The sequence below is a fragment of the Elusimicrobiaceae bacterium genome, from assembly GCA_017528825.1.
GTDB lineage: Bacteria > Elusimicrobiota > Elusimicrobia > Elusimicrobiales > Elusimicrobiaceae > Avelusimicrobium.
Genome location: JAFXOI010000041.1, coordinates 1 through 57,671 on the forward strand (window position 1 = coordinate 1; position 57,671 = coordinate 57,671).

At 45.2% G+C, this 57,671-nt stretch carries 51 protein-coding genes, 4 tRNA genes and 1 pseudogene (1 of these 56 running past the window's edge); 29 read left to right on the top strand and 27 right to left on the bottom strand.

Annotation, left to right across the window (positions count from 1 at the left end; genetic code table 11):
• The 3 genes from IKN49_07065 to tdh form a co-directional block, all read right to left on the bottom strand.
• Positions 1 to 606 (bottom strand): hypothetical protein (locus IKN49_07065; GenBank protein ID MBR3632797.1); only part of this gene is annotated, 606 nt, incomplete at its 3' end.
• Positions 607 to 776: 170 nt separating this feature from the next.
• Positions 777 to 1,967 carry a glycine C-acetyltransferase gene (locus tag IKN49_07070; GenBank protein MBR3632798.1) on the bottom strand — a complete coding sequence of 397 codons (1,191 nt, stop codon included), beginning with the start codon at positions 1,965 to 1,967 and terminating at the stop codon, positions 777 to 779.
• A gap of 9 nt (positions 1,968 to 1,976) precedes the next feature.
• Positions 1,977 to 3,014 (bottom strand): L-threonine 3-dehydrogenase, encoded by a 1,038-nt coding sequence (tdh, locus tag IKN49_07075; protein MBR3632799.1) that lies wholly within the window; start codon positions 3,012 to 3,014, stop codon positions 1,977 to 1,979.
• A 183-nt stretch (positions 3,015 to 3,197) separates the two neighbouring features.
• On the opposite strand from tdh, the gene IKN49_07080 reads away from it, so the two are divergent.
• On the top strand, positions 3,198 to 4,088 hold the full coding sequence (locus tag IKN49_07080) for a DUF4912 domain-containing protein (protein ID MBR3632800.1): 891 nt from the start codon (positions 3,198 to 3,200) through the stop codon (positions 4,086 to 4,088).
• Positions 4,089 to 4,090: 2 nt separating this feature from the next.
• Positions 4,091 to 5,716, top strand: coding sequence for a DUF1957 domain-containing protein (locus IKN49_07085; protein MBR3632801.1), 1,626 nt, complete (start codon positions 4,091 to 4,093; stop codon positions 5,714 to 5,716).
• A gap of 42 nt (positions 5,717 to 5,758) precedes the next feature.
• Here the strand turns inward: IKN49_07085 and IKN49_07090 are convergent, their stop codons facing one another.
• A complete protein-coding gene (locus IKN49_07090) occupies positions 5,759 to 7,258 on the bottom strand; it encodes a protein kinase (protein ID MBR3632802.1) in 1,500 nt (499 codons plus the stop codon).
• Between the two features lie 83 nt (positions 7,259 to 7,341).
• Here IKN49_07090 and IKN49_07095 point away from each other — a divergent pair, with 83 nt between their 5' ends.
• Genes IKN49_07095 through IKN49_07105 form a run of 3 tightly spaced genes read left to right on the top strand, consistent with a single transcriptional unit; the run spans position 7,342 to position 9,792 of the window.
• A complete protein-coding gene (locus tag IKN49_07095; GenBank protein MBR3632803.1) occupies positions 7,342 to 8,139 on the top strand; it encodes a glutamate racemase in 798 nt (265 codons plus the stop codon).
• Positions 8,118 to 8,852: a polyphenol oxidase family protein gene (locus tag IKN49_07100; protein ID MBR3632804.1), complete on the top strand. Its 735-nt coding sequence runs from the start codon at positions 8,118 to 8,120 to the stop codon at positions 8,850 to 8,852. The genes IKN49_07095 and IKN49_07100 overlap by 22 nt, the downstream gene beginning before the upstream one ends.
• Before the next feature lie 7 nt (positions 8,853 to 8,859).
• On the top strand, positions 8,860 to 9,792 hold the full coding sequence (locus IKN49_07105) for a response regulator (GenBank protein MBR3632805.1): 933 nt from the start codon (positions 8,860 to 8,862) through the stop codon (positions 9,790 to 9,792).
• A 28-nt stretch (positions 9,793 to 9,820) separates the two neighbouring features.
• Here IKN49_07105 and IKN49_07110 read toward each other — a convergent pair whose 3' ends face one another.
• The 4 genes from IKN49_07110 to IKN49_07125 form a co-directional block, all read right to left on the bottom strand.
• Positions 9,821 to 10,885, bottom strand: coding sequence for a prepilin-type N-terminal cleavage/methylation domain-containing protein (locus tag IKN49_07110; protein ID MBR3632806.1), 1,065 nt, complete (start codon positions 10,883 to 10,885; stop codon positions 9,821 to 9,823).
• A gap of 285 nt (positions 10,886 to 11,170) precedes the next feature.
• Positions 11,171 to 12,115, bottom strand: a complete 945-nt coding sequence (locus tag IKN49_07115) for a glycoside hydrolase family 3 protein (GenBank protein ID MBR3632807.1) — start codon at positions 12,113 to 12,115, stop codon at positions 11,171 to 11,173.
• 13 nt (positions 12,116 to 12,128) lie between these two features.
• Complete coding sequence (locus IKN49_07120) at positions 12,129 to 12,965, bottom strand: alpha/beta fold hydrolase (GenBank protein MBR3632808.1); 837 nt, start codon at positions 12,963 to 12,965, stop codon at positions 12,129 to 12,131.
• Positions 12,962 to 13,408 carry a nucleoside-diphosphate kinase gene (locus tag IKN49_07125; protein MBR3632809.1) on the bottom strand — a complete coding sequence of 149 codons (447 nt, stop codon included), beginning with the start codon at positions 13,406 to 13,408 and terminating at the stop codon, positions 12,962 to 12,964. The genes IKN49_07120 and IKN49_07125 overlap by 4 nt, the downstream gene beginning before the upstream one ends.
• Before the next feature lie 76 nt (positions 13,409 to 13,484).
• On the opposite strand from IKN49_07125, the gene IKN49_07130 reads away from it, so the two are divergent.
• The 17 genes from IKN49_07130 (at position 13,485) to IKN49_07210 (ending at position 34,272) form a co-directional block, all read left to right on the top strand.
• A complete protein-coding gene (locus IKN49_07130) occupies positions 13,485 to 14,546 on the top strand; it encodes a Gfo/Idh/MocA family oxidoreductase (protein ID MBR3632810.1) in 1,062 nt (353 codons plus the stop codon).
• A 1-nt stretch (position 14,547) separates the two neighbouring features.
• The gene (gene lpxB, locus IKN49_07135) at positions 14,548 to 15,705 is read left to right on the top strand and encodes a lipid-A-disaccharide synthase (GenBank protein MBR3632811.1); all 1,158 of its coding nucleotides are present in this window, start codon (positions 14,548 to 14,550) and stop codon (positions 15,703 to 15,705) included.
• A gap of 2 nt (positions 15,706 to 15,707) precedes the next feature.
• Positions 15,708 to 17,153: a bifunctional (p)ppGpp synthetase/guanosine-3',5'-bis(diphosphate) 3'-pyrophosphohydrolase gene (locus IKN49_07140; GenBank protein ID MBR3632812.1), complete on the top strand. Its 1,446-nt coding sequence runs from the start codon at positions 15,708 to 15,710 to the stop codon at positions 17,151 to 17,153.
• Positions 17,150 to 17,446: a hypothetical protein gene (locus tag IKN49_07145; protein ID MBR3632813.1), complete on the top strand. Its 297-nt coding sequence runs from the start codon at positions 17,150 to 17,152 to the stop codon at positions 17,444 to 17,446. The genes IKN49_07140 and IKN49_07145 overlap by 4 nt, the downstream gene beginning before the upstream one ends.
• Positions 17,447 to 17,525: 79 nt before the next feature.
• On the top strand, positions 17,526 to 18,914 hold the full coding sequence (locus IKN49_07150) for a peptide MFS transporter (GenBank protein MBR3632814.1): 1,389 nt from the start codon (positions 17,526 to 17,528) through the stop codon (positions 18,912 to 18,914).
• A gap of 220 nt (positions 18,915 to 19,134) precedes the next feature.
• A complete protein-coding gene (locus IKN49_07155; GenBank protein MBR3632815.1) occupies positions 19,135 to 19,887 on the top strand; it encodes a triose-phosphate isomerase in 753 nt (250 codons plus the stop codon).
• A 9-nt stretch (positions 19,888 to 19,896) separates the two neighbouring features.
• A complete protein-coding gene (gene deoC, locus IKN49_07160) occupies positions 19,897 to 20,541 on the top strand; it encodes a deoxyribose-phosphate aldolase (protein ID MBR3632816.1) in 645 nt (214 codons plus the stop codon).
• Complete coding sequence (locus tag IKN49_07165) at positions 20,538 to 23,144, top strand: ATP-binding protein (GenBank protein ID MBR3632817.1); 2,607 nt, start codon at positions 20,538 to 20,540, stop codon at positions 23,142 to 23,144. The genes deoC and IKN49_07165 overlap by 4 nt, the downstream gene beginning before the upstream one ends.
• A complete protein-coding gene (locus IKN49_07170) occupies positions 23,141 to 23,590 on the top strand; it encodes a hypothetical protein (protein ID MBR3632818.1) in 450 nt (149 codons plus the stop codon). The genes IKN49_07165 and IKN49_07170 overlap by 4 nt, the downstream gene beginning before the upstream one ends.
• Complete coding sequence (locus tag IKN49_07175; GenBank protein MBR3632819.1) at positions 23,587 to 24,696, top strand: hypothetical protein; 1,110 nt, start codon at positions 23,587 to 23,589, stop codon at positions 24,694 to 24,696. Before IKN49_07170 ends, IKN49_07175 begins: the two co-directional genes overlap by 4 nt.
• 1 nt (position 24,697) lies before the next feature.
• On the top strand, positions 24,698 to 26,233 hold the full coding sequence (locus tag IKN49_07180; protein MBR3632820.1) for a YifB family Mg chelatase-like AAA ATPase: 1,536 nt from the start codon (positions 24,698 to 24,700) through the stop codon (positions 26,231 to 26,233).
• Positions 26,230 to 27,348: a DNA-processing protein DprA gene (gene dprA / locus IKN49_07185; protein ID MBR3632821.1), complete on the top strand. Its 1,119-nt coding sequence runs from the start codon at positions 26,230 to 26,232 to the stop codon at positions 27,346 to 27,348. The genes IKN49_07180 and dprA overlap by 4 nt, the downstream gene beginning before the upstream one ends.
• A 17-nt stretch (positions 27,349 to 27,365) precedes the next feature.
• Positions 27,366 to 29,621 (top strand): type I DNA topoisomerase, encoded by a 2,256-nt coding sequence (gene topA, locus IKN49_07190; GenBank protein ID MBR3632822.1) that lies wholly within the window; start codon positions 27,366 to 27,368, stop codon positions 29,619 to 29,621.
• 10 nt (positions 29,622 to 29,631) lie between these two features.
• Entirely contained in the window at positions 29,632 to 30,519 is an 888-nt protein-coding gene (locus IKN49_07195) for a tyrosine recombinase XerC (GenBank protein MBR3632823.1), read from the top strand.
• Entirely contained in the window at positions 30,516 to 31,478 is a 963-nt protein-coding gene (locus IKN49_07200; GenBank protein ID MBR3632824.1) for an ROK family protein, read from the top strand. The genes IKN49_07195 and IKN49_07200 overlap by 4 nt, the downstream gene beginning before the upstream one ends.
• Positions 31,479 to 33,653, top strand: a complete 2,175-nt coding sequence (lptC, locus tag IKN49_07205; GenBank protein ID MBR3632825.1) for an LPS export ABC transporter periplasmic protein LptC — start codon at positions 31,479 to 31,481, stop codon at positions 33,651 to 33,653.
• Positions 33,654 to 33,702: 49 nt separating this feature from the next.
• Positions 33,703 to 34,272, top strand: a complete 570-nt coding sequence (locus tag IKN49_07210) for a thymidine kinase (protein ID MBR3632826.1) — start codon at positions 33,703 to 33,705, stop codon at positions 34,270 to 34,272.
• A gap of 55 nt (positions 34,273 to 34,327) precedes the next feature.
• On the opposite strand, the gene IKN49_07215 is transcribed toward IKN49_07210, so the two are convergent.
• From IKN49_07215 to IKN49_07230, 4 genes are all read right to left on the bottom strand, one after another.
• Positions 34,328 to 35,353, bottom strand: coding sequence for a prepilin-type N-terminal cleavage/methylation domain-containing protein (locus IKN49_07215; GenBank protein ID MBR3632827.1), 1,026 nt, complete (start codon positions 35,351 to 35,353; stop codon positions 34,328 to 34,330).
• Between the two features lie 366 nt (positions 35,354 to 35,719).
• Complete coding sequence (locus IKN49_07220; protein MBR3632828.1) at positions 35,720 to 37,018, bottom strand: PD40 domain-containing protein; 1,299 nt, start codon at positions 37,016 to 37,018, stop codon at positions 35,720 to 35,722.
• A gap of 6 nt (positions 37,019 to 37,024) precedes the next feature.
• On the bottom strand, positions 37,025 to 37,714 hold the full coding sequence (locus tag IKN49_07225) for a tetratricopeptide repeat protein (GenBank protein ID MBR3632829.1): 690 nt from the start codon (positions 37,712 to 37,714) through the stop codon (positions 37,025 to 37,027).
• 25 nt (positions 37,715 to 37,739) lie between these two features.
• Complete coding sequence (locus IKN49_07230; GenBank protein ID MBR3632830.1) at positions 37,740 to 38,252, bottom strand: OmpA family protein; 513 nt, start codon at positions 38,250 to 38,252, stop codon at positions 37,740 to 37,742.
• Positions 38,253 to 38,619: 367 nt separating this feature from the next.
• On the opposite strand from IKN49_07230, the pseudogene IKN49_07235 reads away from it, so the two are divergent.
• Positions 38,620 to 38,736: pseudogene (locus IKN49_07235) on the top strand (prepilin-type N-terminal cleavage/methylation domain-containing protein).
• A 475-nt stretch (positions 38,737 to 39,211) separates the two neighbouring features.
• On the opposite strand, the gene gatB reads toward IKN49_07235, so the two are convergent.
• Positions 39,212 to 40,657 (bottom strand): Asp-tRNA(Asn)/Glu-tRNA(Gln) amidotransferase subunit GatB, encoded by a 1,446-nt coding sequence (gene gatB / locus IKN49_07240; protein MBR3632831.1) that lies wholly within the window; start codon positions 40,655 to 40,657, stop codon positions 39,212 to 39,214.
• A 34-nt stretch (positions 40,658 to 40,691) separates the two neighbouring features.
• Here gatB and IKN49_07245 point away from each other — a divergent pair, with 34 nt between their 5' ends.
• Entirely contained in the window at positions 40,692 to 42,224 is a 1,533-nt protein-coding gene (locus IKN49_07245) for a hypothetical protein (protein ID MBR3632832.1), read from the top strand.
• Here IKN49_07245 and IKN49_07250 read toward each other — a convergent pair.
• The 4 genes from IKN49_07250 to IKN49_07265 form a co-directional block, all read right to left on the bottom strand.
• Complete coding sequence (locus IKN49_07250) at positions 42,216 to 43,424, bottom strand: hypothetical protein (GenBank protein ID MBR3632833.1); 1,209 nt, start codon at positions 43,422 to 43,424, stop codon at positions 42,216 to 42,218. The genes IKN49_07245 and IKN49_07250 overlap by 9 nt on opposite strands.
• Positions 43,421 to 44,410 carry a glycosyltransferase gene (locus IKN49_07255; GenBank protein MBR3632834.1) on the bottom strand — a complete coding sequence of 330 codons (990 nt, stop codon included), beginning with the start codon at positions 44,408 to 44,410 and terminating at the stop codon, positions 43,421 to 43,423. The genes IKN49_07250 and IKN49_07255 overlap by 4 nt, the downstream gene beginning before the upstream one ends.
• 92 nt (positions 44,411 to 44,502) lie before the next feature.
• Positions 44,503 to 44,576, bottom strand: a tRNA-Met gene (locus IKN49_07260).
• 50 nt (positions 44,577 to 44,626) lie between these two features.
• Positions 44,627 to 45,109 carry a type II secretion system protein gene (locus IKN49_07265; protein ID MBR3632835.1) on the bottom strand — a complete coding sequence of 161 codons (483 nt, stop codon included), beginning with the start codon at positions 45,107 to 45,109 and terminating at the stop codon, positions 44,627 to 44,629.
• A 169-nt stretch (positions 45,110 to 45,278) separates the two neighbouring features.
• On the opposite strand from IKN49_07265, the gene IKN49_07270 reads away from it, so the two are divergent.
• Entirely contained in the window at positions 45,279 to 45,770 is a 492-nt protein-coding gene (locus IKN49_07270; protein MBR3632836.1) for a prepilin-type N-terminal cleavage/methylation domain-containing protein, read from the top strand.
• Between the two features lie 104 nt (positions 45,771 to 45,874).
• Here IKN49_07270 and IKN49_07275 read toward each other — a convergent pair whose 3' ends face one another.
• The 3 genes from IKN49_07275 to IKN49_07285 form a co-directional block, all read right to left on the bottom strand.
• Positions 45,875 to 47,605: an ABC transporter substrate-binding protein gene (locus tag IKN49_07275; protein MBR3632837.1), complete on the bottom strand. Its 1,731-nt coding sequence runs from the start codon at positions 47,603 to 47,605 to the stop codon at positions 45,875 to 45,877.
• Positions 47,602 to 48,558, bottom strand: a complete 957-nt coding sequence (locus IKN49_07280) for a C39 family peptidase (protein MBR3632838.1) — start codon at positions 48,556 to 48,558, stop codon at positions 47,602 to 47,604. The genes IKN49_07275 and IKN49_07280 overlap by 4 nt, the downstream gene beginning before the upstream one ends.
• A gap of 8 nt (positions 48,559 to 48,566) precedes the next feature.
• Positions 48,567 to 48,638, bottom strand: a tRNA-Pro gene (locus IKN49_07285).
• A 353-nt stretch (positions 48,639 to 48,991) separates the two neighbouring features.
• Here IKN49_07285 and IKN49_07290 point away from each other — a divergent pair.
• Positions 48,992 to 49,507, top strand: coding sequence for a pilin (locus IKN49_07290; protein MBR3632839.1), 516 nt, complete (start codon positions 48,992 to 48,994; stop codon positions 49,505 to 49,507).
• A 35-nt stretch (positions 49,508 to 49,542) separates the two neighbouring features.
• Here IKN49_07290 and IKN49_07295 read toward each other — a convergent pair.
• Positions 49,543 to 49,616: transfer RNA gene (locus IKN49_07295), tRNA-Ile, on the bottom strand.
• A gap of 88 nt (positions 49,617 to 49,704) precedes the next feature.
• Here IKN49_07295 and IKN49_07300 point away from each other — a divergent pair.
• Positions 49,705 to 49,775 (top strand) — tRNA-Gln (locus IKN49_07300).
• Here IKN49_07300 and IKN49_07305 read toward each other — a convergent pair.
• Complete coding sequence (locus IKN49_07305; GenBank protein MBR3632840.1) at positions 49,750 to 50,004, bottom strand: hypothetical protein; 255 nt, start codon at positions 50,002 to 50,004, stop codon at positions 49,750 to 49,752. The two genes, IKN49_07300 and IKN49_07305, sit on opposite strands and share 26 nt — an antisense overlap.
• Before the next feature lie 17 nt (positions 50,005 to 50,021).
• On the opposite strand from IKN49_07305, the gene lysS reads away from it, so the two are divergent.
• Entirely contained in the window at positions 50,022 to 51,536 is a 1,515-nt protein-coding gene (gene lysS / locus IKN49_07310) for a lysine--tRNA ligase (protein ID MBR3632841.1), read from the top strand.
• A 61-nt stretch (positions 51,537 to 51,597) separates the two neighbouring features.
• Here the strand turns inward: lysS and IKN49_07315 are convergent, their stop codons facing one another.
• The 3 genes from IKN49_07315 to IKN49_07325 all read right to left on the bottom strand — a co-directional run bounded on the left by IKN49_07315 (position 51,598) and on the right by IKN49_07325 (position 53,898).
• Positions 51,598 to 52,626 (bottom strand): pilin, encoded by a 1,029-nt coding sequence (locus IKN49_07315; GenBank protein MBR3632842.1) that lies wholly within the window; start codon positions 52,624 to 52,626, stop codon positions 51,598 to 51,600.
• 220 nt (positions 52,627 to 52,846) lie between these two features.
• A complete protein-coding gene (locus IKN49_07320; protein MBR3632843.1) occupies positions 52,847 to 53,371 on the bottom strand; it encodes a chromate transporter in 525 nt (174 codons plus the stop codon).
• Positions 53,368 to 53,898 (bottom strand): chromate transporter, encoded by a 531-nt coding sequence (locus IKN49_07325; GenBank protein MBR3632844.1) that lies wholly within the window; start codon positions 53,896 to 53,898, stop codon positions 53,368 to 53,370. Before IKN49_07325 ends, IKN49_07320 begins: the two co-directional genes overlap by 4 nt.
• Before the next feature lie 130 nt (positions 53,899 to 54,028).
• Between IKN49_07325 and IKN49_07330 the strand changes: the two genes are divergently transcribed.
• Positions 54,029 to 54,493: a hypothetical protein gene (locus IKN49_07330; protein ID MBR3632845.1), complete on the top strand. Its 465-nt coding sequence runs from the start codon at positions 54,029 to 54,031 to the stop codon at positions 54,491 to 54,493.
• Positions 54,494 to 54,578: 85 nt separating this feature from the next.
• Here the strand turns inward: IKN49_07330 and IKN49_07335 are convergent, their stop codons facing one another.
• Both IKN49_07335 and IKN49_07340 read right to left on the bottom strand, forming a co-directional pair.
• On the bottom strand, positions 54,579 to 56,267 hold the full coding sequence (locus tag IKN49_07335; GenBank protein MBR3632846.1) for an N-acetylmuramoyl-L-alanine amidase: 1,689 nt from the start codon (positions 56,265 to 56,267) through the stop codon (positions 54,579 to 54,581).
• Between the two features lie 36 nt (positions 56,268 to 56,303).
• Positions 56,304 to 57,671: the 3' portion of an Rne/Rng family ribonuclease gene (locus IKN49_07340; GenBank protein MBR3632847.1), read on the bottom strand. Its footprint extends 87 nt past the window's final position; the window shows 1,368 of its 1,455 coding nt (coding positions 88–1,455); the start codon falls outside the window, past its right edge — the gene reads right to left on this strand; the stop codon is at positions 56,304 to 56,306.

Sequence of the window (57,671 nt, forward strand, 5' to 3'; positions counted from 1 at the left end):
ACAGGACTTTGTGTAGCACTTTGAAGAAGATTTATTCCAATATTGACAAACCGGAGCCGCCGTATTACAGCATTTTTCTTGATTTGGATTGTCTGAACAACTGTTGCCGCCGGTTCCCTCTCCGCACACTAAATACACCCCTGCTTGTCCGTTAATCGTTAAATTTTTCCAGCTGATTTTATTATCGGTTGCAGTACACGTCGGAAACGCTTTGCTCCCCAATTTTAACCCTGCAATCGTCCCTTCTTCCGTTTCCAGCGCTTGCACTTGTGCGGGCAGTGTATTTACCATAAGGTTCTTTTCAAACACTAAACTGCCGCGGCTAGCTGAACCTTGCCCGCTCTTTAATGCATTGGCCTGGGCATCGTGCCCTGCTAAAGTCAATGTAACATCCTCGTCTACCGACATAGAATTAACTTGCAAATCTTTGATAACCTCTAATTTACACTCCCGGATTAATCCCATATCGCACGGCCCCGTTACCGTCACATCTTGATACACCATGTACGGAGTCGGAAAATAAGTAACCATAGTAATCTTATTGTCTGCCGCATAAGCCGCAGCGCTCAATAAAAATAAGCCCGCCATCATAGTTATTTTTTTCATAGAGAATCCTCCAAAAAGAATAAAGAAAAAACGCTATAAGAAAATGTTATTTTAAAATGAGGAAACTGTCAAGTGTTATTATACCCTTGCAAACTCACATAAGCAAACAGACAAAAACATTAAAAAAGGCCAACCGAGAATTCCGGTCAGCCTTTTCCGTAAGATTAGATTTATTGAATAATCCCCATTTCTTTGCCCACCTTGGCAAACTTCTCGGCGGCAAATTCCAAATCGGCCCGCGTATGACCGGCTGTTACAATCGTACGCAAACGCTCTTTGCCGCGCGGTACGGTTGGAAATACAATGGCCAGTGCAAACACACCTTCTTCAAATAAGCGGCGACTGAGCTCTTGGGCTTTGGCACTATCGCCCACCATCACCGGCGTAACGGGAGTTTCACTGTGGCCGGTATCAAAGCCGGCTTTCTGCAAGGCAGATTTAAAAAAGTGTGTATTATCCCACAAAGCTTTCAAGCGTTCCGGCTCATTTTCAATTACATCCAGCCCTGCTAAACACGTGGCAATGACAGAAGGCGGTTGTGAACTGGAAAACAGAACCGGCCGCGCGGTAGATACCATATAGTCGCGCAGTTTCTGCGGACCGCACACATAGCCGCCCACCGCCGCAAATGCCTTAGATAAAGTGCCGATTTGAATATCTACTTTGCCCTGCATATGAAAATGTTCTACTGTACCGTGACCATGTTCCCCAAGTACGCCCGAAGCGTGTGCATCATCAATCATCGTTAGTACACCGTGTTTATCGCACAGTTCCACAATATCGGGCAACTTACAAATATCTCCGTCCATGCTAAATACGCCGTCAGTCACTAGTAATTTACGGCGGGCACGTTTCACTTCTTCACTTTCCAAAATCTCTTTCAGATGTGCCATGTCGCTATGACGATACACCTTCTTTTGTGCTTTGGCTAAACGCCCCCCGTCAATGATAGAAGCGTGATTTAATTCATCGGAAATCAGCACGTCTTGCGGGCTGGTCATCAAACATTGGCAAGTGGCTGTATTGGCCGTAAAACCCGATTGGGTCAAAATGGCAGCTTCGGCCCCTTTGAACTTGGCCAGGCGTTTTTCTAATTCCTCATGCATACTCATCGTGCCGATAATGGTGCGTACGGCCGCGGTGCCAATACCATATTTTTCAATAGCTTCTATCGCGGCTTTTTTTACTTTGGGATGCGTGGTCATATTCAAATAATTGTTAGACGTTAAATTGACCACTTTTTTCCCGTCAATCACGGCCACCGGTGCTTGTTCACTTTCCAAAATATGCAGTTTAATCAAACGGTTTTCCGTTGTGAGTTGTGTAAGTTCTTCATCTAGAAAAGCAAATTTTTTGTTCATAATTTCTCCTTAAGGAACCATTATAACTTTACCGCATTTGCGCTCCGGATCCATCATGGCCGCAAAGGCTTTTTCAAAATCTTTCATTTCAAATTCGTGCGTAATCACCGGACGCGGATTAATTTTCCCACTTCGTAGTAGCGCATCCATGGTGTACCAACTTTCATACACTTGCCGTCCGGTTAGGCCCTGTACTTGCACGCCTTTAAACACAATCAAATTCGCGTAATCAATCGTAATCGGCCCGCCCGGAAGCCCAAACGCCACAAAGTGTCCCGCCGGCTTAATGGCGTGCAGGGCCAAATCAATCCCCGCAGGATGACCCGACATTTCAATCACCACATCGACTCCTTTTTCATCTCCGGAAGCCTTGATAATTTTTTCCAAAGCACCCGCTTCACTGGGGTCAATAATGACATCCGCTCCCATTTGCTCGGCCAGTTTTTTGCGGAAGGCAGAGGTTTCGGTGGCAATCACTTTGGCCGCTCCGGCCGCCTTGGCTACATTGGCCGCAAACAACCCTTGCGCACCCATACCGTTAATGAGCACTGTCTGCCCCACAATGTCATTTTTAAGCGTGGCGTATACGGCATTGCCCAAAGGCTCCATAATAGAACCGATATCTTTTAAGGAATCGTCTTTGTGTTTCCACCCGCATCGCGCCGGAATGGCCACATACTCTGCAAAACCGCCTTGCCGGTCCAGCCCAATTGTTTGATTGTGCGCACATACATCCCGGTGATTGTGGCGGCATTCGTAACATTGGCCGCACCACACATGCGATTCAATGGAAATAAAATCCCCTTTTTGAAATCCGTGTGCATCCGGCCCCATATCTACCACAGTGCCACACAATTCATGTCCGAAAATAAAAGGAATAGGAATGCGTTGCGGGGCCCATCCCGTATAATTATAAACAGGCAAATCACTACCGCAAATAGAAGTTTTATAGATTTTAACTAACAACTCGTCCCGACCAATTTTAGGAAGATCTACATCAATGTATGCTGCCCCTTTGGCAGGCTTAGTTTTGCAAAGCGCTTTCATGCTATTGCCTCCGAATATCCTTCTTTTTTTATTCTACATTAATTTATCGCTTTTGCAACAATTCTTTATCTACTTAAAGATTTTCATTACTTAACGCTCAAACTCTTTCAACAAAAATGCTAAAATATATAGGAATATACAACATTGTGTGAATGAGAATTTAACAAAAGAGGTTTTAGTTACATGGAAAAGTATTTATCTTCTACAACGTTTCAACCGGCGCGGCCTTCCGTGCCGCAGCCTCAGTCGGCTGAACTCCCTACCGGATACGGCACGACCGAAAGCTATTTGCTTCCTAAAGATCCGGCTTGGATGTTTTTATTTTGGGAAATTACCAACGAAACATTTGACTATGTCCGCCAACAATATGGCCAAGACACCTTGAATCAATCCCGCACCGTCATCCGCTTGTATGATATTACCGGTGTGGATTACTTTGACGGTAATAATGCCAACACCTACTACGATATGCCGGTAGTATTTGATGCCAAAAGCTGGTACATTCACGCCCCGCAAGCCGGCCGCAGCTATATTGCAGATTTAGGTTTTGTAACCCCGCAAGGGCAATTTATCCTACTTACCCGCAGCAATGTAATTACGTTACCGCCGGGCAAAGTATCCGATATCATTGATGACCAATGGATGAGCGTAGAAGGAGATTTCATTAAATTATTAGAACTCTCCGGCGCGGCTCATATCGGACTGGGAGCCAGCGAACGCATCCACGTACTGGATCAACGCTGGCGCTTAACTGAACTGGCCGGAGCCGCTCAAGCTCCCAGCTCTACGCGATCCTCGTGGACTTCCTTTGCTTTGCATACCGCACCGGCCGTGGCAGAAGACGAAGATATTTGGCTCAAAGCGGACTGTGAAATTATTGTATACGGTTCTGCTTCCCCCAATGCCTTTGTCACAATTAACGGAAAAGAAATTCAATTAAAAGACGGCAAATTTTCCTTGCGCCAAGCCTTGCCTTCCGGCGCGGTACTGGATTTGCCTATCAAAGCCACCAATAAAAAAGGTGACAAAATCCGCCAAGTACACATTAAAGCCTTGCGCGAACAGGGGAAATAACTATGGGACAAGAAAAAGGATATTTAGCACTTGTTTTACATGCTCATTTGCCGTTTATCAAACATCCGGAATATCCGGATTTCTTAGAGGAAGATTGGTTCTATGAAGCCATGGTGGAAACCTACCTGCCGCTACTAAATGTATTTGAAAATCTGACTGCGGAAGGGGTCGATTTCCGGCTCACGATGTCTGTTACGCCGCCTTTGTGCAACATGATGAGCGACCCGCTACTCATTGACCGTTTTTCGCACTATTTAAATCAGCGTGTGGAACTATCCGGCAAAGAATTGGAACGCACCCGCGGTACCGAATTTGCCGGCGTGGCCCAAATGTATTATGACAAATTCCGCCGTCTCAAAGATTTGTTTGAAAATGTCTATCACCGCCATGTGTTGGAAGGGTTCAAAAAATTTCAAAACATGGGCAAATTGGAAATTATTACCTGCGGAGCTACCCACGGATATTTGCCGCTGATGGTACACAAAGAAAGCGTCAATGCTCAAGTGAAAATCGCCGCTAATGATTATCGCTTGCGCTTTGGAAGAAGTCCGCGCGGGATTTGGCTTGGGGAATGTGCCTATAATCCGGGTGATGATAAATTTCTGCGCGATGAAGGGATTCGCTTCTTCTTCATGGAATCGCACGGTATTTTGCACGGAACTCCGCGCCCGAAATACGGTATTTACGCACCCGTGTACTGCCCTAAAACCGGCGTAGCCGCTTTTGCGCGCGATATGGAATCTGCCCAACAAGTATGGAGTGCCGATTCCGGTTATCCCGGCGATGCCCGCTACCGCGAATTTTACCGCGATTTAGGCTATGATTTGGACTATGATTATATTAAACCCTATCTGCACTCGGACGGGGTCCGCCGCAATATCGGTATGAAGTATTGTAAGATTACCGGCAAAGTACCCCTCAATCAAAAAGCCCCCTACAACCCGGCCGAAGCACGCAGCGTAGCGGCTGAGCACGCGGGCAACTTCATGTTTAACCGCCAAAAACAAATTGAGTATTTGGCTACACTCATGGACCGCAAGCCGCTCGTGGTGTCTATGTATGATGCGGAATTGTACGGTCACTGGTGGTATGAAGGGATTGATTTCTTAGAGTTCTTATTTAAGAAAATCTACTACGATCAAAAAGACATTAAACTGATTACTCCTATGGAGTATTTGGAAATGTATCCGGTCAATCAAACCGTGCAACCTTCTATGTCCTCTTGGGGAGATAAAGGATATCACGATGTATGGCTCAATGCCGGCAATGACTGGATTTATCGTCATTTAATCAAATCGGCCGAGCGGATGATTGACTTGGCTAACCGCTTCCCCAACGCAGACGGCCTGCTCAAACGCACGTTAAACCAAATGGCGCGCGAACTGGTGCTGATGCAATCTTCCGACTGGGCATTTTTGATGACGACCGGAACAGCCAAAGAATATTCCACCAAACGCACCAAAGACCATGTGCAACGTTTCAACGAACTCTACGAGCAAGTCAAGCATAACCGCATTAATGAAGCGTATGTATATGACCTGGAATGCAAGGACTCTATCTTCCAAGATATAGACTATCACGTGTATGCAACAGAAATAAAAGATAAAGTCTTAGCAGAGTATAAATAAGGAAAAAGATATCAAAAACCCCGCTCCAATGAGCGGGGTTTTTTAATAATGTGTTTTTTCTAAATCTTCTTCCGGAAGCGGCTCAATGACTTTTAACCGGTTCCAAAACTCTTCGATACTTTGAATACGTTCTTTTGGATCTTCTTTCAAGGCATCCGCCAGTAAACTGTCCACTTCTTGCGGAATGGCAGGCGCCAATTTAGAGGCAGGATAAATCCGCTTGGTGGCAATATCAAATCCTTTCACGCTCCAAGGTACTTGCCCCACCAGTGCTTCATACAAACACAGTGCCAAGGAATAAACATCAGATTGTTTACGCATAAAACCTTTCTGCTGTTCGGGGGCCATATAGGCCGGAGTGCCGGCCACCGTGCGTGCGCCGGTTTCGCCTTCCATGGATTTTTTGGCTACTCCAAAATCCATCACTTTGGCCGTTCCGTCTTCTTTAATCATAATATTGCCCGGCTTTAAGTCACAATGGATGATATCTTGCGAATGTGCGTAATGTAAACCGCGGCATACATACTCAAAAATCTTTTTCGCTTCCGAGAACGGCACCCGTCCGTCAATATCTAGCCGCGTTTCCAAGGTTTGTCCGTCCACATATTCAAACACGAGATATAAACTGCTTTCCGACTCAATTACCGTATAAATTTCTACAATGCACGGGTGACGCAGTAAGGCCACCATACGGGCTTCAGCCAAAAATTGCTCGCGGACGTAGGCGCTACGCACCAGCTCCGGCCGCACCCGCTTAATGGCCACTTTACGTTTTAGCACCTTATCGTAGGCCTCATATACCTTCCCCATACCGCCTTCCCCAATTTGGCGCAAGAAATCGTATTGTTCTTTGACCTCTACTTCCTTGCGGCTAAATGCGGTCTTGGGCCCGCGACGGAACACATCTTCATAACGCAAATAGATGAAAACAGCAATCGCAGCCAGCACTGCCATAAAATAAAGCAACAACCAAGAAGGAGATAAGCTATTTCCCTGCGGGTTGGCAGTCGGCGTATTATTTTTGGCATTTACTTGTGCATCCAAATCTTGTTTAACTTTTTGAGCCATTTGGGATTTCGGATTTAGACGTAATGCTTTATCCACATCCAATCGGCAACGTTCATAATTTTTAAGAGCCAAGTAAGCACGCGCACGCAAAATATAGGACCGCGAATCCTGCGGAGCTACGGCAATGGCATTACCGGCGGCATAGACTACATCCTCGTATTTTTCCAATCCGTCATAAGCAATGGCTAGCAATAAATAAAAACGTTTATCCAGTAAGTTCTTGGCAGTCAAATCATTAATCCGGTTAATGGTTCCCTGAAAATCTTTTTCTTTTAGACGCTGATTCAGCGCAGCAATTTCCGCATCTCTGGCCGCCGCGTCAAATAAAACAGGCTTTGATACTGTGCCGGTGCTAATGCGATCTGAGAAATTCCCGCCCACCATCAACGGAGCAGCAGTCTGCCCTCCCGAAGCGGCCCAGGCACAAGTCACGCCTAAAAAAAGACAAAGAATAAATAAAAATTTGCGTAGCATATTCATATTCTAGCACAAACAAGAGAAGTTGTAACAGCATTTTCTGCCTACCCAGCAAGAAACTAAATTACTATAATGTAAGTATGAACACGCATCCCATTGGCATTTTTGATTCCGGTTTAGGCGGTCTCACTATTTTGAAGGCCATTTGCCAAGTGCTCCCCAAAGAGAGACTCATTTACTTTGGAGACACCGTCAATATGCCTTACGGCTCTAAATCCAAAAAGGCCGTTACCCGCTACTCTTTAGACATTGCCCGTTTTCTAGAAAAGCAACAAGTTAAACTGATTATTATTGCCTGTAATACAGCCTCTGCTTTAGCCTTACCGGAACTGCAAAAACAAATTTCGGTGCCCATTATCGGTGTGATTGAACCGGGGGCCCAAGCCGCCGCCCACAAAACCCGCAACGGGAAAATAGCCGTCATCGCCACGGAAGCCACCGTGCAAAGCAAGGCCTATCCCAAAGCCTTAAAGCGGATTTCCCCAAAATTGCACACTTCTCAGCAGGCCTGTCCTTTGTTTGCCTCGTTAATTGAAGAAGGATGGATTCACAAAATAGCCGGAGAATATATTATCGCCGATTATCTAAAATCAGTTGCCAAGAGCGGTTGCGATACCGTTATTTTGGGATGCACCCACTATCCGGTGATTAAGCAAAAGATTGCACGCTTTTTAGGTAAAAAAATTCAGTTAGTAGATTCGGCGCAAGTATTAGCCCAAGAAGTGCAAAAACATCTCACTAAAACCAATCAACTCAACACCACCGGACGGGGTAGCTTAAAAATTTACGCCAGTGACGACCCGGCCCGTTTCAAACGTCTAGCCAAATATATTTTAGGACGCGAACTCTCTCGTGTATGGCTGAAAAAACTCAATTAACGCTTTATACCGATCCCCGTTTAACCGCACTCGGCATTGTGCACGGCACCACGGACCGCGCGTGGGGAAATATGCGTCTGCCCGACTCTGTGCAAAATTTATGGCAGCATACCGGTCTATCTTCCCAACGCATCCTACGTTTCAAACAAACCCATTCAGACCGTTTACTTGTCATCCGTGAGGCGAAAGAGGCGCAAGCGGTTATAGCCGCAACGCCCACTGAAGCAGACGGATGGATTCTTTCCGCCGCCGAATGGGGAGCGGCTATCATCACCGCTGATTGCGTGCCCCTTTTCTTGTGGGATGAAACGGCTGACGTCATAGGATTATCTCACTGCGGCTGGCGTGGGGTGGCCGCGCAACTCCCAGCCAAAACCGTTCGCCACTTGCGCCAACAAGGTGCCAAAGGCCGTTTGTCGGCATGGATAGGGCCGCACATACAAGCCTGTTGTTTTGAAGTACAAGAAGATGTAGCCCGCCAATTTCCGCAGGCTGTATTACACAAAAACGATAGGTTATTCGTGGACCTAAACCAAGCCATTAAACAACAGCTTATTGGCGAAGGTTTAGAGGCGGCAGATATTGCTTTTTCTTCGCATTGCACCTGCTGCGAACCGCAACACTTCTTTTCTTTCCGGCGTGATCATGTCCCCGATGCTATGTTGTCTTTTGTCTATAAACCCTCTTGCAAACAGCGCACGGATTTTATTTAATAGAAACATGGAACATAAAGCAAAAATTCTCTTAGCCGATGACAGCCCTTCTATACGAGCCTTGGTATCGGAAATTTTGGAAGAAGCTGGCTTTACGGTTATCACGGCTGAAGATGGCCAACAGGCCATTGAAAAAACCTACAAAGAAAACCCGGATTTATTAATTTTAGATTATGAAATGCCCTATAAAACAGGCTTTGAAGTAGTGAAAGAAGTACGCAGTCACACGGGCTATTTACATACCCCTATTATTATCTTTACCGCTGTAACAGCAAAACAAACCAAATTGGAAGGTTTGGAACTGGATATTGACGATTATTTAACCAAACCTACAGATGCCGACGAAGTAGTGGCCCGCGTTAAATTGTTGCTCAAGCGCAATAAACAAAAAATGGACTGCAATCCGCTGACCCGTTTGCCGGGGAACCCCTCCATTCAAGCGCGGATTGAAAGTGAGATTTCTTCGGGTCGAAAATTTGCTGTTTTATATTGTGACTTAAACAATTTTAAGGCTTACAATGACAAATATGGTTTTGCCGCCGGAGACAGAGTGCTCCTTTCCACAGCACGCATCTTAACTACGGCCGCCACGGCTGATCCGCATTCGTTTGTGGGGCATATCGGAGGAGATGATTTTATCATCGTGTGTGCATTGGACTATGCCGAAAAAATTGCCCAGCAAATTGTAGCCGATATGACGCATTTGGCCCCCAGTTTTTACAATGAAACAGACCGCCAACAAGGATATATGCTATCAGTCAATCGCAAAGGCGACACGGAAAAGTTCTCTTTCCTTTCTATCGGAATTGGCATTGTACACAACTCACTCAAACCGCTCACCTCTTTTGCCCAAGTGAGCAATATCGGCACAGAACTCAAGTGTTTAGCCAAACAACACGAGGGCAGTTATTACGCCATAGACCGGCGGGGTAATTCATAAAAAGCGGTTTTAATAGCGTCTGCCAATATCAATGGACATATTGTCCGTTTATCATATCCACTTGTTGCTTCACCATTGCGCAACGCTCTGGGGAACAAGCAGGTTTATCGCCACAATTGCCACAACAACAAGAACTATCATTATATGTAGCATGTTTACAGCCATAACTACCATTTACATTCGGAGTTTCATAACAAACAGAATCATTAGAAAAAGTGCCTCCATCACAACCACCATAAAAACTACGGCTGATACAAAGCGAATCATCAAACACAGCATTTCGACAGCCTGACTGTGCATACACCGAAGATGAAACACATACAGAACTGTTTGAAAAATCAGACCCATTACAACCATCGCTTGCGGCTACACAAGTAGCATTCGTAAAAGTGGAATTTTGACAACCTCCGCTTGAGTATTGATAAATTCCCTCACATACTCCCCCCTCACCGACTTCTAAATTTTTCTCCCCTTTTACTTTATACCCACAAAACTGCGTAGTTTCATTATAGGACATACCTAACCCTACGCATCTATCTGCATTTGTTTTATAACATTTAGCAGTTTTCTGCCCAAAGAAACCATCAACTTCATCACACGTGGCTTTATCAACAGACTGGTCAAGCAAATAACGCGTATAGCCGCCTTCTGCATTTAATTCTTGCCCTTGTAGCAAACCACCGCAAAGTCTGTTGGCGCGCTCATCTCCGGTGGCCGCTTCACAATGTAACTGTCCGGCAAACGTCGGACTCTCATCTAAATAACTAGCAAGCCGTACATTATCGAGCTTACTATTGGTAACGCGGATGACATTGGGGTCGGCCGTATTATTAGGGGTTACTAAAGCAAAGGTTAAATCCGTATTATTCATAGTAACATCTAAATTAGCCATTTCATCCGTATAAGACCCGTTAGTCATTTTAATGGCTTCTTCGGCATCTTTAATGGCTTTGGCACCCGGCAACATGGTGCTCCAATGGCTTTTATCCACCGCCCCTTGATACATAGGGATAGCAATAGCTGAAAGCACTCCGATAATCAGTACGACTACTAGTAATTCCACCAGCGTGAATGCTTGTTTATTTTTTTGCATACGATTCTCCTTTTGTTTCTGTTTTTAGAAAATGAACGCAAAAAAACGGCTGCTATATTTGAGTCAATCTCAGGTAACCCAAACACAACAGCCGTGGTTTGCTATCATCCGAAGATGATAGCAAACACTCGGCACTACATATCCAAGGGATCAGCTCGGATATGTAGTGCCTAAAACGACTGTTCTTGGACTGAGATTGACTTTGGCTTAGCCAAAGTACACCGTACTCTGCATACGGTTCCAAAAACAGATTCAAATTGTAACTACGGTTTCAGTATAGCAAATTTATTTTTTGAAAGAAAGCGCTTGCTGGCAGGCGTCTTCCCAAGAGAAAACCGGGGCAGTTCCGGTGACGACTTTGCTGGTAAATAATTCCACATTAGAGACCGCGTGAATAACTGCATCTACAATCGTGCCTTTGTGAAATTCCTTTTCTACCACATCCAGTACGCTTTCCGGATTGCACGGAGCCATGATTAGTTCTACCCCGCCTTGAATCATTTTCAACGCGGCCGCGGCTTCATTTTTAATATGGCTTTGAAAAAGCGGCGCACTAATCACGCATCCTTTGTAATTGAGGCGTTTTTTAAGTAGCTCTTTAATGATTTTATCTGACATCATGGCGCGGTTGGCAGGGTCTATATTACTAAACACCATGTCGGAAGGCATCACGGCATCTGCTCTGCGGAACATATGTTTATAGGGCACAAATTCCGCTTCTTCCATTTGTACCAATGTTTTTAAGATTCCGTTGACCCCCGGAAAGTATTTAATACAGTTAAGTACCCCTCCGTTTGCCGCACCGGCCGTATAATCGCCGCACAAACGCGCCACGGTCATCGGGTTCTCGCCAAAAGCAGGGCTTTGATATCCGATATCCACCACCGGACACAACAACCAATCTATTCCTAAACTCCGCGCCAAACGCGCCGTTACTAAACCTTTGCGATAAGTGGCTTCCGCATCGGCCGCTTTGCCTAATTCCTCGTTAGAGGGTAAAGCGGGCGAATCCGACACCACTTCAGACAAATCTTCTTCAAGATCAGCGCAAATCAACAAATGGTCATAAGGAGAGGCTTCTCGTACGGTATCAATAAATTGTTTCGTTTCGCGTGCATTACCGCCATACACACAAAAGCCACCCACTCCGCGTTTGGCCGCTTCCGTGGCGGCCTTAATATCACTTTGACCAAACCAAAATCCGGGGAAAACCACACGGGCTGGATTCATATCATTTCCTCACTCATTGCAAGATAGACGGAAATAAGGCTTCTTCCGTGTCTGAGGCTGGTATTGGCTCATAGGAGGCTTCTTTTTCCTCCGTTTCCTCTATAACATCCGGACTGAGCGGCGGTTTTTGCGCAGTGCGTATCCATTGCAATAATTCTGCAGACACCCACGCATCTAAGAGTTCATGCCCTTTTTTATCATACGCCGTAGCGAAGGTAACATTTCCTTCCCCACTGCTTAAGAAAGCCACATTGCGCATGACGCTGGCTTCTAAAAATGTTTTTTTATCATCAGCGGCGGCCGCAATAAATACCGGCCCTTTATACACACGTAGCGAAGGAATCGGCAATACATCTCGGAAATTGGTGACCGGTGTTAGTAATGCCAGCCCCCCTAACGACGGCCACAAACTGGCCGCTTTGGCCGCTACATTGGCACCCATTCCCACACCAATGAGCATGATATCTTCTTCCGGAACGCCCTTATCTTGCAAAAATTCAATGGCAGCATTTACATCTCGTATCATTTTGTTGTATTCATTATCTACGCCTTCTTTTGCAAAAGAACGATATGCCCCCTTGTTCACACTGCTACCGTGACCGCGCAAATCCAGCGCCAAATATCCTATTCCGCGTGCGGTTAATTTTCCCGCAAATGTTTGAAAATCCTGATGATTTTTGCCGATATCATGCAACAAAACGACCGTTTTAGACTCTGCTTTTGACGGCACATACCAACCCGCCACTTTCCAGCTGTCTTGAGTGGTTAAACTGACTTCTTGCGGTTGTGTTTGGGCCATCAACAAACCCACGCTCAAACACAAACCTATACAAAACCAATATTTTTTCATGGTAAAATTTCTTCCGGCTTAAACCATAAAGCAATCTCGCGCGCAGCATCCTCTGCAGAGCCGGAAGCATGCACTGCGTTTTGCATGACATCATTTTTAATACAACCGAACTGACCGCGCAAGGTCCACGGATCTGCTTTTTCCGGGTTGGTAGCTCCTAAAGCTGCTCTCACTTTAGTAATAGCGTTTTCTCCGCGTAACACAAAAGCATATAAGCGATGATCCGGCAAATGGTTATAGTCGCCCATCATAAAACGAACGACTCCATCCAAAAAAGGAGAACCTGCCAAATTGGCATAATGTGTTCGTAATAATTCTTCGGTGGCACATACGGCTTTGGCGGCCACAATATCTAGACCTAAGGCTTCTAAACGGCTCAGAATAATGCCAGTTAATCGTTTTTCAATGGCATCGGGTTTTATTAAAATCAATGTTTGTTCCATATGCATATTATACCTAAAAAACTACACAAGAACCCACCCTTCCTATGATATAATAATATAAAGTGAGGTAATCTCTATGAGCGATAAGTCTTCTCTTCGTTTTGGTGTCATTGGTGCCGGCAAAATCGGCACGTTTCATACTCGCACATTGGCTAAGATGCCCGGCGTAACTTTAGTCGGCGTGTGCGATCCGGATTTAATGCGCGCCCAAAAATTGGCGTGGGAATATAATGCTACCCCTTATTCCAAAATGGAAGAATTGGTAGGCCAAGTGGATGCCATTATCGTGGCGGCCCCCACACACTTACATCATCAAATCGGCATGTATTGTTTGCAACACGGAGTACATACCTTAGTAGAGAAACCGATTGCCGTTACCTTAGAAGAAGCACGCGATTTAATTCAAACAGCCAAATTGCATGACCGCATTTTGCAGGTCGGTCACGTGGAACGTTTTAACCCGGCGGTAGTAGAAGCCGTTAAGTATATAGAAAATCCGCAATTTATTACCATGAACCGCTTAGGGCCCTACGATGCCCGCATGTCTAATATCGGCGTCATTTTAGACTTAATGATTCATGATATCGACTTACTTTTAACTCTGGTGAAAAGTGAAGTGGTCAGCGTAGATGCCACGGGGCTAAGCGTATTTTCTAAGCATGAAGATATTGCCAACGTGCGCATCCGTTTTGCCAACGGCGCTTTGGCCGATTTAACAGCCAGCCGTGCCAGCTTTGAACGTGCACGTTTTATGCATTTATTCCAACAAGATGCTTATATTTCCGTGGACTTTATGAATGCACGAGTTAAGCTGTACAAGAAAGAAAAACCGGTTATTACCTCTATGCAAGATTTGACCGTAGAGTATCCGCCGGTAAAAAAACAGCTGCCCATCACCGCGGAAATCCTGCATTTTATCGACTGCATCAAAACACACAGAACGCCCGCTCCCAGCGGAGAAAAAGGCAGCAAAGCCTTGGAGTTGGCTTTGAAAATCACCGACAGCATCCACCGCTTTGATATCCCTAAAACCGGGCACGTGCGTACTCCCAAACCGGTGCAGATGGTGCACGACGTAGCCAAGGCCGCGCAAATTATGTTTGATGAGACTTTCAGCCAGTTTAAACAGGATAAATAATATGCCTACCATTACCCCCTTGACTAAACGTATTTTACTGGTAGCCGGTGACATTTCCGGCGACTTACACGCCGCTTCTTTGATGAAAGAACTCAAAAAGGCAGATCCGTCTGTACATATTACTGCCATCGGCGGGCCGCGTATGCAAGAACAGGCCGATGCGTTTTTGTTTGACTTGGCTTCTCAAGGGGCCAGTGGTTTTGTAGAACCGCTGAAAAAAATGCCGTTATGGATTAGTTTGCTTAAGCTCATCCGTCAATACATGGAAACGCAAAATCCGTCGGCTGTAATTGTGGTAGACTTTTACGGGTTTAATCACCAAGTGTTGGAAATGGCTTCCCGCAGACACATTCCGGCCTATTATTACGTTACGCCGCAAGTGTGGGCCAGCCGCCAATACCGGGCTAAAAAATTGGCCGCTTTAACCAAAAAAATGTTTGTTATCTATCCTTTTGAGCCGGCCTTCCATCAGAAATTCGGTGGCAATGCCGTGTTCTTAGGAAATCCGCTACTGGATATCATGCCCGACCCGCAGCAACCGGCTGCTTCCGTGCAAGAAAACCCCAAAACCAAGGCTTGGAAACTGGGCATTTTGCCGGGAAGCCGCCGCGGAGAAATCACCCGCTTGTTGCCGGTGTTCTATCAAACCTTTAAGCAAGTACTCAAGGAGTTCCCTTATACGCAGGCCTATTTATTTGCCCTGCCGGATGCCAATGAGGCGGACTTATTGGCTTTGCTAGGTGAAGCACCGCATCCCAATTTCAAAATCGTCAAAGATAAGAATTATCAAATCCGCAGCCAAATGGATTTTATCTTGGCTTGTTCCGGCACGGCTACTTTAGAAAATGCTTTATTGGGGGTACCCATGGTAGTAGCTTATAAACTATTCTGGCCCACCTATCAAATTGCTAAAGCTATTATTAAAGTGCCGTATATCTCTCTGGTCAATTTACTGGCTCAAAAACCGCTCGTGAAGGAATTAATACAACACGAAGCAAATCCAAAAGCATTAGCCGCAGAAACCATGGCCATGTTTCAAAACCCGACCAAACTGGCGGCACAACGCGACGCCCTGTTACGCCTACGTTCTTCTTTAGGCAAAAAAGGAGTGGCTGAACGCGCCGCTAAGGAAATTCTGGCTGACATCGCCAAACAATAACTATGCCTCTTTCCCTGGATGAACTGATACGCCAATTTAAAGAATATAACCCCAACGCCGATACTACGATGTTGGAGAAGGCGTACCTGTTTGCCCAAGAAAAGCACAAGGACCAAAAGCGGGAAACCGGCGAACCCTATTTTAATCACTGTACCGCTGTGGCACAAATCTTGCTGGACTTCAAAATGGATGAAGAAACTATTTGTGCCGGTTTGTTGCACGATACGGTAGAAGATACGGGCGTTACCTCCGAGGAACTTAAACGTGAATTTAATAAAGACGTAGCGCATATCGTACAAGGGGTTACGAAAATCAGTGATTTGAAATTTTCTTCTACGGATGAAGAAACGGTGGAAAACTGGCGCAAAATGCTTATCGCCGTGGCCGAAGATGTGCGCGTTATTTTAGTCAAACTGGCCGACCGCACGCACAACATGCGCACCATGGATGTGATGCCGCCCGAAAAGCAAAAATTTAAATCTTATGAAACTATCACGCTTTATGCGCCCTTGGCCCAGCGGTTGGGAATGTTCACCATTAAAACAGAGCTGGAAGATTTGGCTTTTAAGTATTTGCATCCGGAAGAATTTAAAGATTTAGTGGCCCAAGTGGAAAAACGTACCGCAGACCGCGCCGCCGCACTCAATGAATTTAAGCGTTTATTGGAGCCGGCTCTGCAAGAAGAAGGGTTGAAATACCGCCTACTTTCTCGCGCTAAAAACTATTATTCTATCTACCGTAAAATGCAGAAACAACATCTGACCTTTGCCGAAATTCAGGATTCTCTGGGCGTGCGTATCATTACACAGAATGTGTCAGATTGTTATAAAGCACTGGGTATTGTACACTCTCGTTTTAAGCCGCTGGCCGGTACTTTTACCGATTATATTGCCACCCCTAAAGCCAATATGTACCAAAGCATTCACACCACGGTACTGGTGCCTACCGGAGATATTGTGGAAATCCAAATCCGCACCGAGGAAATGCACCGCACTTGTGAGTACGGCATCGCGGCCCATTGGCGCTATAAATTAGGCGGTAAAAAAGACAAAAACTTTGACGAAAAAATTAACTGGATCCGCCAATGGATTGAATGGCAGCGCGACTTAACCGCCCCGCGTGAATTTTTAGAGGGTTTTCAGACCGATATTAACTTGCAACAGGTCTTTGTGTTCACTCCGCAAGCTGACGTAAAACCCTTGCCGGATGGTTCCACCCCGATTGATTTTGCTTATGCAATTCACACAGATATCGGTGACCATTATATGGGGGCCAAAGTTAATAATCGCATGGTCAGCATGAACTATGTGTTCAAAACCGGCGATGTATGCGAAATTATTACTAAGAAAAACGCCCAGCCCAAACGAGATTGGTTGGAGCACGCCAAAACGGCAAATGCCCGCAGCCGTATCAAACGTTTTTTGCGTACACGCGGAGAGGAAATATGAGACCGCTTTGCCCCAGCTGCCGCCAAGCAATTGATGAAACGGATTGTTACTGCCGCTATTGCGGACATACCTTACAACCCTGCATGGGATTTTGGTATAGTCATGGGGGCATTTTGCTACTGACTTTACTGGCAGGCCCTTTATCGTTAGTTTTCGTTTGGATGTCACGCAAAATTTCCTCCACCGCCAAATGGATATGGACCGTCGGCATTTTAGCGGCGTCCTTTTATTTCTGCTATAGTTTGTACAAAACTATTCTCCTGTTGCAAAACGCTTTTTCCGCTACTTTCTAAAACTTTTCTCCCGCAACCGCTTCATTATTTGGTAAAATATGGGGTACACTTTTTTTGATTAAGTGAGGATGAACATAAGATGACAGATGAAGAAGTAAAACATAACGTGACCAAACATGGCCAACCTAAGGGCTTGTATATGCTCTTTATGGTGGAAATGTGGGAACGTTTTAACTACTACGGTATGCGTGCGTTGCTGGCGCTCTTTATGGTCAGTACCGTCATTGGTTTTACCAAAGAAAGATCCAGCCAAATTTACGGTATGTTTACGGCTTTAGTCTATTTGACCCCGGTTTTAGGCGGATATATAGCAGACCGCTATATTGGAAAACGCCATTCCATTACCATTGGGGCCATTTTAATGGCCGTAGGACAATTCACTTTGGCCTCGTACGAACTCATCAACCCGGTGCTCGCACTCGGAACGGGTTTGACGTTAATCATTATCGGTAATGGTTTTTTCAAACCGAATATTTCCTCTATCGTAGGCGAACTCTATGAACCTAATGATGTGCGCCGCGATGGTGGCTTCACCATTTTTTATATGGGTATTAACATCGGGGCTTTCTTTGCTCCGTTTGTGTGCGGATACTTGGGCGAGCCGACCAAAGGAATGGACGCTGTCTTAGCCGCCGCCAAATGGAAATACGGTTTTATGGCAGCCGGTACCGGTATGGTAATTGGTTTGGTGTGGTACTTGGTCTCTCAAAACAAATACTTAGGACACATCGGTTTGCTCCCTGTTAGCAAGAAAGCTGCAGAGGATGATCCGGAAGAAAAAGCCAAAGCAGAAGCGGCCAATCGTCCTTTGACCCAAGAAGAATGGGACAAAATCAAAGCAATTTGTACCTTCACCTTCTTTGCGGTGTTCTTCTTTGCGTTCTTTGAACAAGCAGGCACCTCTTTGAACTTCTTTGCAGACGGAGCTACCAATTTAACTCCGGTCTTGCCGTTCATTGGACAAGTCACTTTGAAAGCCTCTTACTTTCAGGCAGTCAACCCGATTTGTGTGGTGTTGTTTGCCCCGTTATTTGCCAAAATGTGGATTAAACTGGGCGATAAAGACCCCTCTATTCCGACCAAGTTCGGTTGGGGTTTGTTCTTGCAAGGTTTGGCTTTTGCCGTGATCGCGGTAGGAGCGGCTGTGTATCAATCCAGCGGCCCGGTCAGTGCTTTATGGCTGATCTTTATGTATATGCTGTGCACCATGGGTGAGCTGTGCTTGTCCCCAGTTGGGTTGTCTATGGTGACCAAATTGTCCCCGTTGAAATTTATGTCTTTATTCATGGGTATTTGGTTAGCCTCTTCGTTCTTTGGCAACCTGCTAGCCGGATGGCTGGCCAGCCACTATGAATCTTGGAGCTTGACCACCTTATTCTCCGTACCGGCCATTGGTTCTATGGTATTTGGTGTGATTATGTGGATCATGACCAAGAAGATCAAATACTGGATGCACGGTGTGAAATAATATTCTCAACGTAAAAATAGCCCTCAATTCAAATTGAGGGCTATTTTTTTAGATACAAATAAGTCCTCTTTCTATTATATATCCCAATAAATATCCTTTTCTATTCAAGCATATCTTATCTACAAATATAATTTCCTCTTTCAAAACTCGTCTTTTTATGATACCATCTATTATAGGCCGTTGTAGGAAACGGAAACTATTTTATTTTACGAGGATTTATATGAAAAGAACACCTATTATTGCCGGAAACTGGAAAATGCACAACACTTTAGCGGAATCTGCCGCATTAATCGAAGCCTTAAAAAAAGCAGGTAACAAAAACAATGCCGAAATCATTGTTGCCCCCTCTTTTACGTCGCTAGCCAAAGTGGCCGAACTGGCCAAAGGCTCCCAATTACAAGTATCCGCCCAAGACGTACATTGGGAAGATAAAGGCGCTTTTACCAGCGCGGTTTCCCCCGTGCAAGCCAAAGATGCCGGCGCCACCCACACCATTTTAGGCCATAGCGAACGCCGTAGCGTGTTCGGAGACACCGACGAAATTTTGAATAAAAAAGTAGCCGCCGCTTTGCGCCATGGGCTCACCATTATTTTCTGCGTGGGCGAAACTTTAGAAGAACGCGAAGCCGGCAAAACCTTGGACGTTATCAACGGACAAATTGTAAACGGCTTAAAAGGTTTTACCGCCGAACAATTAAAAGGTTTAATCATTGCTTATGAACCCGTATGGGCCATCGGCACCGGCAAAACCGCTACGCCGGAGCAGGCACAAGAAGTACATGCCGCTATTCGCGCCACGTTAGCCAAAGCCTACGGCGAAGATTTTGCGCAAGCCACCCGCATCTTGTACGGCGGCAGTGTCAAAGATACCAACGTAGACGAAATTATGGCTAAACCGGATGTGGACGGAGCTTTAGTAGGCGGTCAATCTTTAATCGCGGAAAAATTTGCCCGTATCATTAACTTTAACTAGGAGTTATTTATGAACTTGGCCAAATACATTGATCACACCCTTTTGAAACCGCAAGCCTCCCAAGCAGATATGGAAAAACTCTGCCAAGAGGCGCGTCAATATGGCTTTTTTAGCGTATGTGTCAATCCGTACTGGGTGCCGTTTTGCAAAGCACAACTAGCCGGAAGCGACGTAAAAGTATGCACGGTCATTGGTTTTCCTTTGGGAGCTACCCCGACGGAAGTCAAAGTATTTGAAGCCAAAAAGGCCTTGGCTGACGGGGCTGATGAATTGGATATGGTGGTCAATTTAGGGGCAATTAAAAGCGCCAATTGGGACTATGTGCTTTCCGATATAAAAGCCATCCGCCAAGCCGGAGAAAATTTTACGTTAAAAGTGATTATTGAAACGTCCGTATTAACAGACGAAGAAAAAGTAAAAGTTTGCCAACTCTCTGACCAAGCCGGCGCCGATTTTGTCAAAACTTCTACCGGTTTTACCGGCGGTGGAGCCACGGCTGCCGATGTGGCTTTAATGAAAAAATCCGTTAGACCCCAAGTGCAAGTAAAAGCCTCCGGCGGAGTACGTACTCGGGAAGATTTTGATGCTATGGTAGCGGCCGGAGCCACCCGTATCGGAGCCAGCGCCGGCGTAAAGATTATCGAGGGAAAATGATTACAGAGTGGGATATCGTTTCTAATTTAGATCCTTCCAGTTCCTCTATTCAATACACTTTGTTAATAGATGGAACAGAGCAGGACGCGCGGCTTATTGCCAAAAAATTAGAAGGCTATGTCCAAGCGCCACAACCGGCTTTAGCTCCGTTTGTATACCGATTTGATTTGCCGGCAGATTTAGATGAGGACACTTTAGAAAAGCTCCGCGTCGCTGTGCGGGAAGGGATAGAACAAGCCAAAAAAGTAAATGAGTTTGTGCCGGGAGGATCTTTAGGTAATCCGCTATTTAACGCGGAGGCAACGCAGGAGGATAAAAATTTCCCGACGTTTATCACCTTGGATCCCTCTGAAAGTTTCTTCGAGGCAAAACAAACAAATACAATGGATATCCCCTTACCGCAAGAGGCAGAGTCCGTAACAGAACCGGAAGCCGAAGCTGAAACCGAGGCCGAAGCCGAAGCTCTGCCAGCGCAGGAAGAAGATCTTCCTTCTCCGGAAAAGATGGACGTACAAGTACAATCTGTGCAAGCGGAAGAATTATCAGACCAGTTTGTCGCAGAAAATGCACAAGTTCCGTCGGATTTACCAAAGCCTGAACCCGAACCTGTAAAAGAAGCGGAGGCTTCTGCTCCGGATGCCCAACAGCCGCTAGACGATATTTTGTTGGCAGAAACAAAATACGATATGTTCGTAGACCTTGAGCAACTGGATAAACAGGCCGCCGCCAAAAAAGCCTCTTCCCAAGAAAAGGCTCCTGCAGATACGCAGGAAGACGCTTTTAATATCTTTGACCAAAAAATCAAAGATCAAACCGCTTTTATTGACTTAGCCGATATTACGGGAATTACCGAGCGCATTACACAAAAAGATTTGGAGTTTGTCAAGCACGCTACCGTGCCGCCGAGCCCCGCTCCTTCAGTACCCACACCGGATGCGCCCACCGAAGATACCGAAGAAGTATTGGACCCTTTTGAACAGTTATTAGCGGCCGCTTCTGCGCCCAAACAGCCGGAACCTACCGCAGAACAACCGGAAACACCTCAAACTATTGAGCCGCAAGAACCGCAGTCGGATCCCAAACCTGCTGCTGTTGTGCCGGCACCTGCTATGGAGGAAAAAATGAATACAGAAAATCCAGGGGAAAAGAAAACTTTTATACACTTAAAACACAAAGCTCCGGAAGCTCCCAAACCGCCGACGCCTCCAAAGCCCGAAGCTCCCGCCGCACCGGCAGCTCCTGCGCCTAAAGCACCGGCAGCTCCTGCGCCCAAGGCACCGATAGCTCCGGCACCAACATCTCATATGCGTCCGGCCAAACGTCGTTCGGCTCCGGCCGCTACATTTTTGGAAAAGACCCATACGATTGACCATTCCATTCAGATTCCTTTGACAGAACTCAATCAAAGCAATTGGTCTTTGGAAGTGCCTTTAGTTCCCACATATACCTTGGAAAACATGACGATTTCCATTAACCGTTTTGCCCATGCAACGGCTATTTCCGTCATTGATAATCCGGGTAAAATGTACAACCCACTGGTTTTACATGGTGCTAGCGGCACAGGCAAGACCCATTTCCTGCATGCAATCGGGTATGCGTTGTCTAAAAAACTAGGTCAGGAAAACGTATTTATCACTAACGGGGTGCGTTTATCCCGCGGTATACAACGTTACATTAGTGAAGGCAATTTGCAAGAATTTGAGGATTTCACCTCTAAAATGAAAGCCTTGCTCATTGATGATATCCACTTGATTTCCGTCAATGAACAAAATCGGGCGCACTTGTCTAAATTGCTGCACGACTTCCGTGCCCAAAACAAACAAATCGTCATCACTTCCAAATATCCGCCGGAAAATTTGGCAAAACTGGAAGAATTATTGGATTTCAAGTTGGATTCCGGTTGGATTTCCGAGTTGAAACAAGCCTCCGGTCCGGCCCGCTCACGCATCATTCAGAAAATGCTGGTCAATAACGGAATTAACATTTCCAACGATGATGCCAACCGCTTTTTCGGACACCCCAATATATCTTTGGGAGCTGTTTCCCGTAGTATCCGGCGCGTACGAGTACTGGAAAAATTAATTTTCCCTGACCAAGAGCCCTCTGCGCAATCGGCGCTTTCAATCTTTGACCAATTATTAGCCACCAAGGGAGAAGATCAAACCAGCTTGATTTCTCAAAAATCCGTCAATGATATCCATTCCATTTCCGTTACGGGAAAAGGAGAGTGGGGACGCATTGGATTTTTCTACCCACAGAATAGTTCTAACATGATGAATTGGCTGGTGTTTGCCTTGCAACAACGCGCCAAAGAATTGGGCATTCCCGGTGGGCCGGAATTAGCCGTACGCTCTTCCTACACTACCGACAATATCATTTCTTCCGCATTCAAAATTGCCAACTTGTGTGATAATAAAAAATTGAAAGGGGCGGTCATTTTAGGCCCTCACACAGATTTGTGCGAACCCTCTGTGCGGGATAATTTTTATGATATTCTTACGCATATGTTGGAGATTATGCTCATTCGCTGTGGCGTATTAAATACAGAAGATGCGGCAGCTCCCAGTACGTATGTTAAAATTCTAGCGGAGTTACTCAGATGAAAAAACTAAGTTATTTACTTATTGCTCTGTTGTTCCTCGGGGCCTGTGCCAGCCATTTGAAAACAGCCGTCAAAGATGGCGCTATTGCTCCTAAATTTAATGATACCCTTGTAGACAGCCAATACCTGTGGGTGCGCGGTTTCGGGGCGGCTAACCCCAAACACACGTCGGACTCTCAGCGCCGTATTTTGTCGCGCGAGGCAGCTATTGCACACGCCTATCAACGTGCCACGGAAGTTATCTACGGAGCGTCTTTAGAAAGCAATGTGCAAATTGTAGACGCCGTGTCTGACGGATCTAGCATTCATTCTTCGGCTCAAGGAGTTTTACATAATATGGAGCTAGTTTCTACCGAGTATTTGGATGACGGAGGATGTAGCGTCATTATGCGCATCAGCCGCGACCAATTACAACAAGCAGGCACCTCTTTACCGGAGCATAAATGATGAAAAGATTATTACCTCTTTTACTCATTGCACTTTTCTGTTGTAATGCTTGCCGCGTGCTACACATCGGCCCCAAAGGAGAAGGCGAATATGTAGTAGCCGAGTCTTTGGTCCCTTACGATGAAAATAACATCGCGTCCATGAAAAAAGAAGGCGAATTGGCCGCCCAACGCGCTGCCGTGGAAAAAGTGGCCGGCGTATTCCTTTCTTCTACTACCACTGTAGAACAGGCGCAGTTGATTGAAGATAAAATATCCTCTAAATCTGCCGGATTTATTCGCCGCGGTTACGTGCAAAAAGCCTATCGCAAAGGAGACCAATGGTATACCCGTGTGCGCGTGATGGTACTCATTAAAGATATTAATGATGTCATCAAACAAGCAGATCCGGATACTTTTGCCAAGAAAACAGCTATTTTGGTTACTTCGCGCGAAGTAATTAACGAAGAAGTATCTTTGAAACAAGACTGCAAACAAGCTATTTACCGCGCCTTAAAATCTCAGCCTTACTCTTTGGTAAACGGGGATAATTTAAGCCAAAACAATTTGGAAGATTCCACCGCATTAATCGATAAAGCCCGTCAAGACGGCGCACGCTTTATTGTGATTGCCGATGTGGATGCCGCCCCCTTACAAGCATTGCCCGGTATTAGCTCTCCGTTTAAGACCTACCGCGCACGAGCGAACTTAAAAGTGGCTTCTACCAAAAATTATCAAATTGTGGCTGAAGCGGCGGACCAAGTCAGCGGGTTGGATCCGCTAGAAAACATTGCCGCGCAGAAGGCCATTTCCGGTGCGTGTGAAAATGCGGCCAAACAACTGATTGACAACATTAACTCCGCTATTAATTCTGCCACTACTTTTAATTTGGTGGTACAAAATGTACACAACGTTGAACGGCTGAAACAATTGCAGGATATCTTCAAAGACATGCGCGAAATTGAAGATTATAACTTGACCAAATACACCAATTCATCAGCTTATTTTGAATTGTTGGCCAATATTGACTCTCCGGAAGAGTTAACTGCTAAGATTATTCGCCAGTACAATGTAAATTTTACCGTCATCGATATTACACCACAAAAGATAATACTGTATTTTATTTGATATGCTGGCCAATGTACAAACCTGCACGCTAAAAGGTATAGATGGTTTTGAAGTAATGACAGAGGTGGACATCTCTTCGGGGTTGCCCACCTTGTCCGTGGTAGGTTTGCCCGATGCCGAAGTAAAAGAAAGTAAAGATCGTGTCATGGCTGCTATCCGCAATAGCGGCTTTGATTTTCCTCTCAAGCGTATCACTGTCAATTTAAGCCCGGCAGAACTGCGCAAAAGCGGCACCCAGTTTGATTTGCCTATTGCAGTAGGTATTTTGGCCGCTTCTGAAGCCTTGTCTCCGGCCGCCATTGCAAAACTCAAACAACTATTATTTCTGGGAGAACTAGCTTTGGATGGATCCTTGCGCCCCTGCGCAGGCATTTTGCCCATGCTAATTTCCACCAAAGATAAATATACCGCTGTTATCCCGCCCGATAACATTTTGGAAGGGAAAACCTCCGGTGCTATGTTTGTCACACCGCGTACCTTGCGGGATTTAGCCAATTGGTTAGAAGGAAAAATTCCCGACAGCGCGGTTCAAATGGCTTATATCCCGCCGGAAACAGATGAGACAAACAATCTATTGGATTTTTCGGATGTAAAGGGACAAGCCGTTGCCAAACGAGCTTTGGAAATTGCGGCTGCGGGCGGACACAATGTGCTGATGATTGGCTTGCCGGGTACTGGTAAAAGTATGCTGGCCAAACGTTTCCCGGGCATTTTGCCGCCCTTAACCGATGCGGAAACCTTAGAAATTACCAAGATTTATTCTGTATGTAATTTAATTCAGCAAACTAAACGCCTTTCCGCACGCCCTTTCCGAGACCCGCATCACACTATTTCCGATGTGGCACTAATTGGCGGCGGTAGTACTCCAAAACCGGGCGAAGTATCCTTGGCTCATAACGGTGTATTGTTTTTAGATGAATTTGCGGAATTTTCCCGCTCTACCCTGGAGGTATTACGCCAACCGTTAGAAAATGGTTGCGTAACGATTTCCCGTGCCAAAGAAACAGTCACTTATCCGGCGCGTTTTACCTTAATTGCGGCCATGAACCCTTGTCCGTGCGGCAATTTGGGCAGTTTGCACACCCCGTGTACTTGTTCCCCTTTACAAATTAACCGCTACCGCTCCAAAATTTCAGGCCCTTTACTCGACCGCATTGACTTAACCGTACAACTCAATCCCGTCCAGTACACGGACTGGAACAAGACCGCCGAAGGAGAAACCTCTGCTCAAATCCGCGCGCGTGTCATCGCTGCCCGCCAACGCCAAGAAAAGCGTTTTGCCGGCACGCCCACCACTGCCAACGCGTTTATGACTCAAAGACAAATGAAAGAGTTTTGTGTTTTACCTTCCGGCGCAGATCAAATTTTAGAAGCGGCCATGCGCAAATTCGGCCTCAGTGCACGTAGTTTAGATAAAGTACTCAAGACAGCGCGCACCATTGCTGATTTAGAAGGGAAAGACAATATAGAAAACGCCCATTTAATTGAAGTACTGCAATACCGACCGCTAGACCGCAAGGGGGTCCCGGATTTATGAGCATCTCTGCACAAGAACGGTTGGCACGCATCCGCATAAATGCTTTTTTATATTTTCGGGCCGATTGGCTGCAACGACTGATTGATATTTTTGGTTCTGCCGAAGAAATTCTCAAGCAAAATGCAGATACGCTGGCACGGGAAGCCCAAATGAATCCTTCTACCGCCGCGCACTTCTTACAAGAGGCTTTTGCCCTTGATCCGGAAGAAGAACTGGCTAAAACAGAAAAATACGGCGGACGAATTTTAGTGCCGGAAGACGAGGAATATCCGCAATCTTTTCGAGATATAAAAGAAGCTCCGATTGCCTTGTATGTACTGGGCAAACTACCGCAAAACAAGGCCTGCATCGCCATGGTAGGTACCCGCAAAATTACCGCTTACGGACGCCGCGTTGCCAACACCCTATCTACAGATTTGACTCAAGCCGGTGCCGTAATAGTAAGTGGGCTGGCGCGCGGAGTAGACAGTGAATGTCACGCTGCCGCGGTCCGTTTACATAAACCCACCGTAGCGGTAATCGGTACCGGTATCGGACGTTGTTATCCCCCCGAAAACAGAGAGCTTGCCAAAGCTATTTTACAGCACGGGGGTGCTATTATTTCCGAACTTCCTTTTCATAAACCGCCGCATGCTTTTCACTTTCCGCGCCGGAACCGATTAATTGCCGCTTTATCGGAGGTAGTAATCGTCGTGGAAGGGGAAGTGAAATCCGGGGCGCTCATTACGGCTAAATTAGCCTTGGAAATGGGAAAAGACGTATTAGCCGTCCCCGGCCCGATTGACAGCCCGCAAAGCGGCGGCCCCAATCAGCTTATTCAAGATGGAGCAGGCGTTGTCACTTGCGTAAAAGATATAATAGACTATATACCGCAGCCGGAGCTGTTTGATTTACAGACTCCCGCTAACGCCGTTGCTGAGAGCACCCTTCCGGAGGGACTAACAGAACTGCAACAAAAAGTGTTGACACAAATCGGCTCGGGCGAAATGACGGCCGATCAATTAGTAGAAACCTTACATTTATCCGTACCGGAAGCGGCCGCGGTGCTATTTGAACTGGAAGTTAAAGGCATATTAGCCTGTAATAACGGGTTATATGCTAAAAGCAAATTTTAATTTTTTGGAGATACCATATGCCCACAAACAACGTGAAAGGAAAAAAATTAGTTATCGTAGAGTCTCCTACCAAACAAAAAACCATTAGCAAAATTTTGGGTAGCGATTTTATTGTACGTAGCTCTTTCGGCCATGTGCGGGATTTGCCCTCCCATGATATGGGAGTAGATATTGCCCACAATTTCAAACCCACCTATTTACCGGTGGAACGCGCCAAACGATTAATCAAAGAATTGGAAACCGTAGCTAAAAATGCGCCTGAAATTTACTTAGCTACCGACCCTGACCGCGAAGGAGAAGCCATTGCGTGGCACTTGGTAGAACTGTTAAAATTACCCAAAGAACGCTATCAGCGTATTTATTTCCATGAAATTACTCCTGCCGCTATCAAAGAATCGTTTGCGCATGCCCGCAAAATTGATGAAAATTTGGTAAATGCACAACAGGCACGACGCATTTTAGACCGGATTGTCGGATACAAATTATCCCCCCTCTTGTGGAAAAAAATTACTTCTGGTCTGTCGGCCGGACGGGTACAATCTGTAGCGGTACGATTACTCACGGAGCGCGCCAAAGAAATTGCCCAGTTTAAGCAACAGCCCTATTGGACACTAAAAGCACAATTTGAAAAACCCAATACACAACCGCTATTTTGGGCTCGCCTGTTAAAATGGCAAGGAAAAAATGTAGAACAGACCAAAACCTATCACCTGTTTGCAGAAGACTACAAGGTCAAAAATACTGTTTTTGATACGCCGGAAACCTTGGCGCTCGTAAACGCCTTGTTACGGCAGGGCCCCTGCACGGTAACTAAAATTGAAAAGAAAGCGGTTAAACAAAAAGCCAAACCCCCTTTTATTACCAGCTTACTGCAACAAGATGCCTATAACAAGCTCGGTTTTGCCTCTCAAAAGACCATGATGCTAGCGCAGAATTTGTATGAAGGTATTACGATTTCCGGCCAAACAGTAGGGTTGATTACTTATATGAGAACCGACTCTTTTAACGTATCTAAATTATTACAGGAACAAACCAAAAAATTTATTGCATCCAAGTACGGAGAAGAATTTGTACCGGCTAAACCCAATGTGTTTAAGAGCAAAGTCAAAGGAGCACAAGAAGCACACGAATCTATTCACCCGACCGATGTTAACCGTACTCCGCAAAGCATGAAGCCTTATTTAACACCGGATCAATATAAACTATATGAACTAATCTGGTTGCGTTTTGTGGCCAGCCAAATGGCCGATGCGGTATTTAATACGGTTACGGTGGATATTCAAGCGGGTCCTTCAGATGATTGTTTGTTACGCGCCGGCGGCAGAACGGTTAAATTCCCGGGATATTTGTCTATTTACAAAGACGAAGAAGAGTCTGAAAATGAAGAAACAGCTCTCTTGCCGGAACTGGCGGAAGGGGACGCTTTGACCTTAAAAGAAATTGCCACTAAAGACCATCAAACCACTCCGCCGCCGTATTACAATGAGGCCAGTTTGATTAAAACATTAGAAAAGCATGGTATCGGGCGTCCTTCCACCTATGCTCCTACTATCAAAACGATTTTAGACCGCAAATACATTGCCCGGCAGCCCAAAAGCAATAAGTTGGTAGCTACCGAGCTGGGTATTACAGTCACAGACAGTTTGAAAGACTTCTTCAAAGAAATTATGGACCTGTCTTATACGGCCGGTGTAGAAGAGAAATTGGACGAAGTGGCGGAAGGCGGACAGCAATGGGTGGACTTGCTCAATCAGTTTTATACCTCCTTTCAACGCGAATTAGACGAAGCCGATAAAGGTATGCAACGCCCGCAAGCCAAAGAGACGGAAGAAAAATGCCCTATTTGCGGAAAACCCATGTTGCTAAAGACCAGTCGTTTCGGGCAGTATTTAGTCTGTTCAGATAAGACGTGCAAAGGAAAAGTTAATTTAAGCAAAGAAGGCGAAAAAATTGCACCGGAAAAGACAGACGAAGTATGTGATAAATGCGGAGCCCCCATGGTCCTACGCACCGGACGGAGAGGAAAATTCTTAGCTTGTTCGGCCTATCCTAAATGCAAAAACACTTATTCGGTTGATGCCGACGGAAAGAAAGTGGTTTCCTCCGGTCCGATAGTGACCGATCATATTTGCGACAAATGTGGAAAGAAAATGGTGTTGCGTAATTCCAAACGGGGTTACTTTTTAGGTTGTTCCGGCTATCCAAAATGTCGTAACATTGTGACTATTTCTGAGGAAGAAATAGCGAAAATAAAAGCCCAACAAAATTCCTAAGGGAGCGTTTATGAAGGAATGGGTGGAAGCATTTTTGCTTCATCTGCACAATCAAAATTTTTCCGCATACACGTTGCAAAATTACCAACGGGATTTGCAACAGTTTATGCAATTTTGTGCCGCCCGAAAACTCACCCGTCCGCAAGATTTTACGTTGCAAACCGTGCGTACCTTTTTGGCCTCTTTAGCCACGCATCAATATGCCCGCAATACCACTTTACGCAAGATAGCTGCTTTGCGCAGTTTTGCTAACTATCTACTGGAGCAGGGCGTTTTGGAAACTAATCCTTTCAAATTGTTACCGGCCCCCAAACGGGAACGGTTACTACCTAAATTTTTGAACATACAAGAAACAAACCGTTTAATTGATACCGCCGGCGAAAAAGGCCTCTTTGCTTGCAGAAATCGCGCCCTGATAGAACTTATTTATTCCAGCGGACTACGCCGCAGCGAAGTAACCGGACTTAAAATCGCGGATATTGATTTTTTCAACGGAGTCGTGAAAGTACTCGGCAAGGGTAACAAAGAACGCTTTGTACCCGTGACAGATGCCGCTTTGGAAGCCTTGCGTACGTATTTGGCTTCCCGTCCTCATCCGCAGCCGACTGATGCTCTTTTCTTAAACAAAAACGGCACTGCGCTTACCGGAGATGGTTTAGCGTATATCTTTAAGAATTTGGCTATTTCTTCCGGAATTGCTCGGCGGGTAAGCCCGCATAGCCTACGGCATTCTTTTGCCACTCATTTGCTTAATAATGGTTGTGATTTACGCAGTCTACAAGAAATGCTGGGACACAAAAGTTTACTGGCAACTCAAGTCTATACTCACGTGTCCTTAGATAAGTTAAAAAGCGTGTACGAGCACGCTCATCCCAAGAACAAGGAGCCTCAATTATGATTGGTATTGGCGTAGATATTGGCGGTACATTTGTAAAACTGTATGTAATGAATGACAAAGGAGAAATCCTGCAAAAAGACAAAGTAGAGACCAACTACGAGCACGGGGCAGAAAATTTCCTAAAGCAAATTGCGGATTTTATCAACAAAACCAAGACGCGCTATTCCGACCAAACTGTAGCTGTTGGAGTAGGAGCTCCGGGAGATGTAGACAATCAGAATGGGGTTCTGCGCTACAACCCGAACTTAAAATTTAAGGACGTTGATGAATGGCCGCTGGCAGATTTATTATTGCAACACACCGGTATCAGACCGCACGTAGCCAATGATGCTACTTTAGCGGCTTGGGGCGTATACGAAAAGGTTCTTAACCGTCAGGCTAATAATGTACTCGTCATTACGCTGGGAACGGGAGTAGGTGGGGGGCTCATCCTAAATAAAGAGCTTTATCAGGGCTCCAACGGTACAGCCGGAGAAGTAGGGCACACCAAAATTGCCAGCACAAAAACAGGCCCGCAATGCGGTTGTGGTGCGCGAGGCTGTTTGGAAGCGTTTGTGGGGACCATTGGCATCAAACGGCGCGTAATGGAAGGCGTTTTGGCTCATCCGCAATCCTTGCTGGCTAAAATGGTGGAACAAGAAAAGAATTTCAAAATCGAACTGGTATCGCGCGCGGCCGATAAAGGCTGCCCGTTGGCCCTTAAAATTTGGGAAGATACCGGCTTTTTCTTGGGTATCGGAGTGGCCAATATCTGCTTGGTGTTGGATGTAGATACGGTAGTTTTGACCGGTGGCGTATCCGGAGCGGCTCCTTATTTCTTGCCGGCTATGGAAAATGTACTGCATCATCAGCAAATCCAAACTCCGTTTAGGAAATTAAAATTGCAGGTATCGCAAGATCCCAACATAGGCGGCGTGGGAGCTGCTATGTATGCTATTTATAGGGAAATGCACAAATAAATGAAACGTTTTGTCTTCTTTCTCGGTCTAGTGGCATTGGTCGGCACTCCTTTGTGGAGCGCTCCGCGTACCTTGCCTGCCCCCGAGAAAGAAGATGGGATTATTTATTTTTCTGCCGATGAGGCCTCGGCCGAACCTTCCGCTAAAAAAATTAACTTAAAAGGTAATGTACATATCGTCCAACAAACACCGGACGGACAATTACGTACGGCAACGGGAGAAGACATTACCTTTGACCAACTCAACACCACCATTTCCTCCAAAGGCCCCATGAAAGTGGAGGGCATGGGTGGCACGGTGGAAGGAAATAACGTTTCCGTCAATTATCAAACTAAAGATTTTTACGCCGAGAATATACAAACCGAATACCCCCCTTTACGGATTCTATCGGCTCAATCCATTTCTTCAGACAACGGTACACAACGATTAAAAAAAGCGGTATTAACTTGCTGTGATTTAACGCCGCCGCACTATACCATCACTTTAGGAAATCTAAAGGTGTCCCCGGAAAAACGTCTTTTTGGTACCAATGCGGTCTTTAGACTGGGCAATGTTCCGGTCATGTGGCTTCCGGTGTATTGGCGCTCTTTAGAAAGTAAAAAACCGTGGACTACTTATGTAGATTTTACGCAAAGCAATGATACCGGTTTTGGATTGCTGACTTCTAACGTATTAACCGAAGTCCCTATTTTCCGGCCCAAAATTAATTTAGATTATTACACCAAATCCGGCGTCGGAATGGGACTAGAACTCATGGCCAAAGAAACCGAAACTTTGAAAGGAACCGGTGAAGTCTATTATATTAATGACCATGCAGAGCCGGACAAAGACCGCACTGTAGATGGGCATCCTTTCCAATTACAAAACACCAAACGTTGGGGCATACGCGGCGGATACTGGTGGGAAATGTATGATAGTTCGGACCATTTCAATAACCCAGATGGGGCCTTGTATCAATTCCAGACACAATTCCGCATGGTATCAGACCCTTATTTTAACGACTCCTTTTTCCGCGGAAACCCCTATATTTTTATGCCGGACCAGCAAACCAACTTTTCGCTTTCCCGCCAAAGCCGGAAATCTACCCTGCGCGTAAGCTATACCCAACAAGATATTTTTGATTGGAAAAAAGGCGATTTTATTGCACAAGAACGTAATCTACCACAGCTTGAATATACGATCTTGCCCTTCAAAGATCCTTTACTCGGCTTAACCCACCACATGGAATTGCAATTTAATAACACTTCTCTTATGGAAGAGAGTTGGCATCGGCAAGGAAATGCGCGCTGGACTACCGAGAAATCCATCCGTATTTCTCGTAATTTAACCTTTTTGCCTAGTATATTTTATGACCAACACGTCACCTTAGAGGATCCGCAATATCAGGATAAAAATGCATGGGTAGGCCGCGTGGGAACCAAATTGAATATGCAAACCAATACTCTGCTGGGCTCTACCGATTTTGGCTACGAATATACCCGCCGGCTTTCTACCGGTACCATTCATTTAGACCATACCTCGGCCGATCGAGGGGAAGAAGTCAACCGCCTCTACATACAAAATTATTTCCGCCCGACTTTCCAAACCTATATACGCTTGGGAGCCGGATTTAGTCTGATTAATCATGACGGCCAAGAAAAATCGTGGCAGCATCTCAAACAGCGCATTGAACCTTTCTTGGCAGAAGCCGGTTACACCACATCCAACGGTGCCATACACTTATTTGTGCGAGATTTATACGACATTGCCCAACACAATCAAGCCCTCATTGCACAAAGCAATTTCTCTTTCTGGGGCCAATACTTAGCACTGGGTATGTCCAATTTTCAGGACCACATAGACGCTTCCTCCAGATATCAAACTTTTTCGGACCGTTATTTCTTTACCTCTCTGTTAGGATTGCATTTTCCAAATACCTCGTGGCAAGTCAGTTTAGGAACGGATTTCCAATTGGAAAAAGGTAGTTTGCAGGCTTATAACAAGCTACTGCGTTTAACCAAACATTTCCATGACGCTACTGCCGAAATTACCGTCAGAGACCGAAATGACAATTTGTCTTTTGCATTCCGCATTAATATTTTATGCGGGCAAGACAAAAACGCCCAAAAGAAAACCCAAAGCCAAGACCAATACTACTATCCGTGGCGTAGCGAGAACGATCTGCGCGATATGTAGTACAATAATTTAAAGTTAATATAAGAGGAAAACCATGACCCCGAACCTGATGTTTAAAAAGCAAGGCTGGATAGAAGTAATTTGCGGATGTATGTTTTCCGGTAAGACCGAAGAACTCATCCGCCGTGTGCGTACCGCGCTGATTGCTAAGCAAAAAGTACAGTTGTTTAATTCCAAGTTAGACACTCGCTATGGCATTGGCAGTATTATCAGTCACAACCAAAATAAAGTGGATGCGCTATGTGTCAAAAATTCCGCGGAAATTTTACCGCTGATTGATAAAGACACACAAGTCATAGCTATAGATGAAGTGAACTTTTTCGACAAAGGCATTATAGAAGTATGTGAAAAACTGGCCAATCAAGGCAAACGCGTCATTGTGGCCGGTTTGGATACCGATTACCGTGCCGAGCCCTTTGAAGTAACTGCCGCCCTGCTGGCTAAGGCAGAATTTGTCACCAAAAACCATGCGGTTTGCACCAAATGCGGCAACCCTGCCACTTTTACGCAACGCACCACGAAAGACACCAAGCGTATTGTAGTAGGCACCACAGACGCTTATCAAGCGCGTTGCCGCCGCTGTTATAAAAAACCCAAAGAAAAGAAAGTGACGAAATAGTTTAAACGATCTACTCCCCGCTTATTTAAGCGGGGAATTTGATTTTTTATAAAAACTAATCCAGAAAATTATTTTTGTCCATATAATACGGGTCGCAGCTCTTACCACGCGATTCGCAAGATGGAGCACTCCCGCAATACGCCCCACAACAACAAGAGGTTTCATCGTAAGAGGTGGCTTTTCCACTCTGTCCGTCTTGCCAATGTGTGCCACATGCACCTGATACATTGGCATAACAAATTGAACCATTTGTAAATTGACTTTGAAAACAGGCTCCGTCACCCCACTGACCGCGTGTATTAGACACACAAATACTACCATTCGTAAACGTAGTATTACTACAAGTATGAAGTCCCCCTACAAGACCAACGCATGTTCCTCCCGTAAAACTCACACCGTTACCTTGGCACCCCCACTCCATATCCGCCAAACAAACTGTCTCGTCTCCAAATATTCCAGATCCATTTTTAACACCGCACAAATCGGTCCCAACTATAGCTGCTGATCCTAGGTTATCGCATTTTGTGGCAGTGTCCTTGTAACATTTTGTTTTGCTTGTACTCCAACTTCTATTTGCATTATCACACGTGGCTTTGTCTATGTCTTGGTCTAATAAATAACCGGTGTAGCCGTCTTGACTCGTTAATTCTTGCCCCATTAATAATTTTCCACAAAGTCTGTTGGCACGCTCATCTCCGATGGCCGCTTCACAATGCAACTGTCCGGCGAATTTCGGATTATCATCTAAGTAACTAGCCAGTCTTACATTGGCTAGTTTGCTATTTGTAACTCTGATTACATTCGGCTCAGAGGTGTTATTAGGTGTGATTAAGCTAAATGTTAAATCAGCATTTTCCATAGTTACATCCAAATTAGCCATGGTGTTGGTATATTCACCGTTGCTCATTTTAATGGCTTCTTCGGCATCTTTAATGGCTTTGGCCCCGGGTAACATCGTGCTCCAATGGCTCTTATCCACTGCCCCTTGATACATAGGGATAGCAATGGCGGAAAGTACTCCTATAATGAGTACGACGACTAGTAATTCTACTAGTGTGAAGGCATGTTTGTTCTTTTGCATACGAGTCTCCTTTTTAACCTGTTCTTGGAAAATGTACGCAAAAAAACGGCTGTTACACTTGAGTCAGTCTGAGAGCCTCAATCATAACAGCCGTAGTTTGCCATCGTCTTGAGACGATGGCAAACATTCGGCACAAAACATACGGGTAATTAGTCCGTATATTTTGCGCCTAAAACGACTGTCTTTGGACTCAGACTGAACTGCCTACGGCAGTGCACCGCATTCTGCATACGGTTCCAAAAACAGAATCAAATTGTCTGTCAACTATAATAGTCGACTGTTTCTATTGTAACAAAAATCTTTACCTAGCGCAAAAAACGGCCTCTAAACAAAAAGTTTAGAGGCCTTGCGAAAGAAAAACTTTTCTTAAAACGACCAGTGTGGGGTAAAGCTGTCGCCCGGCAAGTCTGCCACCAAATGCGGGGCACTGCCGTCCGAATCCATTACAAATAATTTGCGCCGCCCGCCGTCACGCGTGCTGGTAAAAGCAATAAAACGTCCGTCCGGAGACCACGTGGGGTCTTCGTTAGAGCCGGAATCGGTGGTTAACCGGCGAAGCTGCGTGCCCGTCAAATCTACCAAGAAAATATCAAACGGATGATATGGCGATTCGCGGCCCGCAAACACAATCCACTCTCCGGTAGGCGACCATTGTGGGCTGTCAGACCAGTTGAAGTTTTTGGTAAGCGGACGGGTTTGGCCGGTGGCCAGTTCCATCACATAAATTTGAGGCGTGCCGGCGCGGTTAGATACAAAGGTAATAAATTTACCGTCCGGCGAGTAAGACGGAGAGCCATCCACAGATTGTTTGTTGGTAATCTGTTTCTTTTCTCCGCTTTCTAAATTATAAATGTAAATGCTGGGGTTGGGACCTTTGGAGCTGGTAAATACCAAGGCTTTTCCGTCGGGAGACACCCCCCCGATTAAAGATAAACCATTGCGGATAATGACCGGCGCGATTTTGCCCGCTTTCAAATCAATGGCGAAAATATCCGGATTGCGGTAGCGATAAGTGGTGTAATAAATGCGGCCGTCTTTGCTCCAGCGGGGCAAGAGCGCGATGCTTTTGTCATTGGTTAACTTCTTCAAATTTTCCCCGTCATAATCTACCACATAAATTTCTTTGTTACGGGTAGAATTGTTAGAGAAAGCAATTTTGGTATCGGCAATGCCGCGATGGCCGGTCAACGTTTGAATGATTTGGTCCGAAGCAATATGTGCTACGCGGCGCAAACTGCTATCCGTTCCCTTAAACGCTTTAGCAAATACCGGAGATTGCGTAGCCACATCGTAGACGTATAATTTAATGGTGTAATGCGGCGCCGCATACGAAATATCCCCGCCGATTAAATAGTTGGCGTGTTGTTTATTCCAGCCCTTAAGCGTGTCTTTTAGTTTATTGGCGGTAAATTCAGGTCCGTCCGTAGCGATATCAAAATACCGTGCATATAAAATATCGGCCCGCAGCGTATCATATACGGTTTGGGCGGCCGGTACCGTTTCTTCACCATGTACGATAAAAGAAGGCATGGCAATTACCGGCAGCTTTTTCCCGCCGGAAGATGTAATGCCGATATACACATCGGTTTTAGGCGCCGCAAATAAACCGCTAGCGACGCACCCCAAGATAAGGATCGTGAGTAAGCGTTTAAGTAATTTTTTCATGATAGGTTATTTTAATTTGGCTAATTCTTCTTTAGCCAGACGGGCTTCGGGCGAGCGCGCGAAGTCTTGCACGACGGAATTGAGATAGCGTTTCGCCTCTTCCGTCTTGCCTAAAGGAATAATACTGCGCGCATATTTCAAACGTGCGGTAGCAGTTAATTTACTTTTAGGAAATTTTTGAAGCACCGTGGCATAGGCAATGGCCGCCGGTTTGGTTTGCCCCTGACCGGCATAGGCATCCCCTAAATAAATGTAGGCTTGTTCTATATTTTCGCCTTCCGGATAGGTGTCAATGTACAACTTAAATCCGTCTGCCGCTACGTCGTATGCTTGTTTATTTAACTGAGCCAATGCCTCGTTATACATTTCCGAAGGCAACAGGGCCGGCTTTTCAGCAGGCTCTTCCGGGGTCGCTTGAGCATTTTTTACAGCGGCATTAATGTCATCTAATTTAGTAGATAAACTAAAAAGTTGACCGTCTAATTGAGATAAATTCTCATTTGATACAGACAAGTTTTGATTGAGTTCCGCCATCTGGCTGGCCAGTTCAGCTTGATTGGTTTGCATGACGGCAATCGTTTCACTGAGTTCTTTGAGCTGCAATTTGAGCGTTCCCATATCCCGCTCGCTGGCGATGCAGCCGGACAACAAAAGGCCCAAACCGCCTAAACAACAGAGTTTTATATTTATGTTCATACGGTTCGGGCCCCCTTTCAAATAATTAGTTCGCCGTTAAGATAGTTTCTGCGCGGCGGTTTTTAGCCCAGCAAGCTTGTGTAGCTTCGTAGCAAACCGGTTTTTCTTTACCATAAGAAACAGTGGTAATGTTAGCAGCCGGAATACCCAAGCGGACGTAGTAATCTTTCACTTCGTTGGCTCTTTTTTCGCCCAACGCAATGTTGTAGGCGATGGTGCCTCTGTCGTCGCAGTTACCTTCCACAACTACGTTGTAGTTGGTGCCGGCGGCCGCTTTGATGGCTTTAGCATTGGCTTCTACCACTTTGCGGGCATCGGCGGTCAAGGTAGCTTTGTCCAAGGCGAAATAAATCGTACCCAAGGCAATTTGCGCTTGTTCCACTTCAACTACTGTGGTTTCTTCAATCACCATTTCGGTGGCGGCGCCGTTAGACAAAGTTGCCATATCGGCGTTGGCATCGTCCTTGACGTTCTTTTTGCAGGCGGTTAAACCGGCGGCCAAGGCGAGCACTAAGGTTACTTTCAACAAGTTTTTCATCTCTTATTTCTCCGTAGTACTACTGTAATTTTTTCTACCTATAAATGATAGCAGACTTTTTGGCTACGGGTCAACTTGTTTTGAAAGGTTAGATTTTTGGCGTGTATTTTGTTACAATGTACGTACAATTTGACCTGTTTTTGGAACCGTTGCCAAAACGGACAGCTATTGAACAAATAGCTAGGATTCAGTCCAAAAACAGCCGATAGTAGGCACACAAAGGCGACGGCCTGCGTGTGCCGAGTGTTTGCCGCTCACTTGGGCGGCAAACTACGGCTGTTATGTTGGGTAGCTGAATCCTGCTCAGACATAGCAGCCGTTTTTGTTGTGTTTTATAAAACAGGGAATTGAAATCAAGGAGAAAATTATGAAATACAACAAAAAAGCCTTCACACTCATAGAACTGCTTATTGTCGTACTGATTATCGGCATCCTAACTGCTGTGGCAATACCGCAATATCAAAAAACAGTTACACGCTCCGAGGCAATAAGTATGTTACAACTATTCAAACCATTTACAGAGGCATATAACTTAGACTATATGGAACGCGGAACAAACCCACCTAATTTTGAAATATTCGGCGTTTCTTTACCGGCAGATTGGACGGGAGCTGATACAACACAAGCCACCAACGGGAAATGGGAACTATCTTATTACGGTGGACACGATTGGAGATGGATCACGATAATCAAGACAACAGAACCATATAGCAACTGCGGTTTTAGGTATCTTAAACAAAGAGGAACGGGTGGACATACTTATCATCCACTCGATGAAATAGTTTGCGTGGAAAATTATACGGTAGGTAATAACGGCTCTTTTTGCACAAAATTATTTGGTGGAAAATATCTAGGAGGCGATGGAGGATATCGAGTTTATTCTTTGCCTCTATAGTAGCACAACATTAATCTCACAAAAGAGCGCGGTTTGTACCGCGCTCTTTTTTATGCTCAATTTTTTATTTGCTTAACAATTCTACTAATATCTCGTTCATGCGCTTGGGGTTGGCCTTGCCTTTACTCTTGCGCATTACGGCCCCCACCAAGGCACCCACCGCGGCGCGGTTGCCTTTCTTAAAGTCTGCCACCGCTTTGGGCGTTTCGTTAATGGCTTCCTGTGCCCACGCGACAAGTTGCCCTTCATCAGACACCTGAGAAAGCCCTAATTTCTCTACTAACACACCGGCTTTCTCTCCGGTTTGATACATTTTTTCAAATACGGTTTTGGCCTGCGTGCGGGAAATTTTGCCACTTTCCACCAAGGCAATTAACTCCGCCAAATTAGCCGCCGTAATGGGGCTATCTTCGATTTCTTTATTTTCTGCGTGCAAAGCACCCAGTAAATCAGTGGTAATCCAGTTGGCGGCCGCCTTAGCGGGGGCTCCGGCGGCTAGCACCGCCTCAAAATATTCTGCCGTGTGGCGGGTAATCGTCAGCACGCCAGCATCATAAGCAGACAAGCCAAGCTCCATAAATTTGGTTTCTTTAGCGGCGGGTAATTCCGGCATTTCCGCTTTGATTTTTTCTAAACGGTCTTTGCGCAAAATCAAAGGCGGCAAATCCGGCTCCGGGAAATACCGATAATCCAAAGCATCTTCTTTAGAGCGCATGGGTTTAGTGATATTTTGTTCTTTGTCCCACAACAAAGTCTGCTGAATGACTTTCTCGCCTTTACTTAGCACTTCCGTCTGGCGGGCAATTTCAAAATTAATCGCATCGCGTACGGCTTTGAAAGAGTTTAGATTTTTAATCTCGGTGCGAGTACCGAATTTTTCTTGTCCGACCGGACGTAAAGACACATTCACATCTACGCGCAGTTCGCCTTTTTCCATATCACAGTTGGAAGCATCCACCCATTTCATCAAGCGTTTAATTTCCGTCAAATAGGCATAGGCCTCATCGGCTGAGCGCATATCCGGCATAGATACAATCTCCAACAGCGGGCAACCCGCACGGTTATAATCTACGACCGAATATTGAGCTGTATGCGAAGATTTAGCGGCGTCTTCTTCCAAATGGGCATGATGAATGCCAATTTTTTTCTTCTGCAAATTGGTTTTGGGTCCAAAAGTAATTTCAATTTCTCCGCGGCCGTTAACCGGATGAGCGTTTTGGGTAATTTGATAGCCTTTGGGCAAATCCGGATAGAAATAATGTTTGCGTTCAAAAGAAGATACTTCGTTAGTCTTACAACCTAATGCCAAGCCGGCGCGCACACCCAAACGCACAGCACCTTCGTTCATCACGGGCAAAGTGCCCGGCTGACCGCTACAGCGGGGACAAATTTCCGTATTGGGACCAGAACTCTCATCCATTCCGTTCGGACACGTGCAAAACATTTTGGTTTTGCTGGCCAATTGTACATGTATTTCAAGACCGATAACTGGTTCAAATTGAGTAGTCATTTATTTATTCTCCTAAAATAATATAATATCAAATATGATTTCCCTTTTAAAAACTACTTCTTACAAAACAGGCGCGGCACTGGCAGTCGGCTCAACAGCATTATGGAAATTGACCTCTTTTGCCAGTAGCATTTTAATTGCGATTTATTTCGGAGCCGGCACCCATACCGACGTGTATTTTTACTTGATTATGCTCATGGGCTTTGGCATTACATTTCTGCAACGCATTAATACGGTAGTGCTCATCCCCGAAGCGATGTTTCTGGCAGAGAAAAACCCCGCACAAAGCAGATCTTTTTTAACAGCCGGATTTTATGTTTATTTACTTCTTGCGTTAGCGCTTGGGGTTTTGGGCTTACTGTTTCCGGTGCAAATTACCGGTTTATTTTCCCGGTTTGATTTTGCGCTCTTGCAACAAGAACAAATTTTACTGGCTACTGCATTTTTCTTATTTGCCACACAAATACTGGTGTATTATTTAACCCCCGTCGTGGAAATGCACAAATTTTTTGCGGTAGCTTTATTGGGGCCGCTCAACGCCCTTTGCCCGCTACTGGCTTTACTCCTATGGGGCAAACAGCTGGGCATTATTTGTATGATTTACGGCTTTTTGGCCGCCAATGTCATACAACTTATCGTGCTGATTTGGATACTGGTCACCCGTTTACACTGGGATTTTGTTCCCAAACCCTTTCATTTGCCGGCGCGCGCTCAAAAGAACATTCTGGGCACCCAAATTTTAGGCATTATGGGTATTGTCAACAGTTTATTACCGATGTACATTCTTTCCGGTATGGGAGCGGGCATTGTCAGTGCCTTAAATTATTGCCGGCAACTCACCGATTCTCCCTCTGAGATTATCACTAACCGCGTCATCAACGTTTCCAAAATTGAACTCACGGAAAATGCCGCTAAAGGCCAAATTAATGTCTATAACAAAAATTATCTGTCCACTAATCATTTACTTTTGTTCGTGCTTACACCGCTAGCTGTCTTTACAGCTTATTTCGCTGTCGATATTGTGTCGCTTTTCTTTGAGCACGGTCATTTTAATGCGTGGAACGCGGCCGATACGGTAGCGTTTTTACGCCCGATGATTTTTGTAATTATTTTAATGGTGCCGGCGGGTTTGCAAAGTAATACCATTGCCGCGTGGCTGAAAGTAAAAGAATGCCTGCCCTATTCTCTCACCTCCAGCTTGGCATTTACGTTTATGGTATTTTCATATATGCCGGTGTGGGGACCGTTTAGCTATCCGTATTTTATTATAGGCGAACTGGTATTTAGCTTTATACTAAGCTATTTTATGTTCAAAAAATACTTCCCGTTTATCAATTATTTCCGTTCTTTTTGGGAGTTGTTGCGGTTGCTGGCTATTAACGTGATTGCGCTGGTGCCGGCGGCAATTGTACGCATGTTTTTTGGAGGGAGTAATCCGTTCTTAAATCTACTTTTCTGCGGATCTGTATTTGTGATTGTACTGCTGGTTATTTCTTATAAAAGCCGTGATTTGCAACTCTTTTTGAATACGACCGAAGCATCCAAAATCATCAAACGATTATTTTAATTCTTCTTGTACGGCGTCCAATACCATTTGCGGAGTAATGGCATCTAAGTTCTGGCAGGTTTTGTAGCCACACAAACAAGTCGTGTACCATTTTGGGCCACCTACCCACATACAATACTCACACTTTTGGCAAGAAACTGCGCGATTTTTCTGCTGACCAAAAAATTGAGCCGAAGTGTGCGCGGTAAAATAAACGGCCTTGGTACGTAACCAACGGGTTAATTGCACAAAACCGCTTTCCCCGTCTACATGCAACCACGCATTGTCAATAATAGCAGCAATATCTGTTAGCTGTGTTTTATGGGTTAGACACACATCTACAAAATCAAAACTGGGGCTTACCGGTCCGCCCAATTGTACTACCCAAACATCGGGATAGGCGGCCTTAAATAAACGCACAAATTCCCGCCATTTTTCTTCGGGCCAACATTTAAGCGGATGTCTGCCGCGCAGGTCGGCATTTACATTAATTCCGCTATGAATGGTGATATATTTTTTTCCGGTTAATCCGAATTTTTCCAACACTTTCGGATCGCGTAAACTCATAGGTAATAGACCAGTCTGATATACGTCAAAGTCCACAGCGCCTAAATAACGTTGCCCTTCTATTTGCTGTTGCTGATGATGATACAGAAAACGTCCCAGCACATCATCGCACATGTAATTGTCTTCTACCAAAAAGGCTAAACGTTTTTGACGACGCAGGCTTTCTTCTATTACAGGCAAAATTTCCGGAGCTACTTGTTGCACACGCTGTTTATTCACATGCACCGTACGAAAAGATAAACACACCTCAAAAGCCAAATCGTATCGGTACCAGAGCGGATTTTGCCCGCCACCGAGCATAATGTTTTTGTCATCGGCTTGCCACAACATTTCTGCCGCGCCCGGCGTTTGAGTATAGTAGTAAAATACGGCGTTAGGAAGTTTTTTGCGCCACGCTTGCACGCATACACGTTGCGCGGCCACATCCCCGATGCCGCCGCGCAAGTGCCAATATACGTGTAAACGATTATCTTTAACAGGACTTTTTGTGAAGTAAGAAAGTAATTGACGCCGCCACTGCCACCAGATTTTATTGCGCAGATTACGGTAAGCAAACGCCCACCGCACGACGCGGCAATCGCGCCCGTGCAACTCTAAAAAAGTTTCCAGTTCCGCCAGTTCTACGCGGGTCTTATCACTTTCCCAATCAATCATGCTTCTTCAAAAAAAGAGGCAAATACTTCAAACGGAAAACGGTCTTTCATTTTAGCGGCTTCCACTGCCAACCCAACGCGTTTTCCCCAATCTACCATCAGCTCATCTAATGCCCCTTCCCAACTATCTACCTGTGCTAATTTACCGTTCACATTGTCCGCGATAAACGCATCGGCTCCGGAAGCCTCACAGGCCAATACCGGAAGTTTACTGGCCATGGCATCTAATACACTTTCCACGCCGGCCGTTTCTAAGGCAGGATGCACATAAATATCCGCATAGGCTAACAAAGGACGCAATTGCGAGGCGGGCAAGAACTCTGTGCTATCCTGCAGATTGTGTTTTACAATAAACCGTTGCAAAGCGGCTTTGCCGGTGCCATCAGCGCAGATGGTCAAATGCCAGCTGGAGTGCAAGGGAGCCAGTCGTGCCCATACTTGCAACAATCCTTCTATGCCGCCCTTTTTACCCAAGGTCCCGGCCGCTACAATGTTATTAGATTTTTTGAAAGCCTGCGGCCAATTGCCTAAGCCATGCGTTACCCATACAGCCGGATTTTTCACACGCACCGCATTGGTACCATATTGTTTTTTGTCCAAAGCCTTGTTCCCTTCCCCCAGTACGATTACTTTTTTGGCTTTGTTTAGAATAGTTTTTTTGTTTTTGACCGGTTTTTCTTCTTTCAAATTTTCCGGCTCTACGTATAAGTACGGCAATTTAGCAGCGGCCGCCGCTTCACATATCAGTAAGCTACCTAACGAAATCACTCTCTTAACACCGGCTTTTTGTAAAGCCGCCGCCCATGATTTGGCAGAGGCAGTAGCGCCCAGTGTTAACGTGGCAAAAGGCATTTGCTCCGGCAATTTTCCGCGTACGCCGCCCACAATTATTTCTTGTCCGCCGTTCTGCAATACCTGCGCCAATTGTTCAGCCAAGCGCAAGGCATTAAAATTTTTGTGATTACCCACAAATACAAGTTGCTTCATTTTTCTAACCCTCTCTTCTTTTATTATCTATAAATTGTACATAAAAAATAAGCTATGAAAAAACCGCCCGATTCGAGCGGTTACAAAATCTATTGCGGGGACTGGATTTGAACCAGTGATCTCAAGGTTATGGGCCTTGCGAGATACCAGGCTTCTCTACCCCGCACCATATTATAGCAAAAGAGCCACTAGACTGGCAAATGAGGACACGTATTGCTACAAGTAATATGCTTTCATACGAGTAATAAATTTATAGTTATGTTCTCCGGTTCCACCTAAATCTCTACATCCCTGCGCTCCAATTGCCCCATCTCCTGTACAAGTCATTTTTCCCACATACTCCGGATACTGACATTTTATCCAATAACGCAATGCCACACGAGTATCATCTGCCGGGAAAGACAAAACTGTTACATAATAGCCAGCACTGTTTGAGTTAACGCTAATTTCCATCTTTGTAGGATCATAAGGGATTTGTATATCTAATGCGTCCAAAGTAGGAGTAGCTCCTCCCGTCTCCATGTAATATCTTTTAAAAGATTCTGCGATTTGCCTCGTATGCATTAATAATTCAATATTTCTAGATTTACGCACTGCCCGTTGATATTGCGGCAAAGCAATTGCTGATAAGATACCGATAATTAAAACAACTACTAATAATTCAATAAGCGTGAAAGCCCTTTTATTTTCTAGAAACATAGACGACCTTCCTTTAGTGATTTTTTTAAATGATACTAAAAAAAAAACCCGGCGTCAAGCCTTTTTTATTTCCCGACGAAAAAACGGCCCAACAATAAACAACTCAATGATAGAAAATTTGTTATACTTAGTAACATATGGAGATTCATTCATTTTTGAGGATATATTTATGATACGCAATTCATCTCGCGGATTTACACTCATTGAGCTGTTAGTAGTAGTACTTATCATTGGCATTTTAAGTGCCATTGCCTTGCCGCAATATGAAAAAGTAATATGGAAAATCCGCGTGGCACAAATCATACCAGTAGTCAGATCTTTGGCAGAAGCAGAACAAAGATATTTTTTAGCCAACGGCACTTATACGACGAACATGAACGAATTGGATATATCTTTTAGTCAACCCACATCATACGATACTGGGAAGATGTATTGGACCCTCCACGCGCAAGAAGCCAACTCCTATAAACATGTCTATGCCGAAATAGACCGATGGGGTGATACACATTTCTATATCCGTTATGATTTGGCAAATGAGAAGATGGAATGTTACCCAGAATCAGTCAACACCAAAGGCGAAAAGATATGTAAACTGCTGTCGCAACAGACACCTTATCGTTGTCCAAATCGACCTCAAAATTTTACCTGTTACGAGATGTAAGCTAGACTTGCTGTTTTGACGTAGGTTAAGCAAAAAGCAACGAAACCCGATACTTTGCGTATCGGGTTTCGTGCGTTTTAAGTTCTCAAACCGAAAAAATCTTTTTACTTATACATCGGGTAGAAGTAGATGCCCATATACACCGGGTTATCTGTAAATCCCTTTACCCGGTCGCGCATTGCCCACAAACCGGTGGGGTGCACCGTATAAATCTGCATAGCATCTTCATAGGCCAAATCTTGCAATTGCAAATATAGTTTCGCACGTTTGGTCGGATTCGTCTCCGACACAGCCCGGCTGATAAGCTGGTCCGCTTTGGGATTTTTATAACCTTGCGCCAAAGCGTAGCGCCCGTCGGAATGCAAAAATGCGAAATAGAAATTATGTGCATCAGCATAATCGGCCACCCAACCGCGCACCCAAATGGGCATTTGCCGCGCAGCGGTTTTTTCTAAGAAAGACGCCCACATCACACCGCGCACTTCCACTTTAAATTTAGGATTTAAACTCTCCACATTTTTCTTGAGCATTTCCGCGGCCATTTGGCGCGCCACACTGCCGGTATTGTAGGTAATGGTCAGCACAAAACCTTTATTCCACAACTCTCCGCCATAGGCCTTTTTGAAATGTTCTTCGGCTTTTTTCAAATCAAAATTATAATGCTTGCCCTGCGCGGTATCCGGCACCAGTCCCGCCGGAGCCGGCCCATAGGCACGCTCTCCGCGGCCTTCCATAGCTTGGCTTAAAAATGCCTCATAATCAAATGCATAAGCGAACCCTTTTCGCACATCACTGTCTTCAAAAAAATCAGCGGGAATTCCCTGCCCGTCCAGCTGGCCGGATCCCACATCCGGATTGCCTTTGACTTGGATATTTTTGGTGAAGAAAACTACCGGATCGGTACGTAGACGCGGCAAATGATCATACACGGTCACACCCGCTTTTCCTTCCAGTTGTTTGGCAAATTGCGCGGGAATTTCCACCACATCGGCTTCTCCCCCTTCCAGTAACAGACGCAAGGTGCTCGGCTCTGTGACTGTCATCATATGAATTTGTTGTAATTTGGGCGCACCGGCAAAATAATTTTCATTAGCTTGCAATAATAGTTTGCGGCCGGAAATATCCCAACGCACCAACTTAAACGGACCGCTGCCATTCATATGATCAAACAAATAAGAATCTTGTTTTTCAAAATTATTAAATTGTTTCCAGGTTTCTTCCGTTCCGTCCCAACCGCCGTGTTCGGCTACCCATTTTTTAGGAGTAATATAACCCCACCGAGCCACAATGCCCAAAAACGGAGCAAACGGTTTTTTCAAACGGACCACTACGTTTTGTCCTTCTACAGTAATCGCCGCAGCTGCTTGTTTGAAATCTGCCACGATATTTCCTTTCTCATCGCGAGTGGAAGTAATCCCCAGCACAGGTTCTAACAGTAAAGAAGACGGACCGCCCGCCACATCCGAAAGCATAAACCGTAACAACGAATAGCGCACGTCTTCCGGTGTCAGCTCCGTACCGTCGTGAAATAAAATCCCCGGGCGAATGGGAAAGGTATAAGTTAACCCATCTTTGGAAATCAAACCGTTTTCCACAGTTGGCACTTGCTCGGAAACAGACGGCAAAAAATCATTCATAGAGCCGCCGTTGAATTTAAGCAACGTATCGTACACATTGAGCATCATACCTTGCGTGACTCCGTCGTACGAAAACACGGGATCTAAAGATTGCATTTCTCCGTTATGCGCCACAACCAAAGTGCCGGTATCCGGGCCTTTTTGGCACGCGGTCGTTAACCCTACAAAACAAATCAGAACTATAATTACTTTTTTCATCTCTTCCTCACTAAATAGGCAATTCCGCGTTTATTTTGCAACCAAGCGCGGGCAAATTCTTGTGCGTCGTAAGCACGCAGTACATCGGCTTGTTGCGCCGCGGCTGGGTCAGCCACATAGATTTGGCCTTTTTCCCATCCGCAAATAAGCACCAAATGCCCCTGCGTTTTGTGGACGGCAGCATTGGTCAATTCTCCGCCCTTGTAGGCAATACTGGCCAGTACCAGGCTGTCTTTGGATATAAAATCTTCCAGTTGGGCCAGACGGTGAAAGCGCGTCACACAACTGTCCAACCCGCACCGACATGCATAAGCGGTATTTAATGTCCAGTTCCCATAGATACGCGCCCGGTCATCATATACGGCATGTGCTGTTTCTAAAGGATCGGCTTGCACCCCTAACGCCCGCATCGCCATGCACAAAGAAGTGGGGCTACATACCCGTTCTCGTTCCAGCGGCTCGATGGGTAGCTCCATTTGGGAAATCGGCTCCACTTGAATATGCCGCTTGCCGGCCGGTAACATATCTGCGCAATCCGGCAGTTCTGCTTCGGGGTCTGTCAAACAAACAGAAACAGCAGGCACATCCGCATCGCCATGCACCGTTAATAAAAAGCGATAAGCATTTGCCGCCGCAAACAAATGCAACACGTCCACGTGTACTTCCCCTGCGGCACAGGTTTGCAATTCAAAACTATGGTTTAATTTTTCAGAATAGAATGCTAACTTAAAAAATGGGCTCCAAGTTTCTCCTTGGCGTACCTGCACTTCTGTCAGCAACCAACTATTAGGACGCGGATTGTAATTGACAGACATCACAAAAGAAGAAAAAGGAACTACCGGCTCCAAGACCGGAGACAGAATCGTATGATTTTCCCCGTCGGCGCTAAATGTATAACCGCGGCTTGGACGGTGAAAATAAGTCAAATAAGGTAACTTCGTTTGGGTAATCATGATTAAAATCGGGGCACCGAGACTCGAACTCGGAACCTTCCGCTCCCAAAGCGGACGCCCTACCATTGGGCCATGCCCCGTTGGATATATTGTAGCAATTTTAGGAGAAAGGCGCCTGTAGCTTTTACCGGAAAATTTGTTATACTAAAGAAAAGATTAACTGAAAAAAGATATTAAATTAATTTTCACAGTTTAATCTGTTTTTGGAACTGTATGTAGAATACAGGCTTTGGCAATTTTGCCAAATCACCGAAACGCCAAAAACAGTCGTTTAGGCACAAAATAAAGTGGGTAGCTCCCACTACGTTTTGTGCTGAAAACGTTTATCGTTTTAACGATAAGCTACGGCTGTTGTTTTGAGTTGCGTTTCGGTGGCTCAAAATAAGCAGCCGTTTTTTTTGCGTTATTTTGGGCCCGATGAAAAGGAGTATTTATGAAAAGAGGTTTTACCTTAATAGAATTATTAGTTGTAGTATTAATTATCGGTGTGTTAACAGCTATCGCGTTGCCACAGTATGAAAAAGCTGTTGAGAAGGCCAAACTCACCGAAGCACTAGAGACTTTGAGTGCATTACAACGAGCTACTGATATATTTTGCTTAGAAAATGGATTACCTACCACAGAAAGCAGATTATTAGGAGGTACTGACAATCCGGGACAAAATTTATCTATTAATTTAACAGGATTAAGCTGTTCCGACGAAAATTTTGGAGGACATAAATTTTGCAACTCAAAATACTTTGGATATGAAGTCATCTGTTACAACAACGGTTGTGTTATTTCTGCAGCTCGTACACAAAACAATACTTGGCTATATTTTCTATATCTAGATAATCGGGATGAAAATAATAACAACTATTCCAAAACTTGTCTGATTGAGACAGACAAAGGCGAAGGAATATGTAATGGTTTAGGAAAACAAGGATGGAATATTGACGACGATAGATAACTGAAAACCCGCACACAAAGTGCGGGTTTTAAATCTGCGCCCATCAGGACTTGAACCTGAAACCCACCGATTATGAGTCGGTTGCTCTAACCAATTGAGCTATAGGCGCTAACTTTATTTATTATAACAAATTCCTCGTTTACTTTGCCGGCTCGGTTGCGTCGTTTCTCCTCAAATTGCTATAATATAAATGTTAATCCGGGATGGTGTAATGGTAACACGGATGCCTCTGGAGCATTAATTCAAGGTTCGAGTCCTTGTCCCGGAAAAATTTTGATAAAAATTTTTACGGGACAGCACGCAAACTGCTTTGCGTGCGCAAGGACGAGAAAGGCGGAGCGATGTTTTTGTTTGATGGCGTACAGCTCCTCTGCCCGAAAGGCAAAAACCGCGAGCCCGGCCTGCAGGAAAATTCCGTCAGGAATTTTACTGGAAGGAGAGTCCTCTCCCCAAAATGCTTTAGAAATTTGAAGCCGCCCGCGATATGCGGCGGCCATTTTTTTATGAGGAATTTATGGAAAATAATAAACCCGCTGAAAAGCACAATAATGCACTGGACGAAATTATCGCCCAACGCTATGCCGAAGTGAACGAGCTACATGCCGCCGGCATTAATCCGTATCCCAATCATGTAGAAAAAACGCATACTTGCGCGCAAGCCAAAGAGGCGGCCGAAAACACCGAAGTGGCCACCGCCGGCCGTTTGGTGCAACTGCGCAAAATGGGGAAAGCCGCTTTCGCCCACATTCGCGATTTTTCCGGCAAGATACAGCTTTATATTGCTAAAGATTTACTTGGAGAAGAGCCCTATGCTTTTTTCAAAAAACATTTAGCCGTGGGCGATTTTGTAGCCGTGCAAGGGCATATGTTCATCACCCAAACCGGCGAAAAAACCATTAAAGTGCATAAGTTGGATTTAATTTCCAAAGCCATTCGCCCCATGCCCGAAAAATTCCATGGTCTGCAAGATACCGAAGTGCGTTTCCGCAAACGCCATTTGGATTTAATTGCTAATGAAGAAGTGAAAGATATCTTTGTCAAACGTGCCAAAATTATTTCGTCCGTGCGCCGCACGTTAGATGACAAAGGATATTTGGAAGTGGAAACACCGATTTTAACGCCCGATTCCGGCGGCGCGGTAGCACGCCCGTTCCAAACCTATCACAATGCGCTGAAAATGCCGCTTCGCTTGCGTATTGCCTTGGAACTATATCACAAACGTTTAATCGTCGGCGGATTTGACCGCATTTATGAAATCGGTCATATGTTTCGCAACGAAGGCATTGACACCACGCACAACCCCGAGTTTACGATGATGGAACTTTATCAAGCGTACGGGGATGTGAACACCATGGCTGATTTGTTTGAAGAAATTTTGGGCAATGCGGCCAAAGCGATCGGCGTGGAAAAAGTAATGTTCCACGGACAGGAAATTAATTTAGTACCTCCTTTCAAACGCTTGCACATTCCGCAAGCGTGGCAGGAAAAATTCGGCCACGATATTCATGAAGTGTTAGACGGCCGCCAATTCAAACGCGAACCCTTGGCAGCACTGGCCAAAGAGCAAGGCATTTCCTTCTCGGCCGACGACCCGGACAGCAAACTGTTTGACGAACTGTTTGAAACCAAATTATTAACCGGTTACAACTGCCCGGTGATTGCGCTGGATTACCCGACGGCAGTCAGTCCGTTTAGCAAAACAAAACCCGGCGATCCGGAACTGGTGGAACGCTTTGAAGCGTTTGTATGCGGTAGCGAACTGGGCAATGCTTACACCGAGCTCAATGACCCAGCCGACCAATTGCAACGCTTGAAAGACCAAGCGGTTGCCAAGGCCAAAGCCAAAGGCGAAGATGCTGAAAATGCCGATATTTTAGACGGTGATTATATTGAAGCGTTAGAGTCCGGCATGCCCCCCACAGGCGGTATGGGCATTGGCATTGACCGTATGGTCATGCTACTGACCGCGCAGGATTCCATTCGCGAAATTATTTTCTTCCCTACCTTAAAGGCCTTGGAAGAAAAATAAATCATTTGGCACCTATGCAAAAACCCCGCTCAAACGAGCGGGGTTTTTGTTAGGGAAATACTTACTTAAAATACTGCGCGTATTGTGCTTTGGCCTCTGCGCAACGCTCTGGCGAACAAGTGGGTTTTCCACTGCAATAATCACCGCAGCAGCAGGAGGTGTCTTGATAATTACCTGCTGAACCACAAGAACCAGATGCATTGGCAAAACATACCGAGTCATTTTTAAATGTTGCATATGCACAAGGAGCTAGAGAAGCAGAAGGATTGGCTATACAAAGGCCCCCATCAAACGTACTGGAGTATCCGCAAAACTTATGTCCACTACAAACAGCCGCTCCTTGAATAGTATCTTCTCTGCACGAATCAGAATGAGAGGAGATATTATCATCAGATAGACAAACGCCTCCTCGTTCTATTTTTGTATTCCAACATCCAGAACACGACTCTTCAGCTTGGATATTTCCTTTTCCATCACTTCCGCATTGGTCTGAATAGTTTTCATTTTCAAGTACAGGTAAGCCTAATGCCTCACAACGGCTTGCTGTATCTTGATAACATTTCGTCTTGCTACTACTCCAAGACCGACCGGCATTTTCACAGGTTCCTCCATCTATTGCCTGATCTAATAAATATCCCGTATAACCGTCAGCTGACGTTAGCTCTTGGCCCATGAGTAATTTCCCGCAAAGTCTTTCGGCGCGCTCATCTCCGGCAAGTGCTTCACAATGTAACTGTCCGGCAAATTTTGGGTTATCATCTAAGTAACTAGCCAGTCTTACATTGGCAAGTTTACTATTTGTCACTCTGATTACATTGGGGTCAGAGGTGTTATTAGGAGTAATTAAGTTAAATGTTAAATCGTTGTTCTCCATAGTCACGTCCAAATTAGCCATCGTGTCGGTATATCCGTCATTGGACATCTTAAATGCTTCCTCTGCGTCTTTTATCGCTTTGGCTCCCGGGAGCATCGTGCTCCAATGACTCTTGTCCACTGCTCCTTGGTACATCGGTATAGCAATAGCAGAAAGAATCCCAATAATCAGAACTACGATTAATAGTTCTATTAAAGTAAAGGCTTTCCTTGACATTTTTATTCTCCTTTTTAATAATCTTAAAACGCCCGTAATGCAACGTTTCACAAGCAAGTGTCTTGAAAACAGCGGCGTTCTAAGAAATCGTAGCAAAAAAAAAAAACAAGTCAAGCCTTTTTTATTTCCCGACGAGAAAACGGCCAAACAAGAAACGACACAGCAGTGGCAAAAGGAAAAACCCCGCTCAAACGAGCGGGGTTTTTTATAATCTGACAAATTAATACAGTAGCCAACCGGCACCGCCGGCCAGTAGAATAAGTAGAATGGGATGCATTTTATATTTTCCGACTGCCACAAAAGCACCCGCAAATAACACCACACTTTTCCAATCCACAAAATTTTCAGCATTGCATAATACCAGTGCCGCGGCGGCAATCAGACCTACTACCGCAGGGCGGAGCGCCGTAAACACGGCCTTTACACTTTTATCCTGTTGATGTTTCAAAAACCAACCCGCTACTAATAACATGAGTAAAAATGAAGGCAAACATACTGCCACAGTAGCCACCGTAGCTCCCCAAACACTTTGGGCGGCGGCATACCCCGTATAAGTGGCCATATTAATACCCACCGGCCCCGGTGTCATTTGGCTAAGAGCTACGATATCGGTAAACTGGGCATTGGTCAGCCAAGCCTGCTTGGTAACCACTTCATTTTGTATAAACGAAATCATGGCATATCCGCCGCCGAAATTGAACAGGCCGATTTTGAAAAATGTCCAAAATAATTTGAAATAAATCATTTACTTCTCCTAAGTAGCCAGCCGCCCGCACCGGCTATCAATACCACATACACCGGCGAAATCCCCCCTAGCCACACCGCTAACGCACACCCGACGGGAAACCAACTGTTTTTCCAGGTAATACCGGCGCTTTTAGCCAATCGAAACACCGGCACTGCAATCAAAGCCACCACGGCGGGCCGTATCCCTAGAAAAATGCGATTAATCGTTGTGTTTTGGCGAAAACCTTGCAAGCAAATTGCGATTGCTAAAATAATACCAAACGATGGAAGCACCGCCCCCAGCCCTGCCCACAAAGCACCCCAAACACCGGCCAGTTTATACCCTGTAAAAATAGCCATATTGACGGCTAAAATGCCCGGGGCCGATTGCGCCAGTGCGGTTAAATCCAAAAAATCTTGTTTGCTTAGCCAATTGTGGCGGCGGGTCAATTCCTCTTCCATCAAGGGTAGCATTGCATAGCCGCCCCCCAAGGTAAAAAGACCGATTTTGCAGAAAATAAAAAACAATCGCACACACAGTTTCATGTGTATATTGTAGCAATTTAGAAAAAAGGAAAAAGAAAAGAAGGTAGGTTAGAATGCATGGAGAAACTGTGTTTTTTCTATTATTTATGCTATATTAAAGATAGGAGAATTTTCCCGCAAGGAGGAAGAAATGAAACACAAAACAATATTACTCGCAGGCATTTTCCTGTTAAGCTTTGCCGCCTGGGTATGGGCCGAAGTACCGCAAAATATTTCTTTTGCCGGGGAGACGTTTGTTTTCGCTAAAGATAAGGAAGAAGGTGGCGTTGTTACTTACTCGGCTTCAGCACGTGAAGGCGGTATAGTATTTTGGATATTTGCTCCTTCAGACTCAGCCCAAAAAGATACAATTAACCCTGTTTCTGCAGCTCATAGAAAATTACAAGAGTGTGAAGAAAACAATGATCTTTACCACAACTGTAAATTAGATTATTGTGATAATGAGAATATAGTACTATCACAAGACGCAAGCGGACTTTGGGTCGATTTGTTCCGATATACTAAAACAAAACTTTTATGGATAAAAATTTATTCGAAAGAATTGCGTGCCCCCGTCTCTCAATACCGCCGGGCCCTCTGCCAATTAGATATTTAATTTACTGCACGCAGAAACCTATAGATTAGAAGAGCGGGAAAGTATTAAAACTTTCCCGCTCTTTTATAAATAGTTCAAACTATGCTTATTTCACTTTGCCTTCGGCTTTGAGGTAAGACATAATCCCTTTGCCAATGCCTTCACCCATTTTCTTTTGGGCCGATTTATTATTTAACCGTGCCTTATCTTTGGGACTGCTGATAAAGCCCATTTCCACCAAAATAGCCGGTGATTGCACACCGCGTAGCACATAAAAGTTGGCCTGCTTAATCGAATTATTTTGCCGCACCGCAATCCCGATGCCCGGCTCTTTGTACACATAATTGCGTACGTGACCGGCCAGTTTAGAACTTTCGTTCATATATTCGTTCTTAGCCAGCGACTGTAATAGTTTATCCACAAAACTATAATGCGCTTCTTCATACTGCAAAGATTCGTTTTCAAAAGCAGCGATGTCTGCCGCTTCCTTGTCGGTAGCTTTATCGGAACGGAAATACACTTCAAAGCCGTTAGCGTCACTTTTCTTCGTGGCATTGGTGTGTATGGATACAAACAAATCCGCCTTTAGATCATTGGCTTTCTTACTGCGTCCGGCCAACGTGACAAAGGTATCATCACTGCGGGTCAGCGTTACATCAACCCCTTGTTTTTTCAGATAATTATACAAGTGCTTGGAAACCGCTAAATTCAAATCCTTTTCACGCGCACTACCGCGGCGAACAGCCCCCGGGTCTTGGCCGCCGTGACCGGGATCCACTACAATGTGAATCTTGCCTTTAGCAGTTATAATCGGTGCGGGCGCGGCACTGATAGTCGGCGGAGGTACTGCAGATAGCACCGGCACAGAGGCAGCGGCCTCTTCGTCAGCGGAAAGGATGGGGGTGTCTTCCGGCTGAGCACTTAAATCTAATTCTTCGGCATCCGTATCTTCTTCCCCCTCAGCCGTTACCGAAGGGGCCGGCAATTCTTCCGCAACTACGGAAGATTGCAGGGCAGGAGCTTTTTGCTCTGCGGGCTTTTGGGTTTTTGCGGGAGGGTCCGCGATTTCTTTGGCAGAAATGCGCAACATTTGCCCCGCCGAGGTGGGAATCATTTTCCACACTTTTCCTTGCGTGCCTAACACTACTTCCACCACTACATTTTTGCCCGATTGCGACAAAGAGAAAGAACGAATAAACGTATCTTTCGGACGCTGACTGATATCCCGCTTCAACACGGCATTAGGGAACATCGCTTTTAAGGTGTGCTTGTTGGTCTGTTCGAGCGTAGGAGCCGTTTTGGCTTTGGTCCAAATCTGCAGTCCGTCAAAATCAGTTTGCCGGTCTAATTGTTCAAATGCCACCGTAAAATGTTTTTCCACTACCAGCGTATTATTTTGAAACGCGATTTGCCGATCCAACGCTTTTTGTATTTGCGGTAGCAAGAAAAATTCCACCGGCACGTATATTTTACCGCCGGAAACAATGGTTTCGGCCGGTAGTGCCACGGTGGAAGTATTAATAATGGCTTCCCGCAAAGAAGCACTCACAATGGCATACATGCCGGGAAAAGCAATTTTAAGTTGTTTAGAAGCAGAGAAGAACTCCACCGTGCCGCCCAATTTTTTGGCGGTTGCCTGCGCATCCAGCAAGGTATGTCCGGACGCCTTTATGGAAGAAACAGTCCCTTTGTCTTTGCCCAAAATTTGTACAGCCGTCTTGCCTTGTGCATGCAAAGCAGGAACGACCCCGAACAAAAACAAACAAATAGACAAAACTAGTTTTAGTCTTCTCATAAAAAGGCCGTACGGAATTTTCCGCGTAACGCACGATTACTCTAATACGATTTTATAATCTTCCCACGCCAGTTGCGGATCAGACTGAATTTTAAGCGAACGATGGATATTTTCTTCAATATCCGCTTGCTTTTCTTTGATAGATTCGGCCAGTACCGGATGCAATACTACTCGCAAATTACCACCCGGGCGACCATTGGTTAAATCATAAATTTCGCGCTGTATTTTAATACGCATACTTTCCGCAGAAAGCACCCGCCCCGAACCATGACATTGAGGGCATTCTTCGCTAATAAAACTACCTGTGCTTTCGCGCTTACGCTCGCGCGTCATTTCCACCAGTCCCAGACGGGTAATAGGCAAGATACGTATTTTCGCACGATCCCCGCGCACGGCATTAGACAACGCTTCTACCACGCGGTGGCGGCTGGAGGCTTTGCGCATATCAATAAAATCAATTACAATAATCCCGCCGATATTGCGCAAACGTAATTGGTGGGCAATCTCTTGAGCCGCCTCAATATTGGTTTGCGTAACGGTTTCTTCTTGGGATTTATTACCTGTAAATTTTCCGGTGTTAACGTCAATAGCGCATAAACTCTCTGCTTCTTGAATAATAATACTGCCGCCATTGGGTAAGGGCAGTTTAATTTTACGTAAATTATCAATTTCGGGTTCCACACCGTATGCTTCAAAAATCGGCGTTTTGCCCTTATAGAGTTTGACGCGGTCCTCTAATTCCGGGGAATTTTTCTTTACAAAATCCAACACCCGTTCATAATCTTTCTTGTTATCTAACAAATATACTTTTGCATTTTCGCTCAGTACATCGCGCGCCACCTGCAACACCGCATCCATATCCTCATGTAACAAAGCCGGAGAAGGCAGTGTTTCAAATTTTTTCATAATGGACTGCCATTGGCGATACAGATACTTTACTTCACGTTCCAATTCATCTTTGGTAGCTTCTTCTGCTTCGGTACGAACAATACAACCCATTCCATTCAAATGTTTTTCAGCCAACTCTTGCATGATATCATTGAGTTTATGGCGGGCTTCACTGTCTTCGATATTTTTAGAAACTCCCACAAAACTCTGGTGCGGCGTAAGCACTAAATACCGACCGGGCAACGTAACATCCATGGTTACTTTCATGCCTTTGGTGCCGATAGCATCTTTTACCACTTGCACCATGATTTGCTGGCCTTTTTTAAGCGCCTTATCGATGTTTTTACGATCGGCTCCTAAAATATCGGAAATGTATAAATAGGCATTTTTTTCATAACCGATATTGGCAAACGCACTGGAAATACCCGGCAACACGTTTTCTACTGTGGCCTTATAAATATTGCCCACAATGTTGAGGGACCCGCGACGTTCCCAAATCAGTTCATTAATACGGTC

Coding starts and splice junctions, on each gene's coding strand:
- IKN49_07070 (MBR3632798.1), bottom strand. CDS start 1,967: ATGAACAAAAAATTTGCTTTTCTAGATGAAGAACTTACACAACTCACA.
- tdh (MBR3632799.1), bottom strand. CDS start 3,014: ATGAAAGCGCTTTGCAAAACTAAGCCTGCCAAAGGGGCAGCATACATT.
- IKN49_07080 (MBR3632800.1), top strand. CDS start 3,198: ATGGAAAAGTATTTATCTTCTACAACGTTTCAACCGGCGCGGCCTTCC.
- IKN49_07085 (MBR3632801.1), top strand. CDS start 4,091: ATGGGACAAGAAAAAGGATATTTAGCACTTGTTTTACATGCTCATTTG.
- IKN49_07090 (MBR3632802.1), bottom strand. CDS start 7,258: ATGCTACGCAAATTTTTATTTATTCTTTGTCTTTTTTTAGGCGTGACT.
- IKN49_07095 (MBR3632803.1), top strand. CDS start 7,342: ATGAACACGCATCCCATTGGCATTTTTGATTCCGGTTTAGGCGGTCTC.
- IKN49_07100 (MBR3632804.1), top strand. CDS start 8,118: ATGGCTGAAAAAACTCAATTAACGCTTTATACCGATCCCCGTTTAACC.
- IKN49_07105 (MBR3632805.1), top strand. CDS start 8,860: ATGGAACATAAAGCAAAAATTCTCTTAGCCGATGACAGCCCTTCTATA.
- IKN49_07110 (MBR3632806.1), bottom strand. CDS start 10,885: ATGCAAAAAAATAAACAAGCATTCACGCTGGTGGAATTACTAGTAGTC.
- IKN49_07115 (MBR3632807.1), bottom strand. CDS start 12,115: ATGAATCCAGCCCGTGTGGTTTTCCCCGGATTTTGGTTTGGTCAAAGT.
- IKN49_07120 (MBR3632808.1), bottom strand. CDS start 12,965: ATGAAAAAATATTGGTTTTGTATAGGTTTGTGTTTGAGCGTGGGTTTG.
- IKN49_07125 (MBR3632809.1), bottom strand. CDS start 13,408: ATGGAACAAACATTGATTTTAATAAAACCCGATGCCATTGAAAAACGA.
- IKN49_07130 (MBR3632810.1), top strand. CDS start 13,485: ATGAGCGATAAGTCTTCTCTTCGTTTTGGTGTCATTGGTGCCGGCAAA.
- lpxB (MBR3632811.1), top strand. CDS start 14,548: ATGCCTACCATTACCCCCTTGACTAAACGTATTTTACTGGTAGCCGGT.
- IKN49_07140 (MBR3632812.1), top strand. CDS start 15,708: ATGCCTCTTTCCCTGGATGAACTGATACGCCAATTTAAAGAATATAAC.
- IKN49_07145 (MBR3632813.1), top strand. CDS start 17,150: ATGAGACCGCTTTGCCCCAGCTGCCGCCAAGCAATTGATGAAACGGAT.
- IKN49_07150 (MBR3632814.1), top strand. CDS start 17,526: ATGACAGATGAAGAAGTAAAACATAACGTGACCAAACATGGCCAACCT.
- IKN49_07155 (MBR3632815.1), top strand. CDS start 19,135: ATGAAAAGAACACCTATTATTGCCGGAAACTGGAAAATGCACAACACT.
- deoC (MBR3632816.1), top strand. CDS start 19,897: ATGAACTTGGCCAAATACATTGATCACACCCTTTTGAAACCGCAAGCC.
- IKN49_07165 (MBR3632817.1), top strand. CDS start 20,538: ATGATTACAGAGTGGGATATCGTTTCTAATTTAGATCCTTCCAGTTCC.
- IKN49_07170 (MBR3632818.1), top strand. CDS start 23,141: ATGAAAAAACTAAGTTATTTACTTATTGCTCTGTTGTTCCTCGGGGCC.
- IKN49_07175 (MBR3632819.1), top strand. CDS start 23,587: ATGATGAAAAGATTATTACCTCTTTTACTCATTGCACTTTTCTGTTGT.
- IKN49_07180 (MBR3632820.1), top strand. CDS start 24,698: ATGCTGGCCAATGTACAAACCTGCACGCTAAAAGGTATAGATGGTTTT.
- dprA (MBR3632821.1), top strand. CDS start 26,230: ATGAGCATCTCTGCACAAGAACGGTTGGCACGCATCCGCATAAATGCT.
- topA (MBR3632822.1), top strand. CDS start 27,366: ATGCCCACAAACAACGTGAAAGGAAAAAAATTAGTTATCGTAGAGTCT.
- IKN49_07195 (MBR3632823.1), top strand. CDS start 29,632: ATGAAGGAATGGGTGGAAGCATTTTTGCTTCATCTGCACAATCAAAAT.
- IKN49_07200 (MBR3632824.1), top strand. CDS start 30,516: ATGATTGGTATTGGCGTAGATATTGGCGGTACATTTGTAAAACTGTAT.
- lptC (MBR3632825.1), top strand. CDS start 31,479: ATGAAACGTTTTGTCTTCTTTCTCGGTCTAGTGGCATTGGTCGGCACT.
- IKN49_07210 (MBR3632826.1), top strand. CDS start 33,703: ATGTTTAAAAAGCAAGGCTGGATAGAAGTAATTTGCGGATGTATGTTT.
- IKN49_07215 (MBR3632827.1), bottom strand. CDS start 35,353: ATGCAAAAGAACAAACATGCCTTCACACTAGTAGAATTACTAGTCGTC.
- IKN49_07220 (MBR3632828.1), bottom strand. CDS start 37,018: ATGAAAAAATTACTTAAACGCTTACTCACGATCCTTATCTTGGGGTGC.
- IKN49_07225 (MBR3632829.1), bottom strand. CDS start 37,714: ATGAACATAAATATAAAACTCTGTTGTTTAGGCGGTTTGGGCCTTTTG.
- IKN49_07230 (MBR3632830.1), bottom strand. CDS start 38,252: ATGAAAAACTTGTTGAAAGTAACCTTAGTGCTCGCCTTGGCCGCCGGT.
- gatB (MBR3632831.1), bottom strand. CDS start 40,657: ATGACTACTCAATTTGAACCAGTTATCGGTCTTGAAATACATGTACAA.
- IKN49_07245 (MBR3632832.1), top strand. CDS start 40,692: ATGATTTCCCTTTTAAAAACTACTTCTTACAAAACAGGCGCGGCACTG.
- IKN49_07250 (MBR3632833.1), bottom strand. CDS start 43,424: ATGATTGATTGGGAAAGTGATAAGACCCGCGTAGAACTGGCGGAACTG.
- IKN49_07255 (MBR3632834.1), bottom strand. CDS start 44,410: ATGAAGCAACTTGTATTTGTGGGTAATCACAAAAATTTTAATGCCTTG.
- IKN49_07265 (MBR3632835.1), bottom strand. CDS start 45,109: ATGTTTCTAGAAAATAAAAGGGCTTTCACGCTTATTGAATTATTAGTA.
- IKN49_07270 (MBR3632836.1), top strand. CDS start 45,279: ATGATACGCAATTCATCTCGCGGATTTACACTCATTGAGCTGTTAGTA.
- IKN49_07275 (MBR3632837.1), bottom strand. CDS start 47,605: ATGAAAAAAGTAATTATAGTTCTGATTTGTTTTGTAGGGTTAACGACC.
- IKN49_07280 (MBR3632838.1), bottom strand. CDS start 48,558: ATGATTACCCAAACGAAGTTACCTTATTTGACTTATTTTCACCGTCCA.
- IKN49_07290 (MBR3632839.1), top strand. CDS start 48,992: ATGAAAAGAGGTTTTACCTTAATAGAATTATTAGTTGTAGTATTAATT.
- IKN49_07305 (MBR3632840.1), bottom strand. CDS start 50,004: ATGGCCGCCGCATATCGCGGGCGGCTTCAAATTTCTAAAGCATTTTGG.
- lysS (MBR3632841.1), top strand. CDS start 50,022: ATGGAAAATAATAAACCCGCTGAAAAGCACAATAATGCACTGGACGAA.
- IKN49_07315 (MBR3632842.1), bottom strand. CDS start 52,626: ATGTCAAGGAAAGCCTTTACTTTAATAGAACTATTAATCGTAGTTCTG.
- IKN49_07320 (MBR3632843.1), bottom strand. CDS start 53,371: ATGATTTATTTCAAATTATTTTGGACATTTTTCAAAATCGGCCTGTTC.
- IKN49_07325 (MBR3632844.1), bottom strand. CDS start 53,898: ATGAAACTGTGTGTGCGATTGTTTTTTATTTTCTGCAAAATCGGTCTT.
- IKN49_07330 (MBR3632845.1), top strand. CDS start 54,029: ATGAAACACAAAACAATATTACTCGCAGGCATTTTCCTGTTAAGCTTT.
- IKN49_07335 (MBR3632846.1), bottom strand. CDS start 56,267: ATGAGAAGACTAAAACTAGTTTTGTCTATTTGTTTGTTTTTGTTCGGG.